The organism is Streptomyces populi (assembly GCF_002911015.1).
GTDB classification, from domain to species: Bacteria; Actinomycetota; Actinomycetes; order Streptomycetales; family Streptomycetaceae; genus Streptomyces; species Streptomyces populi.
In genome coordinates, this window is the sequence record NZ_KZ626841.1 from 1 (window position 1) to 57,671 (window position 57,671).

Consider the following 57,671-nt stretch of genomic DNA (forward strand, 5'->3'; position numbering starts at 1 on the left):
GGAGTCCCACGGCGGGGTGCCCTCGCGCATCGTGGACGTCAGGTCGACGACCCGGGGGCTGCGGGCGACGCTCGCCAGGTCCGAGCCGAAGATGTAGGCGATGTCGGGGTAGGAGCCGGCGGCGAGCGCGGCCGTCACCTTCTGGAGCATGGCGTCGGCCACCACCCCGCCGCCCGAACTGTCCACCCGTATGTGCGGGTGGGCGCGGTTGAACTCGGCGACCAGCGCCTCCACGGCCTTCCTGGCCGTGTCGTTCTGGCCGTGCCACAGCTCGACGGTCACCCGGCCGTCGGCGCCGACGCCGTCAGGGGAGGCGCCGCAGCCCGCCAGGGCCCCGGCCGCCGCCGCTCCGAGGAACAGCCGGCGCCGCGCGATCGCGCGTGTCATCCGGGCCTCCCTCAGCGGGTCCTGCGGACGTAGTCCGCGCTGCCGGGTGTCGAGACGTTCACGTCCCGGCGCACGATGCTCAGCCGGCCGCCGAAGGCCGAACGGGCCTTGCGCAGGCCGCTGTCGGTGTACTCGACGACCACCACCCGGTCGTGGAAGGCCTGCGCGTACGTGCCGCACTCGTCGTACTCGCCGCACTCCTCCGCGACCGCGAAGTCGAGCCCGGTCCGTTTCCTCAGTCCCGCGAGTTCGGCGGTGTTCTTCTGACCGATCGCCAGATGCCGTTCGTGCGCGTGCCGCGAGAGCAGGGTGATGAACGCGGTGGCGTCGTCCGCGGTCAGCAGCTTTTCGGAGCGGGTGTAGCTGTCGTAGTTGTCGGGCTCGACGGCGTCGAACCCCTTGTCGGCGCAGTCGTCGATCCACCGCTCGACCCGCTCGGCCACCCTCCGCCGCTTGTCCGGCGTCCGGATGTCCAGCAGCGCCTCGTTCCAGTCCTCGTCGACGACGACCTCGCCGTCCGCGTCCCGCAGCAGCAGGTCGGCGGGCCACTGCCCGCGCTCCTCGGGCTGGGCCTGGAAGGCGTTGACGTAGCAGATGTTGTACAGGCCCCGGACCGGGGAGGAGGAGCGGTCGCGGCTGACGATGCGGACGTCGGCGGCCGGCGGGTAGGCACCGCCGATCTGGTAGTCGAACCCCGCGTGGAGCGGGGGGAGTCCGACGGCGGTGGCGGTCCGGACGGAGCCTGTCGCCGGTCTCGGCGAGGCGCTCGTGTCCCGGTCCGCGCCGCAGCCCGCGAGGGTCAGGAGAGCGGCCAGGGACGTGGCCGTGCCCAGGACTCCGCGGCGGAGAACACGTTTGACGGGGGGCATGTCCGCTCCATCAAATCGCGAGTACGTCCCCGCCTCGGACGCTTCGAGCGATCCTGGCGACTTTGGCCGGACTTGAACGTGGTCCGTTACCGGCTGGGCGCACCTCTGCGTGCCGGGTCGCACCACGGCACGCAGAGGATCAAATCGTGCATGCCCGACTTCGTCAAGTGCCCGCCCCGGCGGAGGAAGCCGCCGGGGCGGGCGGACCCGCCCTCAGGGATGCGGGTGGTGCGGAGGATGCGGCGGCGGGGGCGGGAGCGTCGTGACGTCCGGTGCCGGTTCGGGCCACACGAGCAGCACCGGGCAGGGGGCGTGGTCGACGACGAAGCGTCCGGCCGGTCCCAGGCTGTGCGGACCGAGCCGGCTGCGGTCGCCGTCGCGGGCCAGCACGAGCAGACCGGCGCCCTCGGCCGCGGCGACCACCTCCCGCTCCACCCGGCCGGTGCGCTCCAGGGGGGTCGCCGGGCCGCCGAGCCGCTGGGCCGCCGCGTCGAGGAGCTCGGCCGCGGAGACCGTGCCGAGGCTCTCCAGGAGGTCACCGGGATCGGGCTCGGAGCGTCCGCGTCCGAGGAGCCCCGCGAAGGCGCCGTGCGCGAGACCGGGCACGGCGGGGTCCGTGACGTGCAGCAGCACCACGTCCGTCGCGCCGGGAGCGTGCGTCCGTACGGCGTCCACGCACGCGGGCCAGGTTCCCTCGACCAGCCAGACGACCACCCGCATGCCCATCAGCCTCCGATGACGTGGAGCGAGACCCACAGCGCCAGTACGGCGGGGACCAGTGCCGCGGGCACCGCGATCAGGCCCAGCCGGGTGAACTCCTTGAGGTCGACGCCGTGTTCGTGCTGATGCACGATACGCCGCCACAGCAGCGTCGCGAGGGAACCGGCGTACGTCAGATTGGGCCCGATGTTGACGCCGAGCAGGACGGCCAGCACCGCGCCCGCGCCCGAGTCGGCGGCCAGCGGCAGCAGGACGAGGACCGCGGGCAGGTTGTTGATCAGATTGGCCAGGACGGCGGCGAGCGCGGCGACGCCGAGCAGCGCCGGAAGCGAGCCGCCGTCCGGAAGGAGGTCGTCGAGGGCGCCGGCCAGACCGTTGTCGACCACCGCGCGGACGACGATGCCGAGCGCGAGGACGAAGGCGAGGAAGGACGGCGCGGCGGCGCGCACCACGGTGAGCGGGGTGGTGCGGCGGCGGACGAGGGCCCGGCCGGCCAGGACGAGCGCCCCCGCGGCGGCGGACCAGGCCGGGTCGATCCCGACGGCCGAGGCGAGGACGAACCCGGCCAGGGTGCAGCCCACGGTGATCAGGGCGAACAGCGGCACCTCCGGCGGTTCCTCCGCGCGCCGGGCGGACGCGCCGGCCGCGAGGTCCCGGGCGAAGAAGCGCCGGAAGACCAGGTACTCGGCGCCGATCGCGGCCAGCCAGGGCAGCACCATCAGCGCGGCGAACCGGGTGAAGCTCAGGCCGCTGGCGGTGAACGCGAGCAGGTTGGTGAGGTTGGAGACCGGCAGGAGCAGCGAGGCGGTGTTCGACAGGTGGGTGCACGCGTACACGTGCGGTTTCGGGCGGGCCCCCATGCGTGCGGCCGTCGCGAACACCACCGGGGTGAGCAGCACGATGGTGGCGTCCAGGCTGAGGACCGCCGTGATCGCCGAGGCGAGCACGAACACTGCCGTCAGCAGCCGGCCCGGCTGCCCCGCGGCCCAGCGGGCCATCCAGGCGCCGCACGCCTGGAAGAGCCCCTCGTCGTCGCAGAACTTGGCCAGGACGAGGACGGCCGCCAGGAAGCCGATCACCGGACCCAGATGGGCCGCCTCCGCCCGGGCGTGGTCCCAGGAGATCGCCCCGGTGGCGAGGACCAGCCCCGCGGCGGGCACGGCCACGACCGCCTCCGGCCAGCCGAACGGCCGTACCACCGCGCAGACGAGGACCGCCGCGAGCAGGACGACGGACAGCGTCTCGGCGAGCGGGCTGCCGAGGGCCGCGGCCAGCGTCCCGGCGAGAGCGGTGCCGGCACCGCCGGGGTGCGGCGCGGGGACGTGGGCACCGGGACCGGCGGAGAACGCCCCGGTGAGCTGAGCGCCCTGACCGGCGGAGAGCGATTCGGCGAGCCGGGTGCCGGCCACGCCGGGGAGGCCTTGGACGAGCGGGCTGTTCAGGATGGTGTCCTCCGGACGGTGATGGCGGCACCCTCCATCACATCAGACAAGGACCCGCCGACCTGCGAACACCCTCCCGTCACGCCACCGCGCCGACCCGGACCCGTCCCGCACGGCCCTGGCTCCGGACGGAGGAAGCACCCCCGCCCCCGGCACCCCCGGACGGCCCGGCCTCCCCGGGGCGGCCCGCCCCCGGGCGGCCCGCCCCCGGGCGGCCCGCCCCCGGGCGGCCCGGCGCCGGGTATTGTCCGGCCCTTCACGCCCCTGGCCCGCGAACGGTCCGCGCGCCGGACCGGTGGAGTGCCCGCCGCACGCCTCCGGACGGCCGACGCCGGGCGGGTGACCGGCCGCCACCCGTCCCGGACGGCCCCGGTGACCGCTGCCGCCCCGCCCCTGAGGGGCTGTCACTCCTCGTCGAGGAGGGTCAGCTCCGCCCAGATGGTCTTGCCCTCCGGGGTGTGCCGGCTGCCCCAGCGCTGGGTGAGCTGGGCGACGAGGAGCAGCCCGCGCCCGCCCTCGTCGAAGGTCTTCGCCCGGCGCAGGTGCGGCGCGGTGGGACTGCTGTCCGAGACCTCGCAGATCAGCGTCTCGGAGCCGTGGATGAGCCGCAGCCGGATGGGCGGTTCGCCGTAGCGGATGGCGTTGGTGACCAGTTCGCTCACCACCAGCTCGGCCGTGAACGTGGCCGCGGTCAGTCCCCAGACCTCCAGCTGACCCGAGACCTGCTTGCGGATCGGCGCGACGAGGGCGGGGTCGGCGGGGATGTCCCAGGTCGCCACGTCGGACGCGGCGAGGCCCTGGGTACGGGCGAGCAGCAGCGCCACGTCGTCCGGTGCGCCGCCCGCGGGAAGCAGGGCCCGCAGGATCGCGTGGGCCGCCTCCTCCAGGTGCCGTGACGACTCCTCCAGGGCCCGGCAGAACAGCCGCAGGCCGGTGTCGACGTCCCGTTCGCGGCTCTCGAGCAGGCCGTCGGTGTACAGGGCGAGCACCGTGCCCTCGGGCAGGTCGAGCTCGACCGACTCGAAGGGCAGTCCGCCCACGCCGAGCGCCGGACCGGGCGGCATGTCGACCTGCCGGGGCGGTCCGTCCGGTGGCAGGACGAGGGGCGGTGGATGACCGGCGCCGGCGAGCGTGCAGCGCCGCGAGACCGGGTCGTACACCGCGTAGACGCAGGTGGCGCCCACCTCCGCGGCGGTCCCCTCGGCCCCGGCCTCGGCGGAGAGCCGTACGACGAGGTCGTCGAGGTGGGTGAGCAGCTCGTCCGGCGCCAGGTCGATGTCGGCGAGCGTACGGACGGCGGTGCGCAGCCGGCCCATCGTGGCCGAGGCCTGGACGCCGCTGCCGATGACGTCGCCGACGACCATGGCGACCCGCATCCCGGACAGCGGGATCACGTCGAACCAGTCACCGCCGACCCCGGCACGCGCCGCGGGCAGATAACGCGACGCCGCCTCCAGGGCCGCCGTCCGGGGAAGGGTCTGGGGGAGCAGGCTGCGCTGCAGGGCCAGCGCGGTCTGCCGCTCGCGGGAGAAACGGCGGGCGTTGTCGATGCAGACGGCGGCCCTGGCCGTGACCTCCTCGGCCAGCAGCACGTCGTCGGCGGTGAAGGGGTCGGGCCGCCGGAACCGGCTGAGGACGACGACCCCGAGGGTCCGGCCGCGGGCCCGGACGGGCACCGACATGGTGGCGTGGACGCCGTACTCCCGGACGTGTCTGCCGCGCGGTCCGTCCCAGCTCAGCCATTCCTCCAGCGTGCCGGTCCCGTTCGGCGCGACGAGGGGCCGGTCGGCGATCAGCGAGTCGGCCTGCGGCGAGGACGCGGGATAGACGGCGGCGTCGCCGGGCCGTACGACCGCTTCCGGGTCGCCCGCGTTCACCGACCGGTGGGCGGCGCGGCGCAGCGTGACCGGGGCGGTCGGCGGCCCGACGCGGTACTCGCCCCCGTTCTCCGGGGGGTCCAGCAGATCGACGCTGACGAAGTCGGCGAGAGCGGGGACGCAGACGTCGGCCAGCTCCTGGGCCGTCAGGGTGACGTCGAGGGTGGTGCCGATGCGCACGCTCGCCTCGTTGACCAGCTGGAGCCGCTCACGCGCCCGGTACTGCTCGGTGAAGTCGTGCGCGGCCACGCACACGCCGATCACCCGTCCGTGGGTGTCGGTGAGCGGGGCGATCCGCGCGAGCCAGTGGTGCGCCCGGTTCTCGCCGCCGGCGCGCGCGTACGTCTCCACGTCACGCCCCCGGCCGGAGGCGAGGACCTCGGCCATCTCGCGTTCCAGCCGCTCGCCGGTCTGCCGGGCACCGATCTCGGAGACCCTGAGGCCCCGGATGCGGTCCTCCGGGAGGCCGATCACCTCGGACATCGCGTCGTTGAGGCCGTACAGTCGCAGCCGCTCGTCGTAGACGGCCATGGCGCAGGGCGCCTGGGCGAGGAGCGCGCGCACCAGTGGGTCCTCCGGGGTGCGGGGCTCCCGGCCCTCCAGCGGGGTGAGCACGAGCCAGTCGCCGCCCTTCTCCAGACGGTGGGCGAGCAGCCACACGGACAGCACCCGGCCGTCGCGGTGGCGCAGGCCTAGCACTCCGCTGCGGCGGTCGTCGCCGGCCCCGGGGAGCGGGACGGTGTCCGAGGAGGCCAGGAGATCCGCCGCCGGGCGGCCCTCGACCTCCTCGGACGGGTAGCCGAGGAGTCGGCGAGCGCCCTCGCTCCAGTGGATCAGGGTGCCGTTCCCGTCGATGACCGCCCGTGCGGTGGCGGCCTCGTCGAGAGGGTGGACCGGGCTCATCGTCGCCACTTTCCCTCGTGCGCACACTCACAGTGAACAAGCGCGTCGTCCGGGCTCCAGCCTAGTGGCTGGGCGTCTCGCGCACCCCCGAACCCGAAGGGCCCGGACAGCCGTTCGCGGGTGCGTTCCCGGCCGGTGCGGCTCGCGGGACCAGGGCGAGCGCCGGAGGCGACGGCCGGACCCGGCACGGCCGGACCCGCGAACTCCGTGCGTCCCGCGTCAGGATCCGCGCGAGCACGGGCAGTTGCCGGGCGACGGCCCCAGGGGGCGAGAGCCCGCCGCTCGTGGCGGGTGGGCGGGGGCGGCTCGATCGGCGGACGGCGGCGCCGGGCGTCGGAGCCTTCCCGGGGCCGCCGACCGAGGGCGGGAGGAACGGGGTCGGCGGCCGGGTTCGCGCGGGAGGGCCCGCCGTCTCGCGCGAGGCCGTTCGAGAAGGGCCGGTCCCAGTGGACTACGGAGGCCGGTGCGCGGGGAGCGTGCGCGAGAACCCGGTGTGCGTGCGCGATTCACACGGGGCGCACGGAATATCGAAAGCCGGTACGGTCCCGCGGGACCGCCGATCGCTTTTGACATTCTTTCAATAAGGCTGATCTCGCCCATGCGCCTTGTTGGTCACGAGTGTGTTGTGCGAGGGTGAGCCTCCCGCGCTTGGTCAAGGGCCGGGTCTGAATCGCTGTTCGCCATTCCCGGCTGTCGACGAGCTCAAGAGGCTCCCTGAGCGACGGTCGCCGCACGGCCTTCGTCCCCGGCCGTTCTCCCGGCGCTCCGTCAAAAGGTCCACACCAATCGGGACTCCTTTTCGACGGGCAAGCACGTCCTGTGTGCCACCTTGCACCTCGGAAGGAACCCGCTCCCGTGCGCACCCCCCACCCGCCGCTGCCCGACCGTCCGCCCGGCGGATATTTCGGCGAGCCCGACGACGGCCTCGCCGCTCTGCTGAGAGACGGGGCGGACGCCGACACCACCCGTCCCGTCGCCCTGCTGACGGCCCGGCACTGGCGCCCGGCGTACGACTACGCGGTGATCTGCCTCGCCACCTCGTCGCAGGTCGCCTCCATGGTCACCGAGGCCTCCTTCCACCACGTCCTCGACGGCCTCGGCGCGGGCGAGCCCGCCCTCGCGCTGCGGCCCCTGCTCCTCGTGACCGTCCGGGACACGGTCCGGAGCTGGGCGGCGGACGACCGGATATGCGAAGCCCTGCCTGCCCTGCGGAAACCCGCGGGGGGCCGCGGCATGCGCGCGGCGCAGTCGATGACGGCCGAAAACCGCAAGCTCGCCGAGCACGCTTTCCTCGCTCTTCCGGGCGCGGCCCGGTGCCTGTTGTGGCACACCGAGGTGGAGGCCGAGTCGCTGTCCGTGCCGGCCGGTCTTCTGGGCATGGAGGCCGACGTCGCGGCGGCCGCCTGGGAACAGGCCCGTGAGCAATTCCGCCAGGGCTGCCTGCGCGCCCATCTGGAATTCGCCCCGACCAGGGAATGCCGTTTCCACAACCGGCTCCTCGACGTGCCGATCCGGCGCGGCGGACCTTTGCTGCCGGATGTCCAGCAGCACCTGTCGGAGTGCTCCTACTGCCGTCACGCGGCGGCGCAACTCGGCCATTTCGAGGGCGGGCTGGGGATCCTGATCGCGGAGTCCGTGCTCGGCTGGGGCGCCCGCCGCTACTTCGACTCCCGCCGGGCGCGCGGACGGCAGCTGCTGCGGTCCCGCGGCGGCTCGCCGTTCGGCGGCAAGCGGCAGCGGGGCGGTGAGCGAACCGGGAAGAGCGGGCGTCTTCTCGGTGAGGGACGCCCGGCGGGCCGTGAGCGCCCCGGAAAGGGCGGACGCTCCGGGGACGACGTGCGTCCGGAGAACGGCGAGGGCCCGGCGGTCCGCGGGGGATCCGGCACGGACGGACGCCCCGGCGGCGAGGGGCGCTCCGGGAGCGGCGCGGCGGCCGACGGGCGGCCCGGCGCGGGCGGACGCCGTCGTCCGCAGCCCTTGTTCTCCTCGACCGGACGCCGGGCCATCAGGCCGACGGAGGGGTCCCGACAGGCGCTGGTCACCGGGGCCGGTCTGTCGGCCGCCCTGCTGGCGGCCGTCCTCGCGGTCAGCCTGTGGCCGAACGAGGAGGGCGGCACCGACACCGCCGCCTCCATCGGCGCGAGCAGCAGCCGGTCCCTGCCACCCGGCCAGGGCTCTCAGGTCCCGCCCGTGACGTCCACGCCGTCCGCCGCGGCCGGGACCTCCGTCAAGGGCGAACACACCCGGCTGCGCAACATGGACTCCGGCCTGTGCCTCGACGTCCGGGACGCCAGGGCCGTGGAAGGCGCCGAGGCCACGCAGGAGGCGTGCTCGTCCGCCCCGACCCAGCAATGGGTCCACGAGCGGGACGGGCTGCTGCGCAGCGCCGCCGACGGGCGGCTGTGCCTCGACGCGCGGTCGGACGACGGGGTCCTGCTCCTCGGTCCCTGCGCCGGCAAGGGCGACGAGCGGCGCGAGGACCAGCGCTACACCCTCACGGCGGAGGGCGAGATCCTGTCCCGCGGCCGCGGTGGACTGGCCGTCGCGCCCGCGTCCACGCACCCGGCCGCCGACATCGTGGTCAAGGTCCGCGACTACTCCGGCATACAGCGCTGGCGGACCGGGAGCTAGGGAGGCCCCCGGTCCGCCGGTACGCGGTCACGGCTACGAGACGACGTCCCGGGGCGGCTCGCCCGCGACGAAGTCCGCCGCGTTCCGCACGGCCGCGAGCGCGATCCGTACGAGCGTCTCGCGGGTGACGCCGGCGACGTGCGGGGAGAGCACGACGTTCGGCGCCTTGAGCAACCGCAGCGCCGGAGTGGGCGGTTCGGGGTCGAAGACGTCGAGCCCGGCTCCGGCGAGGGCGCCCGCGTGCAGCGCGTCCGCGAGGGCGTCCTGGTCGATCAGGGCGCCCCGCGAGGTGTTGACGACGAACGCGGTCGGCTTGAGCAGCGCGAGCCGCTCGGCGTCCAGCAGATGGCGGGTCGCCTCGGTGAGCGGCGCGTGCAGGGTGATGTAGTCCGACACGCGCAGCAGCTCCTCCAGTTCGACATGGCGGGCGCCGAGCCGGGCCTCCGTCTCGGCGGAGGCGCGCGTGGGCCCGGCGTACACGACGCTCATGTCGAAGGCGACCGCGCGCCGGGCGACCTCCTCGCCGATGTGGCCGAGTCCCACGATGCCGAGCGTCTTGCCGGACAGTTCGGTGATCGACTGCTGGAGCCGGGGCAGCGCCCAGTCCGCCTCGGTCAACGCGGTGTGGGCGGGAACCAGTTGCTTGGCCAGGGCGAGCATGAGGGCGAAGGTCTGCTCGGCCACGTTCTGCTTCTCGGCGCCGCTGGAGCCGATGTTGCACACGGGTACGCCCCGCTCGCGCGCCGCGTCCAGGTCGACGTAGTCGAAGCCGTGGCTGGCGCACTGGATGAGTTCCAACTCGGGTGCGGCCGCGATGTGTTCGGCGGTGACCGGGCCGAGGCCGGTCACCACGACATGGGCCTCGCGCAGCGCGGCGGGGTCCTCGTCCGTGGCCTCCACGACGGTGACGCGGGCCTGTCCGGGGAAGAGCGTGGCGAGCGCGGCTCCCGCCGTACGGCCGCCCACGTGAGGGGAGACGACGGCGAGCACGTTCTTGGTGACGGTCATGCGTTGTCCTCGATCAGGTCGTCGGGGCCGAGGGAGGCCGGGCGGGAGTGCCCGGACAGGGCCAGGGTGAGGTCGAACTCGGCGAGCAGACAGCGGACGACGTGCTCGACGCCCGCCTGCCCGTCGAGGGCGAGACCGTAGGCGTAGGGGCGTCCGACGAGCACCGCCCGCGCGCCGAGGGCGAGCGCCTTGAAGACGTCGTCGCCGGTGCGGACACCGCTGTCGAAGAGCACGGTGAGCCGCTCGCCCACCGCCGCCGCCACCCGGGGCAGCGCGTCGGCGGCCGCGACGGACCCCGCCACCTGCCGGCCGCCGTGGTTGGAGACCACCACGCCGTCCATCCCGGCGTCGGCGGCGTGCCGGGCGTCGTCCGGGTGCAGGATGCCCTTGAGGACGATGGGCCCGTCCCAGTTCTCCCGCAGGAAGGCCAGGTCCGGCCAGGTCTTGCCGGGGTCCGCGAACATGCTCACGAAGTGCATCACGGCCGCGTTCGGGTCCTCGTGCACCGGCTTGGCGAGCCCCGCCCGGAACGCCGGGTCGGAGAAGTAGTTGGCGGTGCCCACGCCGTGCAGGAACGGCAGGTACGCCTGGTCCAGGTCGCGCGGGCGCCAGGCCAGCAGCGGGGTGTCCAGGGTGACGAACAGCGCGGTGAACCCGGCCGCCTTCGCCCGGTCCAGGAAGCTGCGGGTGACCTCGCGGTCCTTCGCCCAGTACAGCTGGAACCAGCGCTCGCCGTCCCCCATGGCCTCGGCGACCTGCTCCATGGGGGTGCTGGAGGCCGAGGACAGGACGTACGGGACGCCCTGCGCGGCGGCGGCGCGCGCCGCGGCGCACTCCGCGTCCGGGTGCATGATCGACAGCACGCCGATCGGCGCGAGCGCGAGCGGCGCGGGCAGCGGGCGCCCCAGCACCTCCACGGACAGGTCGCGGTCGTGGACGTCCCGCAGCATGCGCGGCACGATCCGGCGCCGGGCGAGGGCCTCCCGGTTGGCGCGCGCCGTGCTGCCGTCGCCCGCGCTCCCCGCCACGTAGCCGACCGGGCCGGGGCCGAGCCGCCGCTCGGTCAGCTCCTCCAGCCGCGTCAGATCGGTGGGCAGCCGCGGCACGGCGCCCGTCATCCCGTTCAGATAGATCTCGTACTGGAAGTCGGCCCAGTGCTTCGCCATCCGTACGTCCCGCCTCTCGTCCCCAAGACCGCGCTGTACGGGGTCGATCCTGGCGAGGGTGACAAGTCCCGTCCACCGTGGTGCGCACAACGTGCGGCTGGAATCATCACGGTGTGACAAACAAGCCGTCCGGGATCCGGGAACGCATCCGGCAGGAGATGGTCGCCGACCCGGGGGTCGTGGAGGCGATCGTCGCCGCGGTCCACGAACAGGTCCCGGTGTACGCGGCGCTCGACGACAGCCGGCTGCCCGAGGTACGGGCCATCGCGGCCTGGGGCCTGGAGAGGCTGCTCCACCTGTGGGCCACCGACGGCGCCCTGGGACCGGCCGACCTGAGGCGTTTCCGGGGCATCGCCTCGGCCCGGGCGGCGGACGGGCGCCCGGTGCGGGCGGTGCTGCGCGCCTACCGGGTCGCGGGCACCGTCCTCACGGACGAGGTCGCCGCCCGCGCGCCCCGCCTCGGCGCCGCCGACGCCTTCGCGCTGGCCCGCATGCTCCTCGTCAGCCTCGACACCCTCTCCGAGGAGATGGCCACCGCGTACGCCGCCACCAGCGAGGACCTGGCCGGCGACCGGAGCCGGGCGCTGCGGCTGCTGCTCGACGACCTGATCGCCGGGCGGCACGCCTCGGTGGGCGCGCTGACCGACCGCTCCGCCCTGCTGGGCGTCCGGCTCCCGGACCCCTGCGCCCTGCTGGTGGCGGAGCCGGCCGCCGCGGACCGGCCCGATCCGGCGCACGGGACGGCGACGGACCTGCTCGACGCGCTGGCCGTCCCCGGGGACGAGACGACGCCGCTGGCGACGGTGCGGGGTTCCCGGGCCGTCCTGCTGCTGCCGCTCGCGGCGGCGGTGCGCGTGGGAGCGGTCCTGGGCGAACGGTCCTGGCGCGGGTGCGTCGTCACCGGCGAGAGCCTGGAGCGGATCGCCCTCGCGCACCGGCTCGCCGCCGACGCGCTCGACACCGCACCGGCCCACGCCCACCGGTCCGGGCACGTGCTCACCGACGCCGACGCGCAGGTCCTCGCCCTGCTCGCCGGGCGTCCGGCCGCCGCGCCGGACCACATCGCGCGGCTGGTGCTCGGGCCGCTCACCGAAGCCGCGCAGGGGCACCTGCTGGAGGCCCTCACGACGTACATCGACTCGGGCTCGGCGAACGCCGCCGCGCGGGCCCTGCACCTCCATCCGCAGTCCCTGCGCTACCGCCTGCGCCGGGTCCGCGAACTGACCGGCCGCGATCCCCGCGACCCCTGGCACCGGCTCACCCTGGACATCGCCCGGACGATCCGCGACTGAGGACTCCGGGGACCCGGCACGGGAGACGCCCGGCCGGCCCGGCGGCCGCGTGGGGCGGGGCGGACGCCGGTGCCATGGCGCCCCGCACGGTGTGGCCGGAACGCGCCGGTCCGCTCACTCCTCGTCGCCGGGAGCGGCTCCCGGTCCCGCGTCCGGGCCCTGTGCGCGGACCCGCTGCACGTGCTCCAGCGATTCGCGCAGTTCGCCCAGCCAGTCGTCGGTGTGCCGCTGCACGAGACGGACGCACCAGGCCAGGGCGTCACTGCGGCTGCGGGCGACCCCGGCCGCGACGAGCGTGTCGAGCACCTCGCGTTCGGGTTGGCGCAGCCGTGTCATGACGGGCGCGGCGACATGGGTGAACAGGGCGCGCTCGGTGCCGCACTCCACGCCCCAGGAGACCTTCTTGCGGAAGCGGTGCTCCGCCTCGCGGGCCACCTCCACGCGGTCCTCGCGGGTGCGCTCGCGGAATTCCTGGACACGGGCCCGGAGCGCCGCCTCCTTCTCGGCGTCCGAGGCGCCTTCGGCGAACTTCGGCTCGGGGATGCGGCCGACGACGGTGATCTCCTCCCGGTCGGCCGTGACCTCGGTCAGGCTCTCGAAGAGGTCGTCGGGCAGGCGGCCGGCGAACCAGCCGCGCAGCTTCTCATGTTGCTCCGATGTAATCATGTAATCACGATTACTCTCTCGCGATCGAAGCGCAAGGGGTGCCGGGGGAGTCCGCCGACAGCGGAAGTCGAGGCGGCGTGCCGGTCCAAGCGGAATGTTTCAGGCCTATTGCTGAGCCGTGTCATTCCGGCCAGGCGGCCGTCGGCGATCGTCGGGGGCCGCTCAGTTACGGGCCTCAGGCGTTCGAATTCTGTGACTTCGAGCCACTGATTCAATACTCAAAGTTACCGAAAAATGTGGGGTCGATGTGTGTTTCCTGTGCGGACTCGGCAGACTCGCGCTCGCCGATCCGGCACCGACCGAGCCGGTATCGCATTTCGATCGAGCGGAAGGATGCACACAATGCCGAACACCGCGCGTTGGGCAGCGACTCTCACCCTGACGGCCACCGCCGTCTGCGGCCCCCTCGTCGGGTCCGCCCACGCAGCCCCGTCCGGGCTCTACGCCCCCTCCGCCCTGGTGCTCACCACGGGCCACGGCCAGACCGCCGCCGCCGCGACTCCGGAACGCGCGGTCACCCTCAACTGCGCCCCGACGGCTTCCGGGACCCATCCCGCCGCACCCGACGCCTGCGCCGAACTCCGCGCGGTCAAGGGTGACTTCGACGCGTTGACACCCAGGAACGATGTCTTCTGTACCAGGCAGTACGACCCCGTGGTCGTCACGGTGGAAGGCGTCTGGCAGGGCAAGCGCGTCTCGTACGAGCACACCTTCGCCAACGAGTGCGTGAAGAACTCCTACGGGATGACGGTCTTCGCGTTCTGAGAGACCGGGATCGCGTGGCCGTCGTGGACATGGACCGGGATCCGTAGCTGGGGAGTGCGGGCTCCGACACGAAGCGCCATGTGATTTCGCACCGAGGGCCGGTCAGACGGAGTGGGGCCGTCGACCGGCCCTCGGCATGTCCGCGTGCGGCCGCCCGCTCGGCGGCGGTACGGGCGTCACCCGCCGCGGGGTGCCGCCGCGGGCGCCCGGCCCGTCCCGTACCACGCCGGAGCGGGCCGTGCGTCTCGCGGACCTCCGGTGTCACCGTTCCGGGGCGCCCGGGATGCGGGGGCGGCCGGAGTGGGGTAGCGGTGGACCATGGGCGCACTCCTCGACTGGGACCAGCGGCTGTTCACGCGGGTGGCCACCGCGCGGGTGCCGGGAGCCGATCCGGCGCTGCGGCGGCTGAGCCACGCGGCCAACCACGGCCGCCTGTGGTTCGGCGCGGCCGCGGGGATCGGCCTCGTCGGCGGGCCGGCCGGACGCCGGGCGGCGCTGCGGGGCCTCGGCTCGCTGGCCCTGGCCTCGTTCACCGTCAACACGCTGGTGAAGTGGAGCGCCCGCCGCCCCCGCCCGCTGCTGGAAGGCGTTCCCGCGATCCGGCACCTGGCCCGCCAGCCGCACACCACGTCCTTCCCGTCGGGACACTCCGCCTCCGCCGCGGCCTTCGCCACCGCCGTCGCCCTGGAGTCCAAGCGGTACGGCGTCCTCGTCGCGCCCGTGGCCGCCGCCGTCGCCTTCTCGCGCGTCTACGTGGGGGTCCACTACCCGGGAGACGTCCTCGCCGGCGTGGCCATCGGCGCGGGCGCGGCCGCCCTCACCTGCCGCTGGTGGCCGCCGCGCCCCGTCGTGCCGGAGCGGGAGCGGCCCGCGGCGCGGGCGCCCGCACTGCCGCTCGGCAAGGGGCTGGTCGTCGTCGTCGACGACCCGGCCGGTGCCGGGGACCCCGAGGTGCAGCCGATGTACGTCCGGCGGCTGCGCGCCCTGCTGCCCGAGGCCGAGGTGGTCGAGCGGGGCCCCGACGACGACTTCACGGAGCTGCTCGCCGCGGCGGCCGACCGGGCCGTGGGGACCGGCGGCGCGCTCGGTGTCTGCGGGAGCGGCGCCGGGATCGCCGCCGCCGCCCACGAGGCGGCCGAACGGGGACTGGCGCTGGCCGTGTTCCCCGACGGCGCCGCCGACCGCTTCGCGCTGGACGTGGGCGTCCCGGACTTCGAGGCCGCCTCCGTCGCGGTCGCCCGCGGCGAGGCGGTGTCGGTGGACATCGGCGTCGCCCGTTCGGGCACGGGGGAGGACACCTGGTTCCTCAACGAGTTCAGCATCGGCCCGTACCCCGAACTCGTGCGGCTGCGGGCGCGGTTGGAGCGGCGCTGGGCCGACGTGCCGGCTGCGGCCGTCGCCCTGCTCCGGGTGCTGGGCGCCGCCCGCCCCGTCGAACTGAACGTCAACGGCCGGCCCCGCCGCCTGTGGCTGTTCCTCGCGGGCAACGGCCATTACGTGCCGGAAGGGATCGCTCCCGCCTTCCGGCCGAGGCTGGACGAGGATCTGCTCGACGTGCGCCTGGTCGACGCCGGCCGTCGCCTCGCCCGCACCCGGGCCGTCGCCGCCGCGGCCCTCGGGACCCTGGAGCACTCACGGGTCTACGAGGCGGAGCGGGTCCCCTGGGTGGAGCTGGAGGGGATCACCGGCGCGGACGCCCTCGCGTACGACGGCGAACCGCGCCTCGGCGCGGCCGGGCTGAGGCTGGAGAAGGAGTACCGGGCCCTGGTCGTGTACCGGCCCGTCCGGGAGCCGGGCGAAACGGTCCAGGAGGCGGGCCGGGCCTCCGCGCGGTCACGGGTGAGGGGCCGCCGTCTCCCTGCGGACGGCGGCCCCTCGGCCTGACGGGTGACCGGGCCGGAACCCGGTCAGGGACCGGTCACATGTGGACGACGGGTGCGGCGTCCGGGTCCTGGACCGGCCTGCCGCGGCGGTAGAGCACGAGCGCGATGAGGGCTCCCGCGGCGAAGAAGCCGGCCGACCACCAGAAGGCGGTGGTGTAGCTCTCGATCGTCGACTGGGCCTGGACCAGCTTGTCCGTCACGTCCTTGCCCGCGAGGTAGCTGGTCGCCGCGCTCGCGGCGAGCGTGTTCAGCAGCGCGGTGCCGATCGAACCGCCCACCTGCTGCATGGTGTTGACGGTCGCGGAGGCGACACCCGCGTCCTCGGGGGCGATGCCGTCGGTGGCCAGCGACATGGCGGGCGGCATCACCATGCCGAGGCCGGCGCCGATCAGCAGCAGCTGGGGCAGGACGTCGGTCGAGAAGGACGAGCCGACGCCGATGCCGGTCAGCCAGGCCATGCCGAGCGCGGCGACCGCGAAGCCCGCGGGGATGACCGCCTTCGGTCCGATGCGGGGCACCAGGACCGTGGTGGAGACCTGCGCCATGACCATCAGGGCCGCCATCATCGGCAGGAAGGCCACGCCGGTCCTCGTGGGGCTGAAACCGAGGTTCAGCTGGAGGTAGTAGGTGAGGAAGAGGAAGACGCCGAACATGCCCGCGCCGGTGATCAGGACCGTGAGGAACGAGGCGGCCCGGTTGCGGTCGAGCAGGACGCGCATCGGCAGCAGCGGGTGCGCCGCCCGGGTCTGCCACCACGCGAACGCGGCCAGCAGGACACCGCCCGCGACGAGGAAGCCCCAGGTGGCGGGCGAGCTCCAGTCGTGCGTCTCGGCGTTGGAGAAGCCGTAGACCAGGGAGAAGAGGCCGGTGGAGACCAGCACGGTGCCCGGCAGGTCCAGCTTGGAGCCCGCCGCGTCGCGGTGACCGCTCAGCAGGACCCAGCCGCCCGCGAAGGCGACGAGCGCGAAGACGAGGTTGACGAACAGCGTCCAGCGCCAGTCGAGGGCGTCGGTCAGCAGGCCGCCGAGCAGCAGGCCCACCGCGCCGCCGGCCCCGGCGATGGCGCCGTACACGCTGAACGCCTTGGCGCGCTCCTTGGCGTCGGTGAACGTCGTGTTCAGCAGGGAGAGGGCGGCCGGGGCGAGGAGGGCGCCGAACACGCCCTGCAGGGCGCGCGCGGTGACCAGCATCCCGAATCCGGTCGAGGCGCCGCCCAGGACCGAGGCGGCGGCGAACCCGGCGACGCCGACGAGGAACGCGGGCTTGCGGCCGAAGAGGTCCGCGATGCGCCCGCCGAGGAGGAGCAGGGAGGCGAAGGCGAGCGAGTACGCGGTGACGATCCACTGCCGACTGCCGTCGGAGAAGCCGAGGTCCGCCTGGGCGGAGGGCAGGGCGATGTTCACGATGGTCGCGTCGAGGACCACCATCAGCTGGGCGATGCCGATGATCGAGAGGATCCACCACCGGCGCTTCGACGCGGCGGCGGACGCGGTGCCCGCGGCACCCGCGCCGGTGCCTTTGGTCAGGGTCTGGGACATGGGAGAAGCACTCCAGGGAAGTCGCTCGGGGCGTGCACGTAAACGAAACGGTTTCGTACACATCGACGATCCGACCCTAGACCTCGTCGAGCGAAACGGCAACGTTTCGTTAGGTGGCCGGATGTGACGTGCGTCCCATGCATTCCTTGACAGCTATATAACCAACGAGAAATATTGGAGTCATGTCCGACGACACCGCGCTCTGGGCGGCCCTCGCCGACCACCGGCGGCGGGCCATCGTCGCGCTCCTGCTGGAGCGCCCCCGGACCGTCGGCGAACTCGTCGAGGCCTGCGGACTCAGCCAGCCCGGCACCTCGAAGCACCTGCGGGTACTGCGCGAGGCGGGGCTCGTGCGGGTACGGCAGGACGCCCAGCGCCGGGTCTACGCCCTCGATCCCGCCCCGATCGCCGCACTCGACGCCTGGCTCGCCCCGTACCGGGCGCTGTGGAACGAGAGCCTGGACGCCCTCGGCCGCCGTCTGGACGAGAGCCCGGCCGACGCGGCGGGCGGTCCGTCGGACCGTCCGGAAGAGCCGTTCCCGCCCGGCCGGAGACGGCCGGACGGCGAAGCGACCCGGACCGGGGCGCCCGTACCGGGGGCGCCGACGCCGAAGCCACCCTCGTCGAAGGAGTGAGTCACCATGTCCGCCGAAGCCACCGCACGCACCGGCACGTACCTCACCCTGGACGACGGCCGCCCCGCCGTCCGCTTCAGCCGCGTCTACGACCACCCCGTCGACCGCGTCTGGCGGTTCGTGACCGACCCCGGCGAACTGGCCGGGTGGTTCCCCTCCCGCGCCGAGATCGAGCTGCGCCCCGGCGGCGCGATCACGTTCAGCGGCGATCCGAACATGCCGGAGTCGACGGGGCGTGTCCTCGCCGTCGACCCGCCCCGCCACCTCTCCTTCGAGTGGGGCGGTGACGAACTGCGCTTCGACCTCGAGGCCCTCGACGCCGGCCGCACCCGCTTCACGCTCACCGACGTGCTCGCCGCCCCGGACGCCGCCGCCCGCAACGGCGCCGGCTGGGAGGTGTGCCTCGCCGCCCTCGACGCGGCGGCCCGCGGGGAACGCCCCGAGGGCCCGCACGCCGGGGGAGAGGCGGCCTGGAAGGGGATCTACGACGCCTACGTCGAAGCGGGCGTCCCCTCCGGCGCTCCCGTCCCGGGCGCGGGCTGACCGCTCAGGCCAGCTGCCGCCGCACCAGCTCGTGCAGCCGCCCGCCCGTGTCCGCCAGCAGCTCCGCGGGCGGGCCCTGCTGGGCGATCCGGCCGTTCTCCATCACGATGACGCGGTCCGCGTCCAGCACCGTCGACAGCCGGTGCGCGATCACCACCCGGGTGGCGTTCAGCGCCTTGGTGCTCTCGATCACCGTGCGCTGCGTCGCGTTGTCCAGGGCGCTGGTCGCCTCGTCGAGGAACAGGATGCGGGGCCGCCGTATCAACGCCTGCGCGATCATGAGGCGTTGACGCTGGCCGCCCGAGATCGCCCCGCTGCCCGCCACGAGCGTGTGCAGCCCCATCGGCATCCGCCTGATGTCCTCGGCCAGCCCCGCCATCTCGGCCGCCTCCATCGCCTCCTCCGGCGTGTACGGCTCGGTGCCGCAGATGCAGTCGAGGATCGACCCGGTGAAGGGCTGCGCGTGCTGGAGCACCACACCGCACTGCCGCCGTACCGCGGACCGGTCCAGGGCGCCGAGGTCCTGGCCGTCGTACAGCACGCTGCCCGAGACCGGCCTGTCGAAGCCGATCAGCAGCCGCAGCAGGGTGGACTTGCCGCAGCCGCTCGGGCCGACGACCGCGACGAACTCGCCCGGCCGGACGGCGAACGACACGTCGTCGAGGACGAGCGGACCGTCGTCGGCGTACCGGAACGACAGCCGCCGTGCCTCGATCGCCCCCGACAGGACACCGGGACGCGTACTCGCCCCGCGCACCTCGGGCGTCGCGTCGAGCACCGGCCTGATCTCCTCGAACATCGGCAGCGCGGCCGCCGCGGAGACGAGCGCCCCGGTGATCTGGGTGACCGACGTCAGCAGCATCGTCAGCGACGTGTTGAACGTGAGGAACTCCGCGGCCGACAGCGAACCGCGCGCCGGGCCCGCCAGGAGCATGAACATCAGCAGGGTGCACAGCGGCAGGTACACCGCGCCCATCACCGTGGTCAGGTTCTTGACGCGGCCCACCCGCCCCTGGAGTTCACGGCTGCGCGCGAACTCGCCCGCCCAGGCCGCGTACGCGTAGTTCTCGGCCGCCGCGACCCGCAGCTTGGGCAGTCCGCGCAGGGTCTGGAACGCCTGGTTGTTGAGCTTGTTGCCCAGCGCGACCAGGCGGCGCTGCCCGCGCACCTGCCACAGGCCCAGACCCAGGAACACCGCCGCGACGACCGCGAGCATGCCCGTCGCGGCCAGCGCCATGGGCACGCTGTACCAGAGCAGCAGGCCCAGGTTCATCGCGCCGACCGTGCCCGCCTGCGCCAGCGTGGGGCCGACTCCCGCGAGCAGGCGCCGGATCGCGCTCACGCCCATGGCGGCACTCGCGAGCTCACCGGTCGAACGAGTGGTGAAGAACGAGGTGGGAAGTCGCAACAGGCGGTCCCACACGGCGGGTTGGAGCGTCGCCTCGATCCGGCCCTCCATCCGCAGCAGGGTGAGGTTCTGCAACAGCATGAACGCCGCCGACACGACGCTGGTGACCATCAGCGCGAGACAGACCTGCGCGATGAGGCCGTGCTCCGCCCGCGGTACGTAACTGCCCAGCACCCGGCCGGTCGCGACGGGCACCAGGGCGCCGATCGCCACGGTCACCAGAGCGCTGACCGCGAGGTTGCGCAGATCCCCGCCCGTCCCGGCCAGGGCGAACCGCAGCAGGCGCAGCGGGCCGAGCCGCCGCTCGGGCAGCGGGCGGTAGAACATCACGGCCCGCGGCTCGAACTCCGGGGCGTTGGCCCTCTCGACCGGCGTCTCCCGCCCGGACGAGGGCGTCACGGCGACGTAGCCGCCGCGCCGCCACAGCAGGGCCACCGGAGCGCCGGACACCGCCCGGCTGCCGACCAGCGGGCCGATGTCGTCACGCCACCAGCGCCCGTCCAGCCGTACGGAACGGGTGCGCAGCCGTGAGGCGAGCGCGATCCGTTCGACGGGGTCGAGCCGTTCGCTCTCCGCGCCGCCGCCCGACCGTCCGGCCAGGGTGATCCCGGCCGCACGGGCGACCAGCTCGCAGGCCGCGTACGTGGCGTCGGCCTCGGCCGCCGTCGGCCGCTTGGAGGTCCGCCTGCCGATCGAGGCGAGCAGCGCCCGGTCCGCCTGGTCGCGGACGGCCTCGCCCGCCTTGATGCCCGCCGCCGCGCGGTCCTCGTGGCCGGCCTCCAGCTCCTCGATCCAGCGGTCCAGCGTGGACAGCAGCCGGTACTGCTGGTCGACCATCCCCTGCCAGAGGCCCGGGTCCATCAGCAGATCGGCCGCGGCCTCGGCCCCGTACAGCGAGCCGTACCGCACGCTCCCCGGCGGGACCCGCATCCAGAACACGTCGTCGTCGGTAGGCGCCGGTGCGTTCCCGGCGGCCGTCGGCGCCTGGAACAGGACGGTGAGACCACGCCCCACGCCGAGCGCGAGGGCGTGCTCCAGGGGGCTCGACACGGGCGGCACCAGCTGCGGATTGCCGTACGCGTCGTACGACCAGGTCGCGGTGCCGGCCGGTTCGTACAGCTCGCGCAGTCCGATCCGGCGCAGCTCACAGCCCCGCAACGGCCGCCCCACCAAGGTGTGCTGAGGACCCGTCACCGGACCGAGCAGCAGGGAGCCCGCTTCGAGCCGGCCGAGATGGTGCCAGTGCCCCTCCCCGGCCGCGTCGACCGCGAACAGGTCCATGGCCCCCGCGACCACGAGCCACAGGACCTGCGGACCCTCCAGATCGAGACGGCTCAGGCCCGCGTGGCCGACCGGGGACCCCATGCCGGCGAGCGCCCCGAGCACGAGGTCCTGCTCGTGGACGCCCTCGTGAACCGTGGTCATCTCAACGCTCCCTGACCAGGGCGGCGTAGGCGCCGCCGGCCGCCACCAGTGCCTCGTGCCGCCCGCGCTCCACGACCGAGCCGTGTTCGAGCACGACGATCTCGTCGCTGTCCCGGACCGTGCTCAGCCGGTGCGCGATCACCACGCAGGCGCAGCCGCGCCGGCGCAGGTTGTCCATGACGGTCTGCTCCGTCTCCGCGTCCAGGGCGCTGGTCACCTCGTCCAGCACCAGGATGCTGGGCCGGCGGACCAACGCCCGCGCGATCTCCAGGCGTTGCCGCTGACCGCCGGAGAAGTTCCGCCCGTCCTGCTCCACCCGGCTGTGGATCCCGCCGGGCCGGCGCGCGACGACGTCGTACAGCGCCGCGTCCTCGAGCGCGGCGGAAACCGCCTCGTCGGGGATCGAGGGGTCCCACAGCGCCACGTTGTCGCGGACGGTCCCCTCGAACAGGAACACGTCCTGGTCGACGAAGGACACCGACGACGCGAGCGCTCCGCGCGGTATGTCCTCCAGACGGCGGCCGTCGATACGGATCGTGCCCTCCCACGGCGTGTACAGGCCCGAGATCAGCCGGGACACCGTCGACTTGCCGCTGCCCGAACCGCCGACTAGCGCGACCTGCTGCCCGGGCCCCACGGTGAGGGAGAAACCGGTGAGCAGCGGCTCGTCGAGGGGGCTGTAGCCGAACGTGATGTTCTCCAGCTCCACGAGACCCCGCAGCCGCCGGGTGGATCCACCGGCGCCGGGGCGGTCGTAGAGCGGGTCGGTACGGAAGTTCTCCACGTCCTTGAGCCTCGCCACGTCGGCCGCGAAGTCCTGGATGCGGCCCGCGACGCCGTTGAGCCGGGTGATCGGCGCCGTGAACCGGGTGACCAGCGCCTGGAAGGCGACCAGCAGACCCACGGACACCTGGCCCTCGACCGCCCGCAGCCCGCCGATCCACAGGATCAGCGCGCTGTCGATCATCGCGAGCGTCGGCGCGACCACGCCCAGCCACGCGCTCGGCACGCCGAGGCGCTGCTGCTCCTCCAGCGTGGTGGCGTGCTGTCCGGCCCACTTGCGGAAGTAGCCGTCCTCACCGCCGGTGGCCTTCATCGTCTCGATCAACTGGAGCCCGGTGTAGGCGGTGTTGGTCAGCCGGGCGGTGTCGGCGCGCAGTTTCGCGGTGCGGGTGGCGCGCAGCCGGATCACCACGCGCATCGCCACCACGTTGAGCAGCGCGACACCGATGCCGACGGCCGTGAGCTCGGGGTCGTAGGTGTACAGCAGTACCGCGTACAGCACGACGACGACCGCGTCCACTCCCGCCGCGGCGAGATCGCGGGCCAGGGTCTCGGCCACCGCGTCGTTCGACTGGAGCCGCTGCACCAGGTCGGCGGGGCTGCGCTGGGAGAAGAAGGTGACCGGCAGCCGCAGGAGATGCCGCAGGAACCGGGCGCTGGAGAGCGTCGAGGAGATGATCCGGCCGCGCAGCAGGTTGGCCTGCTGGAGCCAGGTGAGCACCACCGTCAGCAGCACCGAGGCGCCCATCGACGCGAACAGCACGCCGAGCAGCGAGCTCTGGCCGCCGATCAGGTACTGGTCGATGAACGTCCGGCTGAGCGCCGGCACGGCCGCGCCGACCGCCACCAGCAGCAGACTCGCCAGCACCGCGACGGGCATCGTGCCCGAAGTGCCGCGCAGCCGGGCCGGCATGGCGCCCAGCACCCCCGGTCTGCGACCGCCCCTGCGGAAGCCGGGGCCGGGCTCCATGGTCAGGACGACCCCGGTGAAGCTGGTGTCGAAGTCCTCCATCGGCACGAAACGACGGCCCTTGCCGGGGTCGTTGACGAACACGCCCCGGCGTCCGAGGCGGCGGCCCATGCCGTCGTACACGACGTAGTGGTTGAACTCCCAGAAGAGGATCGCGGGTCCCCGCACCTCGGCGAGCGCGGCGGTGTCCATCTGCATGCCCTTGGCGGTCAGACCGTAACCGCGCGCCGCTTTCAGCAGGTTGCTCGCGCGTGAACCGTCCCGCGAGACACCGCACGCGATGCGCAGCTCCTCGAGCGGGACGTGCCGGCCGTGGTGGCCGAGCACCATGGCGAGGGACGCCGCACCACACTCGACCGCCTCCATCTGGAGCACGGTGGGGGTGCGGACACTCCTGACCCGGGTCTTCGGGACGCTGCGCCGGGGCGGGGCGGCGCGCCGTCTGCCGCGGGTCTCCGGTGCGGCGCTCACGGCAGGAGCCAGTCGAGGGGGCGCTGACCGGCCAGCCGGACGGACGCCGTGGCCAGGGTCATGGAGTCGAGCGCGTAGGGCGGCCCGTCCGCGGACGACCACTTCAGGCCGCTGCGGCCGGCGGACGAGCGGTCCAGCGCGACCAGTACGGCGACCGGCCTGCCCTTCCGGCTGAACTGCTCGCCCAGTTGGGCGTCACCGAGGTAGGCGGCGATCTGCTGCCGGGTCTGCGCGCCGCGCCCCACGGTCCTCACATGGCCGCGCAGCACTCCGTAGCGCTGGGCGGGCACCGACTGGACGGTGAGGTCGACGGCGGCTCCCGCGGGAATGGCGGCGGCACTCGCGGCGGAGACGTACACCGTCGCGTACAAGGGGTCGCCGGCGTGGGCGACCTTTTCGACGGCGGCGACGTTCGCGCCCGTCGAGATGATCGCGCCGATGGTGGCGGCCAGGGCGGTGACCCGGCCGGCGGCGACCGCGCGCACGACGGCCGTGTCGCCCTGTGCCGTACGCACCTTGAGGACGGGAGCGTTCTCGGGGAGCCGCGCGCCCTCCTTCACGAGGACCGCGGTGACCTGCCCGGCGACGGGGCTCTGGAGGATGTAACTGCCCTGCGCGTGGGTGAGGACGGCCGGCGCGCCGACGGTGGAGGCGACGGTGCCGGTCACGGCCCAGACGGAGGCGGCGGCCATGGCGAGCACCGTCACGGCCAGCGCGAGCCGGCCCTGCGGGCGGGCGAGGCGTACCGGAAGGTCGAGCTCTTCGGGCGACCGCAGTCTGGCGAGGGCCTGTTGGCGGAACTGCACGGGTCTCTTCTCACCTGTTCGAGAGGCTCACGGCACCCGGGAGTCCCGGAACCGGTGGGGCGGCTCCGGGACTCGGCGGCGTGAGACGCGATCAGAGACCGGCGACCAGACCGGTGACCGGGGCGGTGTTCAGGCCGGTCACACCCTCGACGGTGCCGATGGCCGTGCCCACGATGCCGGAGACCGGGGCGACGCCGTCCACCAGGCCGGTGACGGTGCCGACGGCGTTCAGCGAGAGGCCGCCGGAGACGTTGTCGAGGTCGGCGTCGGAGATCTCGGCGGTCTCGACACGGGGGGTGGAGTTCATGACGGAACTTCCCTTCATATGGGTCTTCACAAGGGGGGAGGGCGGCCCTGCTGGGGGACAGACGGCGGCCGCCACCGCGGGTCGCGTCCGGTTCCCGGGAGCCGGTCCGCGACCTCCGCGGTGCCACGGATCAAAGCACGGCCGCTCGTCGGGCTTCCACTCAACCAGGGCTCTCACCTGGGAATTTGTGCTCCATGAGCGAGGAAGCGTGCAGGGGCGCACACGCTGCCGCGGCCACTTCTTCACATGCTGCGCGGCATCGGTCCACCCGTTCCCTTGCCACTCCCGTGCCGAATCGGACAGTCCCGGCCCATCGGTGCACAGGGGGGCGCGCGCGTGTGCAGATCCCCGGGCCGCGGTGACCTCGCTGGGCACGGGCTGTGCAGATTCCCTGAATCCGGGATTCCGCCGCGGACCGTCGACGCAGCGTCGTCGGACGGTGGCGTTCCGTACCCGCCGGGGCGGTGCGGCGGGTACGGCGCCCGTCGTGGTCGGTCAGCCGAGGATCGCGTACACCGTGCTCGCCCGCGCGGCGGCCTCCGCCGAGCCCTCGGCGGTCATCGTGACGTCCGCGAAGGCCATGCGGCGGCCCAGTTTGGTGAGGACCGCCTCGATCAGCACGTCCGCGTCCGTCACCGCCCGCTGGAAACTCGTGGACTGCTGGACCGTCGTCATGGGGACGAAGGCGCCGCGGGCCGCGGAGACCGCGATCACCGTGGCCGTGTCCGCGGCCGCCATCAGGGCCTGGCCCGACAGGGAACCGCCCTCCCGGGCCAGCCGCGCGGACCACGGCAGCCGCAGGACCGCGCGGTGCTCGTCCAGCTCCGTGACGGACAGGCCGAGGTCGAGCACCCAGGGGGCGAAGTTGTCGGCGAGGATCTTGTCGGCTTCGACGAGGGTCAGTGTCATACGGCGCATTGTTCCCCTCCGGGCCGCCGACCCCGCCGCGCGGGACCGGCGGTCTCTCCCGGGTCCGGCGCTCCGTTCCGGTCCGAGGGGTCCCGCCCGCGCTCCGGTGATCTTCCGGCGGAGGAAATGGACTGATTGACTCCGCAATCGGCGTCTTTGGCGAAACCAACTTCCGCAATTTGCAATGGCAGTTGAACACCCCGGGCGGCATGCGCGTATCAACAGGCAACCAGGCGCCCCCCTAGTCAGCTGCCGGACGCGGCATCGACCCCGTCCCCAGGAGGTCAAGAGTTGAGTCACAAACGGATACCCAAGCGCAAGGCCGCCATCGCGGTGGGCGGCGTCGCGGCGCTCGGAGCGGCGGCTCTGCTGCTGCCCAACGCCAACGCGTCGCAGTCGAACGGGGACGCCGCCACTCCCAGAACCTTCAAGACGAACGACGTCTCGAACGTCGCCTCCATGCTGGCCACCCAACTGGGTGACGCGTACGCCGGCTCGTACTACGACGCTCAGCAGAAGCAGCTCGTCGTGAACGTCGTCGGTAACGACAGCAATGCCGTCGACCAGATCGAGAAGGCCGGAGCGGTCGCCCACCAGGTGCGGAACAGCACCGCCGCGTTGCAGACCGCCGCCAAGACGCTCAAGGCCGACGCGTCGGTCCCGGGCACGGCGTGGTCCGTCGACCCGAAGACCAACGAGATCCGCGTGACCGCGGACTCCACCGTCACCGGCGACAAGTGGGACACGGTCGAGTCGACCGTCAAGGGCCTCGGTTCCGGCGTCGCCACCCTGACGAAGTCCGCGGGAACCCTCAAGACCTTCGTCGACGGCGGTGACGCCATCTTCGGCGGCAACGCCCGCTGTTCGCTCGGCTTCAACGTCACCGCGGGCGACGGCACCCCCGCCTTCCTGACCGCGGGCCACTGCGGTGTCGCCGCCGCCAAGTGGTCGGACTCGCAGAACGGCGCGCCCATCGCCACCGTCGACCAGGCCACCTTCCCCGGTGCCGGCGACTTCTCCCTCGTCAAGTACGACGACCCGGCCACGCAGACCAACAGTGCCGTCAACGTCGGCAACGGGCAGAGCGTCCAGATCAACGCGGCCGTCGACGCGACCGTGGGCCAGCAGGTCTTCCGGATGGGCAGCACCACGGGTCTGCACGACGGCAACGTGACCGGTCTCAACGCCACCGTGAACTACCCGGAGGGCACCGTCACCGGCCTCATCCAGACCGATGTGTGCGCCGAGCCGGGCGACAGCGGCGGCTCCCTGTTCACCCAGGACGGCGGCGCGGTCGGCCTGACCTCCGGCGGCAGCGGTGACTGCACGGCCGGCGGCGAGACCTTCTTCCAGCCCGTCACCACCGCGCTGGCGGCGGTCGGCGCGACGCTGGGCGCCGGTGACGCGGGCGCGGGCGCAGGTGCGGGCGACGCGGGCGCGGGTGCCGGTGACGCCGGTGCGGGCGACGCGGGTGCCGGTGCTGGTGACGCGGGTGCGGGTGCCGGTGACGCCGGTGCCGGCGGCGCGGTGGACCCGAGCGCGAGCGCCGAGGCCCCGGGTGCCGGTGACGCCGTTGACCCGAGCGCGAGCGCCAGTGACGCGGCGGGTGCGGGCACCGGCCAGAACGGGACGCACCACAAGTCCCACAGGAAGCACCACTAGTCCGGTGCCGCGGCCTCGCAGCCGGCCGCGGCCACGGGTGACGGTCCGGACCTCGTGTCCGTCCCGTGGAGCCGGTGAATCCGGCGATCAAGAACCATCGGCCGACCAACGGAACAGGGAATTCCGGTCGGCGGTGGACAGGTCCGGCCCTCCGGCGGGAGGGCCGGACCGCCCCTCATGCGGCGCCGGTCCCACCGGGCGGCCGTACCCGCAGCAGAAGCAGCGCGACATCGTCGGGCCGCTCCCGCGCGACCCCGTCGCCCTGCTGGAGCAGGGTGTCGGCCAGCTCGTCCAGGGACCGGTGCCCGTTCGCGGCGAGCCGTCGCGCGAGACCGGCGAGGGCGTCCTCGATGTCGACGCCGGGGGATTCGATCAGGCCGTCGGTGTAGAGGGCGAGCACGGACCCGGGGACGAGCGGAACCTCGGTCGTCGGATAGACGGCGCGGTCGTCGACCCCCAGCAGCGGCCCCCCGGCCAGATCGAGGACCTTCACCTTGCCGTCCGGCCGCAGCAGCAGCGGCGGCGGATGCCCCGCCCGGGACATCACGGCGATCCCGCGCGCCGGGTCCAGACGCAGGTACAGACAACTGGCGAGCAGCTCGACGCCCAGGTCGATGAGCAGCCGGTTGGTGCTCCCCATCACCTCCTCCGGCGCCTGGCCGACCGCCGTGTACGCGCGGACGGCGGTGCGGATCTGTCCCATCAGCCCCGCGGCCGTCACGTTGTGCCCCTGCACGTCCCCGATCACCGCCGCCGCCCGGCCGTTCGAGGACACCAGGTCGTAGAAGTCCCCGCCGATGTCCATGCCCTGGGTCGCCGGCAGATAGCGCGCAGCCGCCTCGACCGAGGCCAGTGGCGGGAGCGAGGCCGGCAGCAGCGCGTCCTGCAGGCCCTGCGCCAGTTGGAGACTCGCGTCGTAGAGCAGGGCACGTTCCAGGGCCTGGGCGATCAGCCCGCTCAGACTGGTCAGCACCGCCCGCTCGTCGGCCGCGAAGTGGTGGGACTGCGCGTACCCGAGGACACAGGCGCCCACCGGCCGTCCGGAGGCGACCAGGGGCAGGTACGCCCACGCGCCCATGCCGTCGGGCGTGGCGTTCCGCGACGGGTACAGACGTTCCAGCTGCTCGCGCGAGTCGAAGAACGCGGGCACACCGGTGTTCAGCGCCTGGGTGCCCGGCGTCTGCTCGCTGAGCGGCATCCCGTTGAAGCGCTCCACGACGTGCGCGTCCGGATAGCCGCGGTGCCCCAGCACGTGCATGCGCCCGGCCCGGCCTTCGAGGACGACCAGGGACTGGCTGCCGACGGCGGGCGAGATCTCGTCCGCCACCAGCTGCACCACGTCCTGCACGCCCGCCGCCTCCGTCAGCGCGCTCGCCAGGCTCAGCACGTGGGAGATCGTCACCAGACGCGGGCTGCCGTCACGCCGCTGCGGCCCCGCCCGCGTCATCTCGGACACCGGCCGGGCCCGCGAGATCCGCACGCTCAGCCCGTTCGTACTCGGATACAGGCGGAAGGAGAGCCAGTCGCCCGGCGGGCGCAGCGCGACGAAGGAGGTCACGTGCTGGCTGATCAGCGCCGCCCGGTAACGGTCCTCGTAGACCGGGTCGTTCAGCCAGGGCACGGCCGCCCACAGCTGGGTGCCCAGAAGACCGCTGACGGGCACGCCGATCAGCTCGGCCGCCGCCGCGTTGGCGAAACCGACCCGTCCGTGCAGATCCAGCGAGCACAGCCCGTACGGCAGCCGCCCCACCATCCGCGCGGCCTCCACCGAGCCGAGCGTGCCGCCCGGCACCGCCGCGGACGCCGAGAGCAGGTCCGGTTCGGGGGGCAGCGGGCGGTTCTCCGCGACGGCCCGCTCCAGGCGCAGCGCGAGCCGGTCGCAGGCCGCGGTGAGACGTTCGCGTTCCCGGTCGGACAGGTCGGGCGGATGGGAGCCGGGCCAGGTCACGTAGACGGCGCCGTAGACGGTGGCCGCCGTCGCCACCGGAAGCGCGGCGAGCGCGAAGGGGTACGGGAGCACCACCGCGATCCGGGGAAACCTGCGGGCCATCTCGTGCTCGCCGCCCACCCAGACCAGCCGCCGCTCCCGTACCGCCTCGGCGACCGGGATCGGCGCGCTGAGCCCCACGCGTTCCCACGGCGCGGCGAAGGCCCGGGGCAGCCCGGCGGAGACCGTCATCTCCAGCACCGGTTCGTGGGAGGCCAGCAGATAGACGGCTCCCGAGTGCGCGTGCACGTCGTCCATCATCGCGGCCAGCGCCAGCGACAGCAGCGGACGTCCCACCGGGGCCGGCCGGGCGGCCGGTGCCTGTGCGGCCTCCTGTCCGTCGGACACGGCGACCACCTCCTCGCGGAGCCGTCCACGACCTCCGCACCTGTCAGGGATCAAGGCTCCTCCCCGGAAGCCCATCGCGCACGGCGAGCCGCCCCGGCCGCACGGCCCGGAGCCCCGCCCCCGGCCGGCCGGAACACGAACCGTCACCCCCGTCATGGGAGCACTGTGTGGAACACATGAGCCGCGATGGATTCGATTTCGTTCGATCGGCCGTCCCGTACGGGCTCCGCCGCAGGCCCGACGAGTCCGGAACGGTCACAGGGGCTGCGCCCGGGCCCGGGAAGCGCTGTAATGACGGCGTGGTCAGTGAGGGTGCTGCGGAACGCGGAACGAGAACGTCGCGTGCCGAACTTGCCCTGAAGACGCTCACCGCGGATCTCGACCCGCGCGAACGGCTGCACCGCCTGCTCGAACAGGCGCTCGTCTTCACCGGTGCGGCCGTGGCCGCCGTGTACTCACCGAGCGTGAGCGGCGGTGAACTGCATCTGGCCGAGTCCGCGGGGGTGCCCAGGACACTGTACGGGCTCCGCGACAGCTACCCCCTGTCCGGCGACTCCCCGGCCGCGGAGGCACTGCGCTCGGGACTGCCGTGCTGGCTCGGACCGGAGGAGCTCGCCCGCTGCGCCGACGCCCGGCGACTGGCCTCCCAGGACTTCTCACTGGCCGTGCTGCCCCTGCGGGACAACGGCTGCCTGGTCGCCGTCAGCGACGGCCCCGCCGGCTTCGGAGACGAGGACCGGGCCTGCCTCGGGCTGGTCGCCGACGCCGTCGTCGTCCCGCCCGCGCCGCCGCCGGACGCCACGGCGGACCTGCCCGCCAGCTCGTTCAGCCTCGCCATGGACACCGGGCACGTCGAGGTCGACCACGAGGTGCTCGACCTGTTCGGACTGTCCCCCACCGCCTTCGACGGCAAGGTCGAGACCCTGCTGGCGGTGGCCGTGCCCGAGGACCTCCCGGCACTGATGTCCGCGGTCGAACCGGACCACACGTCCGTCGGCGACCGCGAGCTGGAGTTCCGCATCCTCCAGCCGTCCGGCGGTCACAAGTGGCTCCGGCTGCGCGCCCGGCTGCTGCCCTCCGCCGAGGGCCGCCCCGCACGGCTCGTGGGCACCGTCTCCGACGCCTCCAAACTGCGCTCCGGCCTGAACGACGTGGGCCGCGTCCAGCGCCTCGCCGCCGCCCTCGCCACCGCCGGCACCGTCCGCGACGTCGGCCAGGCCGTCGTCGCCGCCCTGCGCAAACCCCTCCAGGCCGACCGGATCGCCGTCGCCGAGCTGGAGGGCGACCGCCTCGTCGTCACGCTCCTGGACCCGCCCCAGCCCGAGTTCTGGCCCGAGCTGTGGCGCAGTGAATGGCGCTCGGAGTGGCCCGACGCCCCCGTCCGGGCCATGCCCACGCTCGCGGCGGCCCTCAACGAGGGACGGCCCGCCATCTGGCCCGCCGGCGCGGACCTGGAACCCGCGCTCTCCGAGGTCGGCCCCGGCGGGCTCGCCGTCCTGCCGCTGCCCGCGGGCGGCCGCATGGCGGGCGCCTGCCTGATCGGCTGGGACACCCCGCACGAGTTCGGTCCCGAGGAGCGGGCCCTGCTCACCGCCTCCGCCGGCCTCGCCGGGCAGGCACTGGTGCGCGCCCACGCCTTCGACGCCGAGCACGAACTGATCGGCATGCTCCAGCGGACCCTGCTCCCGCGCCGGCTGCCCCGGCTGCCCGGCGCGGTCGCCGTCGCCCGTTACCTGCCCACCACGTCGGGCCTGGACGTCGGCGGCGACTGGTACGACGTCATCCCGCTGCCCGACAACCACGTCGCCCTCGTCATCGGTGACGTCCAGGGCCACAACGCCTCGGCCGCGACCGTCATGGGCCAGATGCGCACCGCCCTGCGCGCCTACGCCGTCGAGGGCCACCCGCCGGACGTGGTGGTCTCGCACGCCAACCGGCTCCTGCTCGATCTGGAGACCGATCTCTTCGCGACCTGCTGCTATGTCGACATCGACATGGAGGAAGGGTCCGCCTGGTACGTGCGCGCGGGACACATTCCGCCCGTACTGCGCCACCCGAACGGCCGTACCGAGGTCCCCGCGTCCGAGACCGGGCCGCCGCTCGGCGTCGTCCGGCAGGCCGACTTCCCCATGAGCCCGATGCGGCTCCAGCCCGGCACCATCGTCGCGCTGACCACCGACGGCCTGGTCGAGTCCGTCGAACTCGACATCGAGGACGGCCTGAAACGGCTCGCCGAGGGCCTGGCCGGCTCCGACCCCGCCCACCTCGGACTCGTCGCCGACGAACTGCTGACGAGCGCCAACCGCAGCGACGACGTGGCGCTCCTGCTGATGCGGTACGACGGCATGGAGATCCTGCCGCTCCGTGAGAGCTGGACCGTCTGGAGGGTCCCCGAGGCGGTCCGGCACGCCCGCCGGTACACCCGGCGCGCCCTGCGGAGCTGGGGCGTCGGCGAGTACACGGACGCCGCCCTGCTGATCGTCTCGGAGCTCGTCACCAACGCCCTGGTGCACACCGACGGCCAGGTCAGGCTCGACCTCACCCTCGTCAACCACCGCCTGCGCATCGCGGTCGCCGACAACTCGCCCCGCACACCGATCAAGCCCACCAGCATCGGCTGGGAGGCCACCGGAGGCCGCGGCATCCTCCTCGTCGAGGCGATGTCGGCGACCTGGGGCACGGTGCCGGTGAGCGGCGGGAAGCAGGTCTGGAGCGAGATCGCGCTCGACTGACGAGGGGAAGCCGTGCGACTGCTGCTCATGTCCGACACCCACCTGCCGAAGCGGGCCCGGGAACTCCCCGCCGCCCTGCTCGCCGAGCTCGCTCCGGCCGACGTCGTGATCCACGCCGGGGACTGGGTGGACACCGCCACCCTCGACCTGCTGGAGGCCAGGTCCCGGCGGGTCGTCGGGGTGTACGGCAACAACGACGGTCCCGCCCTGCGGGCCCGGCTCCCCGAGACCGCCCGTGCGGAGCTGGGCGGCCTGCGCCTCGGAGTCGTCCACGAGACCGGCTCCGCGCGGGGCCGAGAACAGCGCTGCGCGCGGCGCTTCCCCGACCTCGACGTCCTGGTCTTCGGCCACAGCCACATCCCCTGGGACAGCACCACGCCCTCCGGCCTGCGCCTGCTCAACCCCGGCTCCCCGACCGACCGCCGCCGCGAGCCGTACTGCACGTACATGACGGCGACGGCGGCGGACGGCCGGCTGACGGACGTGACCCTGCACCGCCTGCCGCCGCGCACCGCCTGATCCCGCGCCGGAGTCAGCGGGGATGGACCGCCCCGTCCCTCTCCGTCAGGGGCACCCCGCTGCCGCCCCGGCGCAGCGCGACGATCTCCGCCGCGACGGACACGGCCACCTCCTCCGGGGTACGGGCTCCGAGGTCGAGGCCGACGGGAGAACGCAGCCGGGACAGCGCACGCTCCGGCACGCCGGCCGCGCGCAGCCGTTCCAGCCGGTCGTCGTGGGTGCGGCGGCTGCCCATCGCCCCGATGTACGCGGCCGGACGGCACAGGGCCTCCTCCAGCAGGGGCACGTCGAACTTGGGGTCGTGGGTCAGGACACAGATCACCGTGCGCTCGTCGGTCGCCTGGCCGCCCAGATAGCGGTGCGGCCAGTCCACGACGACCTCCACACCGGCCGGGAACCGCCTCGGAGTGGCGAAGGCCGGGCGGGCGTCGCACACCGTGACCCGGTAGCCGAGGAAGCCGCCGACGCGGGCCACGGCGGCCGCGTGGTCGATCGCGCCGAAGACCAGCATGCGGGGCGGCGGGGCGAAGGAGTGCAGGAAGACGGTGACGTCGTCCCCGCACCGCTCGCCGTCCGGCCCGTAGTGCCGCAGCCCCGTGACACCCTGCGCCGACCCGCTCCGCACGTCCGCCGTGACGGCACCGTCCAGCCCGACGTCCCCGAGCGAACCGGACACCCCGCGATCCGGCCCCGCCGGGCCGGTCACCGCGCGGTGCGGGCCCGCGGGACCGGTCACCGCGCCGGGTGGGCCGGACACCACGTGGTCAGGGTCTGCCGCGCACGGCGGACCGGGCGTGACGCGGTCCGGGCCGACGGCCTCGGACGCGGCGCCGTCCGGTCCCGCCGGGCCGGGTGAGCCGGGCGTCGAGCCGGCCGGGCCGGGGGATCCGGACGGCGGACCGGGCACTTCGCGGTCCGGATCCGTGGATCCGGGTGGTGGACCGTCCTGGGCCGCTGACCCGGGTGATCCGGGCGGTGGGCGGTCCCGGGGTGCCGACCCGGGCGTGCCGGGTGGTGGGCCCTCCGCGGGCGGATCCGGGCGAGGCCGTACGGCCAGCGTCGCTCCGCGGGGCGCGGGGCCGTCGGTCACCGTCGCCAGCGTCACCGGGCGGCCCGCCGCCACCGCCTCGGCCACCACGGCGAAGGCCGGATCGTCGGCGGCCGACACCCGTCGGACCAGGAGGGTGATCTCACCGCCACAGGTGAGTCCCACGGCGAAGGCGTCCTCGTCGCCGTACCCGAACGTCTCCAGACGCGCCTCGCCCGAGGCGGTCACCTCCCGGGCCAGTTCGAAGACCGCGCCCTCCACGCAGCCGCCGGACACACTGCCCACGACCTCGCCGTCCGGGCCCACCGCCATGGCCGCGCCCGGCTCGCGGGGCGCGCTGTGGCCGACCGCTACCACTGTGGCCAGTCCGAAGGGCGATCCGGCCGCGTACCACTCGTACAGCGCGGGGAGGATGTCACGCACCGTCCGCTCCTCTCGCCGTGGGGCCGGGCCCGCCCGGGGACCGGCCGCCTTCGAGGCCAGGGGTTCCGCCACCTTCAAGGATCAGGAACCGGGCACCTTCAAGCATCCGCTTCGCGACGCGGTTTCGTTGAGCGTTAATACGTTGCCGTCCCGGGCGGCCGCCTGCTCCACTGGCGAGGACGCGTTCACCGGGACCGAGGAGCAGCACCATGCGCACACCGTTCATGTCCACCCAGGAAGGAATCACTCTCGTCTCGAAGGACATGACACCTGGTGCACATGCTCAATCTGGGAATCCTGGCGCACGTAGACGCCGGTAAGACAAGCCTGACCGAGCGGCTGCTGCACACGGTCGGGGTCATCGACGAGGTCGGCAGCGTCGACGACGGAAACACCCGGACCGACTTCCTCGCGCTGGAGCGGCAGCGCGGCATCACGATCAAATCCGCCGTCGTCTCCTTCGCGGTCGACGACCTCACCGTCAACCTGATCGACACCCCCGGTCACCCGGACTTCATCGCCGAGGTGGAACGGGTGCTCGGAGTGCTCGACGGCGTCGTCCTCGTCGTCTCGGCCGTGGAGGGCGTGCAGGCGCAGACCCGCGTGCTGATGCGGACCCTCCAGCGGCTGCGCATTCCCACGCTGATCTTCGTGAACAAGATCGACCGCCGTGGAGCCCGCCACGAGGAGATCCTGGAGAGGATCTCCGAGCGCCTCACCCCGGCGATCGTCCCGATGGGCGAGCCCGGCGAACTGGGCACGCGCGCCGCGTACTTCGCCCCCCATTCCGCCGACCGACTGCGGCCGCACCTCCTCGACCCGCTCGCCGGCCACGACGAGGAACTGCTGGCCGCGTACGTCGAGGACGGCGTGTCCTACGAGCGGCTGCGCGCCGCTCTCGTCGAGCAGACCGGGCGGGCCCTGGTGCACCCCGTGTTCTTCGGATCGGCCGCGACGGGCGCGGGTGTCACCGAACTGATCGCGGGGATCCGGGAGTTGCTGCCCGCGGCCGAGGCGGACACCGACGGGCCGCTGTCGGGCACCGTGTTCAAGGTCGAGCGGGGAGCGGCCGGGGAGAAGATCGCGTACGCGCGGATGTTCTCGGGGACCCTGCGGACCCGTGACCGGATCGCCCTGCGCGACGGAAAGGAGGGCAAGGTCACCGCGATCAGCGTCTTCGACCAGGGGGAGGCGGTCGGTGAGGCGTCCGTGACCGCGGGACGCATCGGCAAACTGTGGGGGCTCGGCGCGATCCGGATCGGCGACACCATCGGTGAACCGCGGCCCTCGCCGGCGGGTGGGCACCACTTCGCACCGCCGACCCTGGAGACCGTCGTCTCTCCGGGCCGCCCGGCCGACAGGGGCGCGCTGCACGCGGCGCTCACCCAGCTCGCCGAGCAGGACCCGCTGATCGGCCTCAGACGCGACGAACTGCGCGGGGAGATCTCCGTGTCGCTCTACGGCGAGGTGCAGAAGGAGGTCCTCCAGGCGACCCTGGCCGACGAGTACGGCGTCGACGTGCTGTTCCGCGGGACGACTCCGCTCTGCGTCGAACGGCCCCTGGGCACGGGCGCGTCGGTCGAGTTCAACAAGAAGGACCCGAACCCCTTCCTCGCGACCGTCGGACTGCGCGTCGACCCGGCGCCGATCGGCTCCGGCGTGGAGTTCCGGCTGGAGGTCGAGCTCGGATCGATGCCGTACGCCTTCTTCAAGGCGGTCGAGGACACCGTCAGGGAGACGCTGGGGCAGGGACTGCACGGCTGGCAGGTCACCGACTGCGTCGTCACGATGACGCACTCGGGCTACTCGCCGCGCCAGAGCCATGCCCACCAGGGGTTCGACAAGAGCATGTCCAGCACGGGCGCCGACTTCAGGGGCCTGACCCCGCTGGTGCTGACGGCGGCCCTGCGCGCGGCCGGCAGTCAGGTGTACGAGCCGATGCACCGCTTCCGCCTGGAGGCGCCCGCGGACACGCTCGGTGCCGTGCTCCCCCTGCTGGCCCGGCAGCGGGCCGTGCCGGGGACCACGCGGATCCAGGGCTCCTCGTGCGTGCTGGAGGGGGTCCTGCCGGTGGTGCGGGCCCACGACCTGGAGCAGCAGTTGCCGGGCCCGACACGAGGAGAGGGCGAGCTGGAGTGCGCCTTCGACCATTACGCGCCCGTGGCGCGGGGCGCGGTCCCGGACCGTCCCCGCACCGATCTGAACCCGCTGGACCGCAAGGAGTACCTGCTGAACCTGACCCGCAGGGTCGGCTGGTGAGCCGGCCGGGCACCGCCCCGGTCCCGTACGGGGGCGGTGAGACGCGAAACTTACTCATGAGTCAGAGGTGTTGACGCCTTCCGGCACCGGCAGGACTGTTGTGTACATGTCGAAGTTACGTGCGCGTCTGCTCGGCGTCCTCGTACTCCTCACCGGTCTCCTCACGGCGGCGGGCACCCGGCCCGCCGCCGCCGACGGACTCCCCGACTCCCTCTGGTTCGACCAGCCGGCCGCCGCCGCGCTCACCGTCGTGAACGGCCGCTTCACCGACGGCCTCGGCCGTGAGGTCGTCCTGCGCGGCTACAACGTCTCCGGCGAGACCAAGCTGGAGGAGAACGGCGGGCTGCCCTTCGCCTCGGTCGCCGACGCGGCGAAGTCCGCGACGGCGCTGCGTGCCCTGGGCGGCGGCAACTCCGTGCGCTTCCTGCTCTCCTGGGCGCACGCCGAACCGGTCCGCGGCCAGGTCGACAGCGCCTATCTCGCCGCGGCCACCGACCAGATGCGGGCCTTCCTCGACGCGGGCATCCGTGTCCTCCCCGACTTCCACCAGGACCTCCACTCCCGCTACTTGTTCAACACGGGCAGTTGGTACTCCGGCGACGGCGCCCCCAAGTGGGCCGTGGTCGCGGGAGGTTATCCTCAGGAGTCCTGCGGCATCTGCCTCTTCTGGGGCCAGAACATCACCCAGAACAACGCCGTCAAGGCCGCGCAGTACGACTTCTGGCACAACTCCTACGGGCTCCAGGACGCCTTCCTGGCCACGGCGCAGGCCGCCATGACGTACGTCCGGCAGCACCTGACCGCCGCCGAGTTCGCGGGCGTCACCGGCTTCGACCCGTACAACGAGCCCTACGCGGGCAGTTACGACCCGGGCCAGACCAGCCGGACCTGGGAACGGGACCTGCTGTGGCCGTTCTACGGGAAGTTCCGGGCCCGCATGGACGCGGCCGGATGGCAGGACAGGCCCGCCTTCGTGGAGCCGAACCTCTTCTGGAACGCCAACATCACCTCCCAGCGGCAGGAGGGCGGACTGCTCGACGCGGGCACCCTCGGCCCGCGCTACGTGCTCAACACCCATTTCTACGACCAGAAGGCCATCTCGGGCGTCCTCATGTGGGGCAAGGCGGGAGACGGCCAGTACACCGGCGACTTCGGCACGGTACGGGACCGGGCCGCGGCCGCCGGGACCGCGGCCGTCGTCTCCGAGTTCGGCCACCCGCTCTCCGGAACGGTCTCGGACAAGGCCCCGACCGTCGACAAGGCGATGTACCAGGCCCTCGACTCCCGTCTCTCCGGCGCCGGCTGGTGGTCGGGGGCGGCCTCCTCGGGACCGGTCCTGTCGGGGACCCAGTGGCAGTGGGACATCTACAGCGGACGTCACCACGAGCTGATGAACGACAACCCCGGCAAGGTCCTGACCTCCGGCGACGCCTGGAACGACGAGGACATGTCCGCCGTGCGCCTCGACGGCTCGGGCACGGCCGTGCTGCGCCAGGACGCGCGGCTCCTCGACCGTCTCTACCCCGCGGCCACCACGGGCTCCGCCCTCGCCTTCACCTACGAGGACCGTTCCCGCGACGGCTCCGCCACGCTGACCTGGAACCCGGTCCCCTCGACCCTGCCGCAGGTCTCCCGGCTCGTGGGAACGGGGCAGTACGGCCTGCTCGTCTGGCGCTCCGACGGCGGCACCGCCCCGACGGAACTCCATCTGCCGGCGTCCTTCACCGCCTCGGCGACGACGGTGGTGTCCGACCTCGGGGCGACGGTCTCCCCGCCCGCCTACACCCCGGACACGCCCGTCGCCGTGGCTCCCGAGCCGGGCGGCACCGGAAGCCGCCGCCTCCTGCTCACCGCGTCCGGCCCGGGAACCGTGCACTACGCGCTGGTCACGAACGGGGCGAGCGCCCCGTCCTCCGCGCAACTGGACGGGGCCCGGACCGAACTCGCCGCCTGGGCCGCCGCGCGCTTCGGCTGAGTGCCTCCTCAACCGCCCGTCGGACCGCTCCAGTTCGCTTCCACATGGCCGAGCCGGACCCGCTGGGGGTGGTCGCCGACCGGCACCGAAACCGTCTTCTGCCCCGTCGCGAAGTCGATGGCGGTGACCTGGTCGGCGCCGCTCTCGGAGACGACGCAGTCCTTGCCGTCACCGCTCACGGTGGCCCAGTACGGCTTGGAGGCGGGGACCAGCGGCCCTTTCTGGAGGGTCGCCCGGTCGACGACCGTCGCGTAGTCGTCCATCGTCCCCGCGACGCACAGCTTGGTGCCCGAGGGGTTCATCGAAATGCCGTGGTGGCGCGAGTCGTTGACCCACGTCGTGCGGTCGCTGCTCGTCGCCGGGTTCTTCGGGAGGGTCTTCACCCGGGTGATCCTGTCGGTGGCCACGTCGTACTCCAGGAAACCGTTGAAGAACGACACCTGGAAGTACAGCTTGGACTCGTCCGGCGAGAAGACGGCGGGGCGGACGGCGTCGGAGAAGTCCCTGAGGCCGATGGCGTCGAGGCGCTGGCGCATGTCGATCACCTTGACCTGCTTGAAGGTGGCCGCGTCGACGACGGTGATCTTCCGGTCGCCCTTCGTCCAGTCCAGCCAGGGATCGTCGAGCGCGGTGGTGACGTCGCCGATGGCCATGTTCCAGATGTACTTGCCGTCGTGGGTGAAGATGTTCTCGTGCGGTTTGTCGCCGGTGGTGAACGAACCGAGCTGGGCGCCGGTCGTGATGTCGAGCACGTGCACGGTGTTCGCGGTGGAGGCCGAGACGGCGACCCGGGTGCCGTCGGGGGACACGGCCATGTGGTCCGAACGGTAACCCGCCACGGGGAAGCGCCAGTTGATCCGTCCGGTGCCGAGGTCGATCGAGACCACGTCGGCGAAGCTCGGGCGCGAGACCACCACCGACCGGCCGTCCGGCGTGGAGTACATGTCGTCGACGAACTGGTCGTGCCCCTCGCCGACGCCGTTGCGGATGCCCATGAAGTAGGCCCACTTGATGGGATCGGCGTTGATCGCGGCCATCCGTGCGGCCTTGTCCGGGATGACATCGATCCGGCCGATCCGCGCGAAGTCCCCGGAGGACCTGATGACGTCCGAGGTGCCTTCCCAGTTGTTGCCGACGAACATCACCTCGCGCAGATCGGCGGCGGCGGAGGTCCGCGCCCCGACGGCGGAAGCGGCGGTCGCCGTACCGCCGAGGGTGAGCGTGAGGGCCGCGGCGAGCGTGCAGAGGCGTCTGGCTCTGAGGACGGACATGGGGAGTCCCTGTCGTAGTGGGGGAGTGCGGGTGACGGCACGGTGACCAGGGGCGTGCTGTGCGTGCGTCGCGCATACGAATGTCGTGATCATGACAAATGGAAATCTGAACACGCCCGCTTTCAAAGTGCACTTACTGGAAAGTAAGGACTGGGGGAGCCTCTTCACAAGGGGCGGTACGCGAGAAAATCGCCGAAGGGGCGAACGCCGGTTCGGAGCGGCCCCGGGGGAGGAACGCGTGGCGGGCAGGCTCAGACAGCCCACCGGCCGCTACGGCGGCAGGACGGCCGAGGAACGGCAGGAGGAACGCCGTCGGCGTTTCCTCGACGCCGGGCTCCAGCTGTTCGGCTCCGGACCCGGGTACCGGTCCACCACCGTGGCGGCCCTCAGCGAGGCGGCGGGACTGTCCACGCGCCAGTTCTACGAGGCGTTCCGCGGGCTCGAAGACGTACTGGCGGCCCTCCACCTCCAGGTCAACGACTGGGCCGAGCGGGCCGCCCTGGCCGCCCTCGCCGAGGCCCGTGACCTGCCGCTCGCCGAGCGTGCCGCCGCCCTCTTCCGCGCCTACGCGGCGAACGTGACGAGTGATCCGCGCCGCATCCGCATCACCTTCGTGGAGATCGTCGGGGTGAGCGCGCGGCTGGAGGAGCAGCGGCTCGCCCGCCGGGCCCGCTGGGTCGAGTTCATCTGCGGCGAGGCGGCGAGTGCCGTCGCCCGCGGGGAGGCGGCGCCGCGCGACTACCGGCTGGCCGCCACCGCCTTCATCGGCAGCGTGAACGGCCTGCTGCACGACTGGAACGCCGGATGGGTGGACGCGACCCTGGACGAGGTGGTGGAGGAACTGGTCCGCCAGCTGCTCGGGATCCTGCGCCCCGCCGACTGGAGCGCGGACGGGGCCGCCGGTCCGTAGGCGGCCGCGGTCACGGCCCGCGAGGGGCCCGCCCTCGCCGGAGCTGCGGACGTGGGTGGACGCGCGGGCCCGGACGGCCGGGCACGGGCGAGGCGCTGTTCGACGCGGCGGTCGGCCGGCTGCGCGAGCGGCGCGACCCCGGGGCGGGTCACGGCGTCCGGCGCACGTGTTCCGGGGCTTTCGGGCGGGCCGCGGCGGCGAGGGTGACGATGTCGCGGTTCTCCAGGACGTGGCGGGAGGAGCCGTGGCGGGCGAGGTGGAGTGCGACGTGGCCGAGCTGTGCGGTACTGGTCACCAGGAGGGGGGAGAGCCGGAGCAGGCGCAGCAGCGGGATGATCGGGGTGGCGATGACGCTGCCCCAGCGGTAGGCGGGTGTCTTGGAGCGCGCGCCGTAGGACGACCGGACGGCGCCGGGGCGCAGTGCGTATCCGTGGGGGAAAGCGGTGATGACGGCGTTCTCGGTGCGGCCCTTGACCCGGGCCCAGCGGCTGCGGCCTTGTTCGGTGCTGTCGGTGCCGCCGCCGGAGACGTAGACGAACGTCAGGTTCGGGTTGATGGCGGCGAGCGTGTGCACGGCGGCCGTCGTGTAGCCGTAGGTGATGCGCTCGTAGTCCTGTGGGTCCATGCCGACGGAGGAGACCCCGAGGCCCCAGAAGCAGGCGTCCGCTCCGGCGAGCCGGTCGGCGATCGGGGTGAGGTCGAGGAAGTCGTCGTGCTGGACCTGGCGCAGTTTCGGGTGGGTCAGGGTCAGCGGTGTCCGCACGACGGCGACGACCTCGGTGACGTCGGGGGCGCGCAGGCTCTCGCGCAGGAAGCCGTCGCCGATGAGGCCGCTGGCGCCGAAGATGACTGCTTTCACGGTCTGTCCCTCTGTTCCGGTGTGTCGAGCGGTTCGATGTGGTGTGGCGGAGCGGTCACCCGGGCGTGCCTCGCGGCGCGCCGGGGTGGATCCGCCCGTGTGCGGGCCCGGCCCGCAGGTCGTGATGGGTGACGGCGAGGACGATGAGCGGCATCGCCCCCCACGGGTGCGCCGGTGACGGTGTGGACGGCGTCCAGGATGCTGTCGGTGTCGGTGTCGGTGTCGGTGTCGGCGTGGCCGGGGTCCTCAGGGGCGTCCGAGGCGTTCGAGCCGGTCGAGTGCCTCCGCTACCGGCGCCACCCCGTCCTCCGCGCGAAGACGTTCCGCGAGGTTTCGCGCGCACCGCCGGTACGCGGGCTCCGTGGTCGCCCGGACCAGCGCCGGTGCCAGCCGTTCGGCGCGCAGCCCCCGTGGCGGCAGGGCGCCGGGCGCGACGCCGAGCGAGACGAGCCGGGCCGCCCAGAAACCCTCGTCGAACTGGACCGGCACGGGCACCGCCGGGACCCCGGCCCGCAGCCCCGCCGCCGTCGTACCGGCCCCGGCGTGGTGCACCACCGCGGCCATCCGGGGGAACAGGACGGAGTGCGGCACCTCGTCGACGGTGAACATGTCGTCGCCGTCGGCGCGCAGCCCGCCCCACCCCCGCTGGATCACCCCGCGCAGCCCGGCGGCCCGCAGGGCGCGCACCAACTCGGCGCTCAGCCGTCCGGGATCGGGGACGGTGGCGCTGCCCAGGCCCACGAAGACCGGGGCGGGACCCGCGTCCAGGAAGTCCTCCAGCGAGGCGGGGAGCCGGGGGTCCTCGCCGTCGTGGGGCCACCAGTACCCGGACACGTCGAGCCCGCGTCGCCAGTCCCGCGGCCGGGGCACCACCGAGGGGCTGAACCCGTGGTGCACCGGCCAGTCCCGCCGCTCGCGGTCGCGACGGGCCGCGAGGGGACCGGCGGCCGGCAGACCGAGCCGCTCGCGCAGGTTCCGCACCGTCTCGGCGAAGACCCGCTCGACGGCCAGGTTCACCGCGTACCCGGCCGCGCGGTTGGCGGCGGGCCCCCAGGAGCGGGCGGTGGCCACCGCGGGCGCGAACTCCCTCGTCGGTGCCAGGGGCTGGAGATTCACTCCCATGCTGGGCAGGCCCAGCCCTTCCGCGACACAGTGCCCGAGCGGTGCCAGCGAACCGGACAGCAGGAGGACGTCGCTGGAGCGGGCGGCCGCGACCATGCCGTCGGTCAGCCGCCCGGCGAGCGACCGGGCCATCTCGACGAGCCGGACGATCTTTCCGGCGCCCGTGACGCTCCGCCGGAGCCGCCGCCCCCGCTCGGACTCCAGCTCGGCCCGCGGATCGACGGGCAGCGCGTGGAACCCGACTCCCGAACCCGGCACCAGGTCCGCGAAGCATCCGTGCGTCACGAGGGTGACCTCGTGCCCGGCCCGTACCAGGCCGTGCCCGAGTCCGGTGAACGGCGCCACGTCACCTCGTGAACCCGCGGTCATGATCGCTACTCGCACGACGGTCAGTATGGCGGGGTTCGCGGCCTGTGGCCCCCGCTTCACCGGAGGGAAGGCGTCCCCAAGGAACGAGCCATGGCGCAAAGTTGCTCTGGTTCGTCATCATGGCCAATGATCGAATCGGTGCTCGAGACAATTCGGTGGTGGGGGTGGACTGGGTGCGAGTGAAGTCGTACGTGGATCTGCATCGGGAGATGGCCGCGGACATCGAGGCGGAGCGGAATTCCGCGCTCGACCTGCTGGGGCCGTCGGCGGCCTCCGTCCGGGCGTCGGTCGCCGCACTCCTGGAGCACAGGACGTTCGCCTACCCGCTGTCCGTGCTGCCGATGATCGTCCACGCCGTGGAGACGGGAGCGCCCGGACCGGCGGTTCCCCTGGCCGTCGTCCACGAACTGTGGTGGACCTCCGCGTGCCACCTGGACGACCTCGCCGACGGTCAGACCGCCCTCACCGCCGGGGGGCTCGGTGAGAGCGAGGCGCTGCTCGCCACGGTCATCAGCGGAATTCCGCTCCCCCTGCTCGTCGTCCAGTCGCCGCGGATACCCGAGAGGGCGCGCGGCGCGCTGTCGGCCGAGGTCGTGAGGTGCTGGATCACCGCGACCGAGGGGCAGTTGAGGGACCTTCGCGCGGACGTGGGCGCGGCCACGCGCGACGCCGTGGTCGCGGCGTACCTCGGGAAGTCCGGCGCGCCGTTCAGCATGGTCACCGCCATGGCCGCGCAACTGGCCGGCTGTCCGGACGAAAGGGTCGAGCTCTGGCGGGAGTTCGGCAACGGCTTCGGCGTCCTGTGGCAGCTGTTCAACGATCAGCAGGACATCCTGACCGGCCGCAACGAAGACCTCGCGAACGGTACGGTGACGTATCTGCTGGCGTGCGCGCTGGAGGGCGCCGGCCCGGATGTGGCGGGCCGTCTCCTGGAACTGCACACCGCCGCGCGCCGCTCGCCCGACGCCGGAGCGGCGCTCATCGACCTCCTGCTCGCACCGGAGGTGCTGCGCCGGTACGAGGAGGGCATCGGCGGCTTCCGGGACAGGGCCCACTTCCTCCTGTCCGGACTCGGGGGCGACGCGGCCCATGCGGCCGTCCTGCACGACCTGGTGGACCGGGCTTCCCCGATGCTCCTCCGGGCGGCGGAACCCGTCGCCCAGGCGGTTCCGGCCCGGCGCTGACGGCGGTCCCGCCGGCCCCGGAGCCGGGCCCCTGCCGCCGGGCCCGCGCCGGTGCGGCCACCGGCCGAGGACGCCGGGCACACCGAGAAGGTCCAGGTCGGACGAGACCTGACCTGGACCTTCGGTCAGTTCCTCCCTACTCGTCCCATGCCTGTACCAGTGTCTGCTCGACGATCTTGCCGTCGCGCAACGACATCATCGACGTGCTCAGCACCCGCACCCCGTCCGCGTACACGCAGCTTTCGGTGTAGGCGACGTGGTCGCCCTGGACGACGCACTGCTCCATCTTGTGTGTCATGTCCCGGCTGTAGACGTCGTCGAGCATCTCGGCGATCTCGGCGCGGCCGTGTTTGATCATCGGGTGACTGGGCTGGGTGTTGCGGTCCACGATGCGCAGTTCCGCGTCGTCCGCGTAGAGCGACAGCAGATCTGCCGCACTGTGTCCTTCAATGCCCCGGCGCAGCGCCTCGGTGTCGAAGGCGGGGGCTGCCGCTGTGCCCATGGGTGACCTCCTCGGGAAGGCGCGGGCCGGCCGCGAGCCGGCCGCGCGGCGCCTCAGTACCGAGCGTCCTCCGCCCCGGCGCCCACGGCAAACGCAAGAATCCGATGCGCCTCCCGGGTGAGCGGGGACCGGACCGTGTGCGGCCCGTTCACGGATCGGCGGGGTGCCCGTGCCGCGGGGTGGTGTCCCCTCCGCCCCGTGCCGAGGGGAGGTCCGCGCCCCGTTCGCGCACCGTGGTGCGGAACGCGATGGGAGCCTGGCCGGCCCGCTGGTGGAAGTACTTGGCGAAGTTCGTGGCGCTGGAGAAGCCCAGCCGGTCGGCGATGCGGGCGGCGGCCAGGTCGGTGTGGGCGAGCAGCCGCTTGGCCTCCAGGACGACCCGGCGGTCGATGAACTCCTTGGCGCCGACCCCCGCCGATTCGAGGGCGGCCCGGGACAGCGTGCGGGCCGAGTAGCCGAGGGCGAGGGCGTAGTCGTCCACCCGGCGGGTGCGCGCGAAGTCCCGCTCGACGCCGGCACGGAACCGGAGAAAGGTTTCGCTCGGCTCTGCGGCCGGGCCGCCGGACTCCTCCGGATGGGCCAGACGCAGGAGCAGCACGTCCAGCAGATGACGTAGTACGGCATCGCGCGCCTCCCGCGGCAGCCGTCCCGGTGTCCGGAACTCGTGCTCCAGGTGTGCCGTGGCCACCCGCAACGAGGTGGCGGCCTCGGCCCTCGGGACGCGCAGCACGCGGGCGTGCGGATCGTCGAGACGGGCCGCACGGACGGTGGCCTCGCCCGGGAAGTCCCGCTCGAAGGCGATCAGGGTGCCTTCGGCCCGTGTGAGCTCTCCCCACTGGAGGACCTGCCCGGGGCGCGTCCACAGCCAGGAGCCCCGCCCGACGTCATGGGCCGTGAAGTCCACGGTCGGGCGCAGCGTGCCGGAGGAGAGCGTGAGCACCTGGTGGAAGGCGGGGCGCTGCGGCGCGCCGAGGTCGGTGCCGTGGACGCGGGCCCGGGCGCGCAGCGCGGCCAGCGAGATCACTTCCAGGCCGGCGGGTGCGTCGGCGGGTACCGCGAAGATGATCCCGGGGACGGCCTGCCCGGCCGGGTGTCGGTTCTTGACCATGATCAGTCGCCTGGGTATCAGGGTGGGACGTGCCTCGCCGCCCGGTCGGGGCCGGCCGCGGGCGGCCGCCCCTCGTGGCGGAAAGAAGGCATCACCCTAGAGGAGAGCCGGGCCGTCGCCAAGGAATTGCCGCGGTCCTTTTCGCCGGGGCGCGGTACCGGACGCGGTCGCGGTACCGGGGCGCGGTCGTGGTGCCGGGGTCAGCCGGCGGTCGCGAGGAACTGGGTGGCGGCCAGTTCGGCGTAGAGCGGGTCCGCCTCGACGAGTTCGCGGTGGGTGCCCACGGCGCGGACGCGGCCCGCGTCCATCACGACGATCCGGTCGGCCGACGTGACGGTGGACAGCCGGTGCGCGACCACCAGCACCGTGGTCGTACGGGCCACGTCGGCGACCGTGTCACGCAGCGCGGCCTCGTTGACGGCGTCGAGCTGCGAGGTGGCCTCGTCGAGGAGCAGCAGCCGGGGGCGGCGCAGCAGGGCCCGTGCGATGGCGACGCGCTGGCGCTCACCACCGGACAGTTTGGTGCCGCGATGCCCGACGAGCGTGTCGAGACCGTTGGGCAGCCGGGCCACGAGGCCGTCGAGGCGGGTCGTCCCCAGCACCCGGGTCAGCTCGCCCTCGCCGGCCTCCGGATTGCCGAGCAGGAGGTTGTCGCGCAGGGAGCCCGACAGCACCGGCGCGTCCTGCTCCACGTAGCCGATGGCGGACCGGAGGCGGGGCAGCTCCCACGCGTCGAGCGGGAGGCCGTCCACGCTGATGACGCCCGCCTCGGGCTCGTAGAACCGCTCGATGAGCGAGAACACGGTGGTCTTGCCCGCGCCGGAGGGGCCGACGAACGCGGTCAGGCCCCGGGCCGGGACGGCGAACGTCATGCCGTGGTGGACGTACGGCAGGTCGTCGGCGTACCGGAAGCGGACGTCCTCGAAGGCGAGCGACGCCGGCTCCGCGTCCGGCGCGGGCAGTGGCGCGGGCGGGGCGGCGGGTTCGGCGGGCAGCCGCAGGGCCTCCTGGATACGGGCGAGCGCGGCGGCACCGCTCTGGTACTGCGTGACCGCGCCGACCACCTGCTGGATCGGGGACATCAGGTAGAAGACGTACAGCAGGAAGGCGACCAGGGTGCCGACGTGGACGGCGCCGGTCGCGACCCGGGCGCCGCCCACCGCCAGGACCGTGATGAAGGCGACCTGCATCGCCAGGCCGGCCGTGTTGCCGGCGGCCGCCGACCACCTGGCCGCCCGCACGCTCTGCCGCCAGGACTCCTCGGCGGCCGCGTGGACGTTCCGCTCCTCACGGTGCTCGGCGCCCGAGGCCTTGACCGTGCGCAGCGCGCCGAGCGTCCGTTCCAGCGAGGCCCCCATCGCCCCGACGGCGTCCTGGGCCCGCCGGCTCGCCCGGTTGATGCGCGGCACGATCAGTCCGAGCACCGTGCCCGCGCACAGCACGACGCCCAGTGTGACGCCGAGCAGCACCATGTCGACCAGGCCCATCATCACCACCGTCGCGACGAGGGTGAGGCCGCCGGTGCCGAGGCCGACCAGGGAATCGGTCGTGACCTCGCGCAGCAGGGTCGTGTCGGAGGTGATGCGCGCCATCAGGTCGCCGGGCTCGCTGCGGTCCACGGCGGGTATGCGCAGCCGCAGCAGATACGACGACAGGGTGCGCCGCGCGCCCAGCACCACCGACTCCGCGGTGCGCCGCAGCACGTACGAACCCAGCGCTCCCACGGCCGCGTTGGTCACCACCAGGGCCGCCATGCCGAGCAGGGCCCGTCCGATCGGCCGGTCGTGCGACAGGTCGTCGATGAGCCCGCGCGCCACCAGCGGCAGCAGCAGACCGGTGGCCCCGGTCGCCAGCGCCAGCAGCGCACCCCCGAACAGCGCCCGGCGGTGCGGTCGTACGTACCCGAGCAGCAGGCGCCACGCGGGCACCTCGGGCGCGGTCTCGGTCAGGCTCACGGCGCTCCTCGCGGGAGTTGGGACGGGCGTTCAGGCTACGTCGGCGACGCGCCCGCACCGGCCCCGGCCGCGGTGACGGCGCGCGGACTCAGGACACGCGCTCCTCGAGTGCCGCGAGGGTGGCGTCGAGGTCCGCCGCGCGGGGCCGGTTGTGCGGGAGCTTCGAGAGCAGCGCGGCCATGCCGCAGGTGTCGGTGAGGGCGGAGAAGACCAGACCGCCCGCGATCCCGGCGGAGAGCAACTGCCAGGCGGGGTGCAGGAGTCCGAGGCCGAGGCCGGCGAGGACGACGGTGCCGGCGGTGAGGCGGACCTGGCGTTCCATGGCCCAGCCGGCCCGGGTGGTGCCGGACGGGCGGTGCAGTTCGTGCCCGCGCTCCGCCCAGGCGCCGGTGCCGCCGGTGAGCGTGGCCGCCGGCACCCCGTGCCCGGCCAGCAGGGCGCAGCCGTTCGCGGAGCGGGCGCCGGAGCGGCAGACGAGGAGCAGTTCGGCGCGGGCGCCGGCGAGCACGGGCAGCGCGCGGTCGAGCCGGTCCAGCGGAATGTTCAGGGCGCCCGGCAGGTGGCCGGAGGCGTATTCGCCGGGGGTGCGGACGTCGATGACGGTCAGCTCGCCGAGGCGGCCGTGGGCCTGGTCGACGTCGAGGGAGACGGAGGTGTTCATGCGGAGTGACATCCTTGCTCTTCGGGGGGTGCCCCGCAGGGCGGAGTAAGATACCCCTAGGGGTATGGATCGAGGAGTGTTCGTGGAACTGGAACTCGCGGGTGACGAGCTGAAGTCGGTGCTGAACCGGCTGCGCCGGGCGCAGGGACAGATCTCCGGAGTGATCCGGATGATCGAGGAGGGGCGCGACTGCGAGGAGGTGGTCACCCAGCTCGCCGCCGCCTCCCGGGCCCTGGACCGGGCCGGTTTCGCGATCATCGCCACGGGGCTCCAGCAGTGTCTGACCGACGTCGAGAACGGCGCGAAGAACGGTGAGACCAGTGAGCAGATGCGGGCCCGGCTGGAGAAGCTCTTCCTGTCGCTGGCCTGAGCCTCACAGGACGACGTCCAGGAGCATCAGTCCCGCCACGGCCAGCAGCGCCCAGGCGAAGATCCGCTGGAGCGTGCCGCCCGAGACCCGGGCGGCCAGTCGCTTCCCGTCCCAGGCGCCGAGGACGGCCGCCCCGGCGAACGGCGCCACCACCGCCCAGTCCAGGCTCTGCGCCGTTCCCGCGCGGGCGAGCAGCGCGGCGAGCGAGTTCGCCGTGATCACCAGCAGGCTGGTGCCGACGGCGGCCCGCATCCGCAGCCCCACGACGTTCACCAGGGCCGGTACGGCGAGAAAGCCGCCGCCCACGCCCAGTACCCCGGTCACCGCGCCGAGACCGGCGCCCGTTCCGGTGATCCGGCCGGTCCCCGCGGGCGCCGCCCCGGGCCCGTCGGCCGCCGGCCGGAGCATCCGGAACGCCGCGAGGCCCGCGATCAGTGAGAACGCGCCGGTCAGCAGGGCGGGAGGCAGCCGTCCGGAGACCGCCCCGCCCAGCGCCGCCGGGATCAGCCCGGCCGCCGCGAACAGCGCTCCGGCACGCCAGCGGACGGTGCCCTGCCGGGCGTGTGCCGACAGCGCGGTCGCCGAGGTGACGGTGACGATGACCAGGCTCGCGGTGGTGGCCGCCGAGGGAGTGAATCCGAGCAGGTAGATCAGGGCGGGTACGGTCAGCACGCTGCCGCCGCCGCCCAGCGCCCCGAGCGCGAGCCCGGTCACGGCCCCGGCGGCGAGGGCGAGGATCAGGACACTCACGCGGCGGGGTCCTCGGCCTCGGCACGGTCCGCGGCGGGAGCGGTCCGTGCCATCGGGAGACCGGAGGCGGCCGCGGCGGCGAAGGAGTCGTCGACGGCCACGACGTCCCGGCCCGCCGCGTCGAGCAGCGAGGCGGCGATCGCGGCCCGCGCGCCGCCGGCGCAGTGCACCCAGACGGTCCCGGCGGGTATCTCCCCGAGCCGGTCGCGGACCTGGTGCACGGGGATGTGCGCCGACCCCGCCACATGGCCCCCGGCGCGCTCCGAGTCGCGCCGGACGTCCAGGACCACGGTCCGGCCGGAGGGGTCGTACACCTCGGCCAGTTCGGCGAAGGAGGCGCGGCGGAAGGCGCGCGGCCGTTCCCCCTCGCGCACCCAGTCGGCCGGCGAGCCGATCGCGGCGGCGGCGGGACGGTCCACCCCGACCTGCGCCAGCTCCCGCTGGGCGCGGGCGAGTTGTTCCGGTGACTCGGCGAGCAGTGTGACCGGCTTGCCCCAGGGCAGCAGCCAGGCCAGATGGACGGCGAACTGTCCGTCCGCCTCGAAGTTGACCGCTCCGGCGACATGTCCCGCGGCGAACGCGAGCCGGCTTCGCAGGTCCACGACCCATTCGCCGGCCGCGAGCCGCGCGGCGATCTCCGTGGCGTCCGCGAGCGCGGGCGGGGTCAGATCGAGGGAGGCCGGGCCCCGGGCGTTGGCGGGCCCCATGTGGGCGTAGTACGCGGGCACGTCGTCGAGTCCGGCGAGCAGGTCCGCGACGAACGCGTCGACGTCCTTGATCAGGGCCTCGTTGCCGGCCCGCTCGCGCCCGATCGTGGTCGCGTCGCCCCCGCCGCCTCCCGCGGAGCAGAAGCTGCCGAAGCCGTGGGTGGGCAGGACGGCGGTGTCGTCGGGCAGCTCGGCGGCGAGCCGGTGCGCCGACGCGTGCTGGGCGCGGGCCAGCTCGTCGGTCAGTCGCGGCTCGACGAGATCGGGCCGGCCGACCGTGCCGATGAGCAGGGAGCCGCCGGTGAAGGCCGCGACGGCCCGTCCGTCCTCCTGGAGGACGTACGAGGTGTGGTGCGGGGTGTGGCCGGGCGTGGCCAGCGCCCGCAGCGTCAGCCCGGCGTCCACCTCCGTCGTGTCCCCGTCGGCCACGGGCACCCGCTCGAACGCGACCCGGGCGCCGGCCGGGACGAGGTAGGCGGCCCCGGTGAGCCGGGCCAGCTCCAGGCCGCCGCTCACGTAGTCGTTGTGCAGGTGCGTCTCGACGACGTACGCGATCCGCACGCCCCGCCGGGCCGCGGCCGTGATCACCCGCTCGGCGTCCCTGGGCGGATCGACGGCGACGGCGGTGCGCGGGCCTCCGGCCAGATAGCTCCGGTTGCCCAGGCCCGCCACCTCGATGGTGTCGACGAAGAACACGGCTGCACTCCTCTCCTGCGGGAAGCCCGATGGCTTCGCGGCTCGGTGAAAATTACCCCCGGGGGTATATCCACCGTAGCAGAGGTACCCCCGGGGGTATCTGGGAGGCGTTGCCGATGCGGCGGCGGGTGTCCGGGAGCGCTGTCCGTGCCGGGGCGGTGAACGGGTGAGGGGCGTCGGCCGTGCGGGGCGGCGGGCGCCCGGGGGTGCCGCCGACGGGCCGGTGGAGCGGATCACGGGGCGCCGGTCCCGGGCGGGGGCGGCGTCGTCCGCCGTACCGCGTCCGGAGCCGCCGCGGCCCACCTGGCCTTCTACCGGCGGGTCACCCCGTAGGGTCGGTCGGTGGAAGGTCCATCTAGGGAAGGGCTCATTCACATGGCGCAGGAAGTACGGGGCGTGATCGCACCGGGCAAGAACGAGCCGGTGCGCGTCGAGACCATCGTCGTGCCCGATCCGGGGCCCGGCGAGGCCGTGGTGAAGATCCAGGCCTGCGGGGTCTGCCACACGGACCTGCACTACAAGCAGGGCGGCATCAACGACGACTTCCCGTTCCTGCTCGGCCACGAGGCGGCCGGAGTCGTGGAGTCGGTCGGCGCCGGAGTCACGGACGTGGCCCCGGGCGACTTCGTGATCCTCAACTGGCGTGCGGTGTGCGGGCAGTGCCGCGCCTGTCTGCGCGGGCGCCCCTGGTACTGCTTCGACACCCACAACGCGAAGCAGAAGATGACGCTGAAGGACGGCACCGAACTGTCCCCGGCCCTCGGGATCGGCGCCTTCGCCGAGAAGACGCTGGTCGCGGCCGGACAGTGCACCAAGGTCGATCCGTCGGTCTCCCCGGCCGTCGCCGGACTGCTCGGCTGCGGAGTGATGGCCGGCATCGGGGCCGCCATCAACACGGGCAACGTCGGACGGGGCGACACCGTCGCCGTGATCGGCTGCGGCGGCGTCGGCGACGCGGCCATCGCGGGCTCCCGGCTCGCGGGCGCGGCGAAGATCATCGCCGTGGACATCGACGACCGCAAGCTCACGACCGCCGAGAAGCTCGGCGCCACGCACACGGTCAACTCCCGGACCACGGACCCCGTCGAGGCGATCCGCGACCTCACCGGCGGCTTCGGCGCCGACGTCGTCATCGAGGCCGTCGGCCGCCCCGAGACCTATCAGCAGGCCTTCTACGCCCGCGACCTCGCCGGCACCGTCGTCCTGGTCGGGGTGCCCACCCCCGACATGAAGCTCGAACTCCCGCTGATCGACGTCTTCGGCCGCGGCGGCGCCCTCAAGTCGTCCTGGTACGGCGACTGTCTGCCCTCCCGCGACTTCCCGATGCTGATCGACCTGCACCTCCAAGGACGCCTGGACCTGGGCGCGTTCGTGAGCGAGACGATCACCCTGGACGACATCGAGGCGGCCTTCGAGCGGATGCACCACGGCGACGTGCTGCGGTCGGTGGTGGAGTTCTGATGGCCGCGCGCATCGAACACCTCGTCACCTCGGGCACGTTCGAGCTCGACGGCGGCACCTGGGAGGTCGACAACAACGTGTGGATCGTGGGCGACGACCACGAGGCCGTCGTGATCGACGCCGCGCACGACGCCGACGCCATCGCGAAGGCGGTCGGCGACCGCCGCCTGCGCGGCATCGTGTGCACCCACGCCCACAACGACCACATCGACGCCGCTCCCGCCCTGGCGGAGCGCACCGGAGCCACCATCTGGCTCCACCCCGACGACCTGCCGCTGTGGAAGCTCACCCACCCGGACCGCATGCCCGACGCCTGGCTCCAGGACGGCCAGGTGATCGAGGCCGCGGGCACCGATCTGACCGTGCTGCACACCCCGGGCCACGCCCCCGGCGCGGTCTGCCTCTACGACCCGGGCCTGCGCACCCTCTTCTCCGGCGACACCCTTTTCCAGGGCGGCCCGGGGGCGACCGGCCGGTCCTACTCCCACTTCCCGACGATCATCGAGTCCATCCGCGAGCGGCTGCTCACCCTGCCCGCCGACACGGTCGTCCGTACCGGACACGGCGAGACGACCACGATCGGAGCGGAGGCGCCGCACCTGGAGGCGTGGATCGCGCGCGGCCACTGACGCTCCGCCGCCCTCGCGGCGGCGCGGATCCGGCGCCCCGCCCGGCGGTCGTCCGCCGGGCGGCGACACGGAGGGGACGCCACACGGATACCTGACAGAAGATGTCCGGCTTCCAGGAGACGCTCGTAGGAGAACACGGGGGAGCGCCCGTGGACGCCACGCGCACGGAGGTCGGACATGTCGGGACCGTCGGAAGGCACGCTGCGGGACAGGGTCGCGCTGGTGGCGGGCGCGACCCGCGGCGCGGGCCGCGGGATCGCCGTGGAACTCGGCGCGGCCGGCGCCACCGTCTACGTGACCGGCCGCAGCACCCGGGAACGGCGCTCGGAGTACGACCGCCCGGAGACCATCGAGGACACCGCCGATCTGGTCACCGCGGCGGGCGGACGGGGCATCGCGGTCCCCACCGACCACCTCGTCCCGGCCGAGGTGGAGTCGCTCGTCGCCCGGATCGCGGACGAACAGGGCCGTCTCGACATCCTGGTCAACGACATCTGGGGCGCCGAGAAGCTCTTCGAATGGGACACCCCCCTGTGGGAGCACGACCTCGACAACGGACGCAGGATGCTCCGGCTCGCCGTCGAGACCCACGCGATCACCAGCCACCACGCGCTGCCCCTGCTGCTGCGCCGGCCCGGCGGTCTGGTCGTCGAGATGACCGACGGCACCGCGGAGTACAACCGCGCCACCTACCGGGTCTCCTTCTTCTACGACATCGCCAAGTCGTCCGTGCTGCGCATGGCGTTCGCCCTCGGCCACGAACTGGGCCCGCGCGGCGCCACCGCCGTGGCGCTCACCCCCGGATGGATGCGCTCGGAGATCATGCTCGAAGCCTTCGGCGTGACCGAGGAGAACTGGCACGACGCCGAGGAGGGCGAGCCGCACTTCGCCATCTCCGAGACGCCGTACTACGTGGGACGCGCGGTCGCCGCGCTGGCCGCCGATCCCGAACGCGCCCGCTGGAACGGGCAGTCCCTCTCCAGCGGGCAGCTCGCCCAGGTGTACGGCTTCACGGACCGCGACGGCAGCCGCCCGGACGCCTGGCGCTACATGGTCGAGGTGCAGGACAAGGGGAGACCGGCGGACGTGACGGGGTACCGCTGACCGGGGCGCGTCCGGGGCGCGTCCGGGGCGGCGGAGACGGGCGCGGGCGTCTGTCGCCGCGGCGATCATGGAGGTAACTTCCCTGCCATGACTGCGATGAGGCGCTTCGAGGGACACGGGGTTCTGATCACGGGCGCGGCCCGCGGCATCGGGGCGGCGACCGCCCGCCGCCTGGCCGCGGAAGGCGCCCGGGTCCTCGTCACGGACGTGGACCTGGCCGAGGCCGAGAAGACCGCCGCCGCACTGCGCGAACTCGGCTCGCGGGCCGAGGCGTTCGGCTGCGACGTGGGGCAACGGGCCCAGGTCGAGGCCGCCGTGGCGTACGCCGTGGACGCCTTCGGCTCGCTCGACGTCCTGGTCAACAACGCCTACCGGTGCACCCCCGACGCACCGCTCTTCGAGGACGGGAGCGACGAGGACTGGGCCGCCGACCTGGACGTCACCCTGACCGGCGCCTACCGCTGCGCCCGCGCCGCGCTCCCGCACCTGGTCGCCTCCGGCCGCGGGGCCATCGTCACCATCGGCTCCGTCAACGGCATCCAGGACTTCGGCAACCACGCCTACAGCGCGGCCAAGGCGGGGCTGATGTCGCTCACCCGCACCCTCGCCGGCCACGCCGCCGCCCGGGGTGTGCGGGTCAACCTGGTGGCTCCGGGCACGATCCGCACCACGGCCTGGGAGGGCCGCGAGGACGACCTCGCCTCCGCGGCCCGGCTGCTGTATCCGCTCGGCCGGGTCGGCGAGCCGGAGGACATCGCGGCCGCCGTCGCCTTCCTCGCCTCCGGCGACGCCGCCTGGATCACCGGCACGACCCTGTGCGTCGACGGTGGCCTGCTGGGCGTCAACAAGCGGTTCCGCGAGGCCGTCGGGGGAGAGGGCGGGGACGCGGACGGGAGCTGAGGCGGGCGACAGGTGTGGTGCCGGCCGGTCCGGAGCCCTTCCTGACAGGATGGCCGCATGGAACGTGTGCTTGGAATCGGCGGATACTTCCTGCGCGCCGAAGACCCGGCGGCCCTGAGCGCCTGGTACCGCGACTGCCTGGGCCTGGACACCGACGAGAACGGCCTGTGGCGCCCGGAGGCCGGGCCGACGGTGTTCGCGGCCTTCGAGTCCGGGACCGGCTACTTCGGGTCTCCCGCCCAGCAGACCATGCTCGACTTCCGGGTCCGCGACCTGGACGCCATGCTCGCGCAACTGCGCGCCCGGGGAGCGGACGTGGCGGAGGAGACCCAGGACATGGACGGGGTCGGCCGGTTCGGCTGGGTCACCGACCCGGAGGGCAACCGGATCGAGCTCTGGCAGCCCGCCTGACACGAGGACGGGCCGGGGCCGGCCGCGCGGGTCCGTCCCGTCCTCCGGCGCGGACCGTCACAGGCGCGGCTCCGCGCAGTGCCGCTCGACGGCCGCGAACACCCGGTCCGTGTCCGCCTCGGACGTACGCCAGTTGCTGAACGCGGCGCGCAGCCCGTGCGTGCCGTCGTAGCACGTCGGGGTCACGAAGGCCTCGCCCGAGGCGGCGACGGCGTCGGCCAGCGCCTGGACCCGCCGCTCCGTGGGGTCGTCGGCGAGGGTGAAGCACACGACGTTCAGCCGCACCGGCGCGAGCAGCCGCAGCCCGGGAGCGCGGGCGATCCGCTCGCCCAGCCGCCGGGCGAGCGCGACGTTCCGCTCGACGATCTCGCGGTGCCCCTCGCGCCCGTAGGCCGCCAGCGAGAACCAGGCCGGGAGCGCGCGCAGCCGACGCGAGTTCTCCGGCGTCAGGTGCAGGAAGTCGGGGTCGCCGCCGGGAAGTCCGAGATAGGGCGAGGCGTTGTGGAAGACGCGGACCTGGAGGTCCTGGCGGCGGGTGAACTGGACGGCCGCGTCGTAGGGGACGTTGAGCCACTTGTGCAGGTCGACACAGACGGAGTCGGCCTCGTCCAGACCGGCCACCAGCGAGGAGTACTCGGGTGACAGCGCGGCGAACCCGCCGAAGGCCGCGTCGACGTGCAGCCAGAAGTCATGGCGCTCCCTGAGCGCGGCGACGGCCCGCAGATCGTCGAAGTCGACGGTGTTCACGGTCCCGGCGTTCGCCACGACGACGGCCGGACGCCCGTCCAGCGCCCCGAGCGCGGCGTCGAGGCGCTCGACGTCCACGGCCTCGCGATTGCCGGGCAGCACCGGCACCCTGCGCAGACTGCCGCGCCCGAGACCGAGCACGGACAGAGCCTTGGTCACGCTGGAGTGGGGGCTGCCCGACAGCACGTCCACCGGGCCCAGCGCGCCCACGCCGTCGTCCGTCACCGACACGCCCCGGCGCTCGCCGAGCCACTCCCGCGCGACGGCGAGCCCGACCGTGTTCGAGACCGTCGCGCCGCTCACGAACGCCCCGTGGTGCTCCTCGCCCAGCCCGAACAGCTCACGCAGCCAGCCCAGCGTCTCGTGCTCCAGCGCGCTCGCGAAGGAACCGGCGGCGCCCGAGACGTTCTGGTCGTAGGCGCTGGTCAGCCAGTCCCCGGTGAGTGAAGCGGGTGTCGCGCCCCCGGTGACGAATCCGAGGTAGCGCGGGCCCGCGGAGCCGGAGAACCCGGGGGCCCAGCGGTCGGCGAACCGGGCCAGGGCGCCCTCGGCGCCGGCACCCCCGTCCGGAAGCGGATCGGGGGCGGGTGTCTTGCCGAGCCGGGCCACGGGACGGCTGTCGAGGCCGCTCACCTCCTGGACGGCGAAGTCCCGGGCGGCCTGGAGGAGTTCGGGAAGACGGTCGAGGTCGGCGGAGAGAACGGGGTCCATGACGGCAGCCTAGAAGGAACGCCCGTCGGACGAGCGGTCCACTTCGGGGAAACCGGACTGGTACGGAGCCGCCCCCACCGAGCCCACCGCGCCCGGCGGGTGCGAGGCGATGGCGTGCCTGCGGGCACCGGACCCGTCGCGGCGAGGAATGTCACTGTTTCGTCCCTGTCTGCCCGGGCGTACAACGCAATACCCTCAAGGGCTGTCTACGCAGGCAGAGGAAACGATGGACACGACAGGAAGGCCCGTCATGGGGGACATTCGAAGGCGAGGAGCTGTAGCGCTCGGACTCACCGGCCTGGTGGCACCGCTCACCCTCGCACTGGGCTCGACGCCCGCGCAGGCCGCGAGCTGCACGACGGCCACCGGCCCGAACCAGAAGCAGGTGGAGAAGTTCCTCGGGCGGCCCGTCGACGGCCGGCAGTCCGCCGCCGACTGCAAGGCGATCCAGGCCTTCCAGACCAAGCACGGCATCACCCCGAACATCGGGTACGCGGGGCCCGTCACCTGGGGCGTGATGGACCTCATGAACAAGCAGAAGGCGGTGGGGAGCAACCCCAACCGGGACGGCAAGTGCCCGGTGAACAAGGGCCGCATCGCCTGCGTCAACCTCACGCTCCAGCTCAGCTGGATCCAGGACGGCAGCCGGCTGGTCTACGGGCCCGTCCCGGTCCGCACGGGCAGGAACGGCTACGAGACCCGTACCGGCCTGAAGAAGATCTACTGGCGTGACATCGACCACGTCTCGACGATCTACAACGTCGCCATGCCGTACAGCCAGTTCTTCGACGGTGGTCAGGCCTTCCACTCGGTGGGCCTCAGCATGTGGAACCCGCCCGGCTCGCACGGCTGCGTCAACATGACCCCGGCCACGGCCAAGAAGTACT

Annotated in this window: 45 protein-coding genes and 2 pseudogenes (1 of these 47 running past the window's edge); 20 read left to right on the forward strand and 27 right to left on the reverse strand. The window is 73.4% G+C overall.

The window, feature by feature from the left end:
* The 5 genes from CW362_RS01225 to CW362_RS01245 all read right to left on the reverse strand — a co-directional run.
* A partial coding sequence (locus tag CW362_RS01225; protein WP_162683932.1) for an extracellular solute-binding protein occupies nucleotides 1-387 on the reverse strand: 387 nt, incomplete at its 3' end.
* Between the two features lie 11 nt (nucleotides 388-398).
* Complete coding sequence (locus tag CW362_RS01230) at nucleotides 399-1,256, reverse strand: endo alpha-1,4 polygalactosaminidase (RefSeq protein WP_103547379.1); 858 nt, start codon at nucleotides 1,254-1,256, stop codon at nucleotides 399-401.
* 213 nt (nucleotides 1,257-1,469) lie between these two features.
* On the reverse strand, nucleotides 1,470-1,976 hold the full coding sequence (locus CW362_RS01235; protein ID WP_103547566.1) for a universal stress protein: 507 nt from the start codon (nucleotides 1,974-1,976) through the stop codon (nucleotides 1,470-1,472).
* A gap of 5 nt (nucleotides 1,977-1,981) precedes the next feature.
* Nucleotides 1,982-3,250, reverse strand: a complete 1,269-nt coding sequence (locus CW362_RS01240) for an arsenic transporter (protein WP_103547567.1) — start codon at nucleotides 3,248-3,250, stop codon at nucleotides 1,982-1,984.
* 572 nt (nucleotides 3,251-3,822) lie between these two features.
* A complete protein-coding gene (locus tag CW362_RS01245; protein WP_103547380.1) occupies nucleotides 3,823-6,198 on the reverse strand; it encodes a SpoIIE family protein phosphatase in 2,376 nt (791 codons plus the stop codon).
* 855 nt (nucleotides 6,199-7,053) lie between these two features.
* Here CW362_RS01245 and CW362_RS01250 point away from each other — a divergent pair.
* On the forward strand, nucleotides 7,054-8,829 hold the full coding sequence (locus tag CW362_RS01250) for an RICIN domain-containing protein (protein ID WP_103547381.1): 1,776 nt from the start codon (nucleotides 7,054-7,056) through the stop codon (nucleotides 8,827-8,829).
* 33 nt (nucleotides 8,830-8,862) lie between these two features.
* On the opposite strand, the gene CW362_RS01255 is transcribed toward CW362_RS01250, so the two are convergent.
* A complete protein-coding gene (locus CW362_RS01255) occupies nucleotides 8,863-9,837 on the reverse strand; it encodes a 2-hydroxyacid dehydrogenase (protein WP_103547382.1) in 975 nt (324 codons plus the stop codon).
* Nucleotides 9,834-11,003 (reverse strand): lactate 2-monooxygenase, encoded by a 1,170-nt coding sequence (locus tag CW362_RS01260; protein WP_103547383.1) that lies wholly within the window; start codon nucleotides 11,001-11,003, stop codon nucleotides 9,834-9,836. Before CW362_RS01260 ends, CW362_RS01255 begins: the two co-directional genes overlap by 4 nt.
* Before the next feature lie 113 nt (nucleotides 11,004-11,116).
* Here CW362_RS01260 and CW362_RS01265 point away from each other — a divergent pair, with 113 nt between their 5' ends.
* Nucleotides 11,117-12,295 (forward strand): PucR family transcriptional regulator, encoded by a 1,179-nt coding sequence (locus CW362_RS01265; RefSeq protein WP_103547384.1) that lies wholly within the window; start codon nucleotides 11,117-11,119, stop codon nucleotides 12,293-12,295.
* 114 nt (nucleotides 12,296-12,409) lie between these two features.
* Here the strand turns inward: CW362_RS01265 and CW362_RS01270 are convergent, their stop codons facing one another.
* Nucleotides 12,410-12,961, reverse strand: coding sequence for a hypothetical protein (locus tag CW362_RS01270; protein WP_103547385.1), 552 nt, complete (start codon nucleotides 12,959-12,961; stop codon nucleotides 12,410-12,412).
* A gap of 342 nt (nucleotides 12,962-13,303) precedes the next feature.
* Between CW362_RS01270 and CW362_RS01275 the strand changes: the two genes are divergently transcribed.
* Together CW362_RS01275 and CW362_RS01280 are read left to right on the forward strand one after the other, a co-directional pair.
* Nucleotides 13,304-13,726, forward strand: coding sequence for a protease inhibitor (locus CW362_RS01275; RefSeq protein ID WP_103547386.1), 423 nt, complete (start codon nucleotides 13,304-13,306; stop codon nucleotides 13,724-13,726).
* 318 nt (nucleotides 13,727-14,044) lie between these two features.
* On the forward strand, nucleotides 14,045-15,610 hold the full coding sequence (locus CW362_RS01280; RefSeq protein ID WP_103547387.1) for a bifunctional phosphatase PAP2/diacylglycerol kinase family protein: 1,566 nt from the start codon (nucleotides 14,045-14,047) through the stop codon (nucleotides 15,608-15,610).
* Nucleotides 15,611-15,644: 34 nt separating this feature from the next.
* On the opposite strand, the gene CW362_RS01285 is transcribed toward CW362_RS01280, so the two are convergent.
* A complete protein-coding gene (locus CW362_RS01285; protein WP_103547388.1) occupies nucleotides 15,645-17,147 on the reverse strand; it encodes an MFS transporter in 1,503 nt (500 codons plus the stop codon).
* A 182-nt stretch (nucleotides 17,148-17,329) separates the two neighbouring features.
* Between CW362_RS01285 and CW362_RS01290 the strand changes: the two are divergent.
* Together CW362_RS01290 and CW362_RS01295 are read left to right on the forward strand one after the other, a co-directional pair.
* Nucleotides 17,330-17,647, forward strand: a pseudogene (locus tag CW362_RS01290) (ArsR/SmtB family transcription factor); the annotation flags it as partial.
* Nucleotides 17,648-17,788: 141 nt separating this feature from the next.
* Nucleotides 17,789-18,325 (forward strand): SRPBCC family protein, encoded by a 537-nt coding sequence (locus CW362_RS01295; protein WP_103547390.1) that lies wholly within the window; start codon nucleotides 17,789-17,791, stop codon nucleotides 18,323-18,325.
* A gap of 4 nt (nucleotides 18,326-18,329) precedes the next feature.
* Here CW362_RS01295 and CW362_RS01300 read toward each other — a convergent pair whose 3' ends face one another.
* From CW362_RS01300 to CW362_RS01320, 5 genes are all read right to left on the reverse strand, one after another.
* Entirely contained in the window at nucleotides 18,330-21,158 is a 2,829-nt protein-coding gene (locus CW362_RS01300; RefSeq protein ID WP_103547391.1) for an NHLP bacteriocin export ABC transporter permease/ATPase subunit, read from the reverse strand.
* Nucleotide 21,159: 1 nt separating this feature from the next.
* Nucleotides 21,160-23,382, reverse strand: coding sequence for an NHLP family bacteriocin export ABC transporter peptidase/permease/ATPase subunit (locus tag CW362_RS01305; RefSeq protein WP_103547392.1), 2,223 nt, complete (start codon nucleotides 23,380-23,382; stop codon nucleotides 21,160-21,162).
* On the reverse strand, nucleotides 23,379-24,188 hold the full coding sequence (locus CW362_RS01310; protein ID WP_103547393.1) for an HlyD family efflux transporter periplasmic adaptor subunit: 810 nt from the start codon (nucleotides 24,186-24,188) through the stop codon (nucleotides 23,379-23,381). The genes CW362_RS01305 and CW362_RS01310 overlap by 4 nt, the downstream gene beginning before the upstream one ends.
* Nucleotides 24,189-24,279: 91 nt before the next feature.
* Nucleotides 24,280-24,495 (reverse strand): type A2 lantipeptide, encoded by a 216-nt coding sequence (locus CW362_RS01315; RefSeq protein WP_103547394.1) that lies wholly within the window; start codon nucleotides 24,493-24,495, stop codon nucleotides 24,280-24,282.
* A 495-nt stretch (nucleotides 24,496-24,990) separates the two neighbouring features.
* Nucleotides 24,991-25,404, reverse strand: coding sequence for a PaaI family thioesterase (locus CW362_RS01320; RefSeq protein WP_103547395.1), 414 nt, complete (start codon nucleotides 25,402-25,404; stop codon nucleotides 24,991-24,993).
* Between the two features lie 291 nt (nucleotides 25,405-25,695).
* Here CW362_RS01320 and CW362_RS01325 point away from each other — a divergent pair, with 291 nt between their 5' ends.
* Nucleotides 25,696-27,066, forward strand: coding sequence for a S1 family peptidase (locus tag CW362_RS01325; RefSeq protein ID WP_206300824.1), 1,371 nt, complete (start codon nucleotides 25,696-25,698; stop codon nucleotides 27,064-27,066).
* Nucleotides 27,067-27,241: 175 nt separating this feature from the next.
* On the opposite strand, the gene CW362_RS01330 is transcribed toward CW362_RS01325, so the two are convergent.
* Nucleotides 27,242-29,410 carry a SpoIIE family protein phosphatase gene (locus CW362_RS01330; protein ID WP_376450827.1) on the reverse strand — a complete coding sequence of 723 codons (2,169 nt, stop codon included), beginning with the start codon at nucleotides 29,408-29,410 and terminating at the stop codon, nucleotides 27,242-27,244.
* Nucleotides 29,411-29,700: 290 nt separating this feature from the next.
* Between CW362_RS01330 and CW362_RS01335 the strand changes: the two genes are divergently transcribed.
* Together CW362_RS01335 and CW362_RS01340 are read left to right on the forward strand one after the other, a co-directional pair.
* Nucleotides 29,701-32,133, forward strand: coding sequence for a SpoIIE family protein phosphatase (locus CW362_RS01335; RefSeq protein ID WP_103547397.1), 2,433 nt, complete (start codon nucleotides 29,701-29,703; stop codon nucleotides 32,131-32,133).
* 12 nt (nucleotides 32,134-32,145) lie between these two features.
* The gene (locus CW362_RS01340; protein WP_103547398.1) at nucleotides 32,146-32,652 is read left to right on the forward strand and encodes a metallophosphoesterase family protein; all 507 of its coding nucleotides are present in this window, start codon (nucleotides 32,146-32,148) and stop codon (nucleotides 32,650-32,652) included.
* 13 nt (nucleotides 32,653-32,665) lie between these two features.
* On the opposite strand, the gene CW362_RS45560 is transcribed toward CW362_RS01340, so the two are convergent.
* Together CW362_RS45560 and CW362_RS45565 are read right to left on the reverse strand one after the other, a co-directional pair.
* Nucleotides 32,666-33,709, reverse strand: coding sequence for an XdhC family protein (locus CW362_RS45560; RefSeq protein WP_476756082.1), 1,044 nt, complete (start codon nucleotides 33,707-33,709; stop codon nucleotides 32,666-32,668).
* A pseudogene (locus CW362_RS45565) lies at nucleotides 33,695-34,123 on the reverse strand (XdhC family protein); the annotation flags it as partial. The gene CW362_RS45560 and the pseudogene CW362_RS45565, both read right to left, overlap by 15 nt.
* A 279-nt stretch (nucleotides 34,124-34,402) precedes the next feature.
* Here CW362_RS45565 and CW362_RS01350 point away from each other — a divergent pair.
* Nucleotides 34,403-36,382, forward strand: coding sequence for a GTP-binding protein (locus CW362_RS01350; protein ID WP_376450627.1), 1,980 nt, complete (start codon nucleotides 34,403-34,405; stop codon nucleotides 36,380-36,382).
* A gap of 106 nt (nucleotides 36,383-36,488) precedes the next feature.
* Nucleotides 36,489-38,357 (forward strand): glycoside hydrolase family 5 protein, encoded by a 1,869-nt coding sequence (locus CW362_RS01355; RefSeq protein WP_103547571.1) that lies wholly within the window; start codon nucleotides 36,489-36,491, stop codon nucleotides 38,355-38,357.
* Between the two features lie 8 nt (nucleotides 38,358-38,365).
* Here CW362_RS01355 and CW362_RS01360 read toward each other — a convergent pair whose 3' ends face one another.
* Nucleotides 38,366-39,628, reverse strand: a complete 1,263-nt coding sequence (locus CW362_RS01360; RefSeq protein WP_103547401.1) for a YncE family protein — start codon at nucleotides 39,626-39,628, stop codon at nucleotides 38,366-38,368.
* 238 nt (nucleotides 39,629-39,866) lie between these two features.
* Between CW362_RS01360 and CW362_RS01365 the strand changes: the two genes are divergently transcribed.
* Nucleotides 39,867-40,538 carry a TetR/AcrR family transcriptional regulator gene (locus CW362_RS01365; RefSeq protein WP_103547402.1) on the forward strand — a complete coding sequence of 224 codons (672 nt, stop codon included), beginning with the start codon at nucleotides 39,867-39,869 and terminating at the stop codon, nucleotides 40,536-40,538.
* 148 nt (nucleotides 40,539-40,686) lie between these two features.
* Here CW362_RS01365 and CW362_RS01370 read toward each other — a convergent pair whose 3' ends face one another.
* Both CW362_RS01370 and CW362_RS01375 read right to left on the reverse strand, forming a co-directional pair.
* Entirely contained in the window at nucleotides 40,687-41,397 is a 711-nt protein-coding gene (locus tag CW362_RS01370; protein ID WP_103547403.1) for a Rossmann-fold NAD(P)-binding domain-containing protein, read from the reverse strand.
* 246 nt (nucleotides 41,398-41,643) lie between these two features.
* Nucleotides 41,644-42,888, reverse strand: a complete 1,245-nt coding sequence (locus CW362_RS01375; RefSeq protein WP_103547404.1) for a glycosyltransferase — start codon at nucleotides 42,886-42,888, stop codon at nucleotides 41,644-41,646.
* Nucleotides 42,889-43,052: 164 nt separating this feature from the next.
* On the opposite strand from CW362_RS01375, the gene CW362_RS45225 reads away from it, so the two are divergent.
* Entirely contained in the window at nucleotides 43,053-44,072 is a 1,020-nt protein-coding gene (locus CW362_RS45225) for a polyprenyl synthetase family protein (RefSeq protein WP_276313630.1), read from the forward strand.
* A gap of 136 nt (nucleotides 44,073-44,208) precedes the next feature.
* On the opposite strand, the gene CW362_RS01385 is transcribed toward CW362_RS45225, so the two are convergent.
* The 4 genes from CW362_RS01385 to CW362_RS01400 form a co-directional block, all read right to left on the reverse strand.
* Nucleotides 44,209-44,574, reverse strand: coding sequence for a nuclear transport factor 2 family protein (locus CW362_RS01385; RefSeq protein ID WP_103547405.1), 366 nt, complete (start codon nucleotides 44,572-44,574; stop codon nucleotides 44,209-44,211).
* A gap of 148 nt (nucleotides 44,575-44,722) precedes the next feature.
* The gene (locus CW362_RS01390; protein ID WP_103547406.1) at nucleotides 44,723-45,682 is read right to left on the reverse strand and encodes a helix-turn-helix transcriptional regulator; all 960 of its coding nucleotides are present in this window, start codon (nucleotides 45,680-45,682) and stop codon (nucleotides 44,723-44,725) included.
* A gap of 200 nt (nucleotides 45,683-45,882) precedes the next feature.
* Complete coding sequence (locus tag CW362_RS01395; protein WP_103547407.1) at nucleotides 45,883-47,637, reverse strand: ABC transporter ATP-binding protein; 1,755 nt, start codon at nucleotides 47,635-47,637, stop codon at nucleotides 45,883-45,885.
* 88 nt (nucleotides 47,638-47,725) lie between these two features.
* Nucleotides 47,726-48,298: a rhodanese-like domain-containing protein gene (locus CW362_RS01400; protein ID WP_103547408.1), complete on the reverse strand. Its 573-nt coding sequence runs from the start codon at nucleotides 48,296-48,298 to the stop codon at nucleotides 47,726-47,728.
* 82 nt (nucleotides 48,299-48,380) lie between these two features.
* Here CW362_RS01400 and CW362_RS01405 point away from each other — a divergent pair, with 82 nt between their 5' ends.
* The gene (locus tag CW362_RS01405; protein WP_103547574.1) at nucleotides 48,381-48,668 is read left to right on the forward strand and encodes a metal-sensitive transcriptional regulator; all 288 of its coding nucleotides are present in this window, start codon (nucleotides 48,381-48,383) and stop codon (nucleotides 48,666-48,668) included.
* 3 nt (nucleotides 48,669-48,671) lie between these two features.
* On the opposite strand, the gene CW362_RS01410 is transcribed toward CW362_RS01405, so the two are convergent.
* A complete protein-coding gene (locus CW362_RS01410) occupies nucleotides 48,672-49,418 on the reverse strand; it encodes a sulfite exporter TauE/SafE family protein (protein ID WP_103547409.1) in 747 nt (248 codons plus the stop codon).
* Nucleotides 49,415-50,821 carry an MBL fold metallo-hydrolase gene (locus CW362_RS01415; protein ID WP_103547410.1) on the reverse strand — a complete coding sequence of 469 codons (1,407 nt, stop codon included), beginning with the start codon at nucleotides 50,819-50,821 and terminating at the stop codon, nucleotides 49,415-49,417. The genes CW362_RS01410 and CW362_RS01415 overlap by 4 nt, the downstream gene beginning before the upstream one ends.
* A 375-nt stretch (nucleotides 50,822-51,196) precedes the next feature.
* On the opposite strand from CW362_RS01415, the gene CW362_RS01420 reads away from it, so the two are divergent.
* The 5 genes from CW362_RS01420 (at nucleotide 51,197) to CW362_RS01440 (ending at nucleotide 55,326) form a co-directional block, all read left to right on the forward strand.
* Nucleotides 51,197-52,282 carry an S-(hydroxymethyl)mycothiol dehydrogenase gene (locus CW362_RS01420; protein WP_103547411.1) on the forward strand — a complete coding sequence of 362 codons (1,086 nt, stop codon included), beginning with the start codon at nucleotides 51,197-51,199 and terminating at the stop codon, nucleotides 52,280-52,282.
* Entirely contained in the window at nucleotides 52,282-52,911 is a 630-nt protein-coding gene (locus CW362_RS01425; protein ID WP_103547412.1) for an MBL fold metallo-hydrolase, read from the forward strand. The genes CW362_RS01420 and CW362_RS01425 overlap by 1 nt, the downstream gene beginning before the upstream one ends.
* 177 nt (nucleotides 52,912-53,088) lie before the next feature.
* Nucleotides 53,089-54,015: an SDR family oxidoreductase gene (locus CW362_RS01430; RefSeq protein ID WP_103547413.1), complete on the forward strand. Its 927-nt coding sequence runs from the start codon at nucleotides 53,089-53,091 to the stop codon at nucleotides 54,013-54,015.
* An 87-nt stretch (nucleotides 54,016-54,102) separates the two neighbouring features.
* Nucleotides 54,103-54,915, forward strand: a complete 813-nt coding sequence (locus tag CW362_RS01435) for an SDR family NAD(P)-dependent oxidoreductase (RefSeq protein WP_103547414.1) — start codon at nucleotides 54,103-54,105, stop codon at nucleotides 54,913-54,915.
* A gap of 57 nt (nucleotides 54,916-54,972) precedes the next feature.
* Nucleotides 54,973-55,326, forward strand: a complete 354-nt coding sequence (locus tag CW362_RS01440; protein WP_103547415.1) for a VOC family protein — start codon at nucleotides 54,973-54,975, stop codon at nucleotides 55,324-55,326.
* Between the two features lie 57 nt (nucleotides 55,327-55,383).
* Here the strand turns inward: CW362_RS01440 and CW362_RS01445 are convergent, their stop codons facing one another.
* Nucleotides 55,384-56,784, reverse strand: coding sequence for a pyridoxal phosphate-dependent decarboxylase family protein (locus CW362_RS01445; protein ID WP_103547416.1), 1,401 nt, complete (start codon nucleotides 56,782-56,784; stop codon nucleotides 55,384-55,386).
* A 250-nt stretch (nucleotides 56,785-57,034) separates the two neighbouring features.
* Here CW362_RS01445 and CW362_RS01450 point away from each other — a divergent pair, with 250 nt between their 5' ends.
* On the forward strand, nucleotides 57,035-57,671 hold the 5' portion of the coding sequence (locus tag CW362_RS01450; RefSeq protein WP_103547417.1) for a L,D-transpeptidase family protein. The gene runs 59 nt beyond the window's last position; only the first 637 of its 696 coding nucleotides appear in the window; it begins with the start codon at nucleotides 57,035-57,037; its stop codon lies off the right edge, out of view.

Coding starts and splice junctions, on each gene's coding strand:
- CW362_RS01280 (WP_103547387.1), top strand. CDS start 14,045: ATGGGCGCACTCCTCGACTGGGACCAGCGGCTGTTCACGCGGGTGGCC.
- CW362_RS01255 (WP_103547382.1), bottom strand. CDS start 9,837: ATGACCGTCACCAAGAACGTGCTCGCCGTCGTCTCCCCTCACGTGGGC.
- CW362_RS01285 (WP_103547388.1), bottom strand. CDS start 17,147: ATGTCCCAGACCCTGACCAAAGGCACCGGCGCGGGTGCCGCGGGCACC.
- CW362_RS01420 (WP_103547411.1), top strand. CDS start 51,197: ATGGCGCAGGAAGTACGGGGCGTGATCGCACCGGGCAAGAACGAGCCG.
- CW362_RS01275 (WP_103547386.1), top strand. CDS start 13,304: ATGCCGAACACCGCGCGTTGGGCAGCGACTCTCACCCTGACGGCCACC.
- CW362_RS01375 (WP_103547404.1), bottom strand. CDS start 42,888: ATGACCGCGGGTTCACGAGGTGACGTGGCGCCGTTCACCGGACTCGGG.
- CW362_RS01350 (WP_376450627.1), top strand. CDS start 34,403: ATGCTCAATCTGGGAATCCTGGCGCACGTAGACGCCGGTAAGACAAGC.
- CW362_RS01295 (WP_103547390.1), top strand. CDS start 17,789: ATGTCCGCCGAAGCCACCGCACGCACCGGCACGTACCTCACCCTGGAC.
- CW362_RS01320 (WP_103547395.1), bottom strand. CDS start 25,404: ATGACACTGACCCTCGTCGAAGCCGACAAGATCCTCGCCGACAACTTC.
- CW362_RS01390 (WP_103547406.1), bottom strand. CDS start 45,682: ATGGTCAAGAACCGACACCCGGCCGGGCAGGCCGTCCCCGGGATCATC.
- CW362_RS01400 (WP_103547408.1), bottom strand. CDS start 48,298: ATGAACACCTCCGTCTCCCTCGACGTCGACCAGGCCCACGGCCGCCTC.
- CW362_RS01425 (WP_103547412.1), top strand. CDS start 52,282: ATGGCCGCGCGCATCGAACACCTCGTCACCTCGGGCACGTTCGAGCTC.
- CW362_RS01245 (WP_103547380.1), bottom strand. CDS start 6,198: ATGAGCCCGGTCCACCCTCTCGACGAGGCCGCCACCGCACGGGCGGTC.
- CW362_RS01385 (WP_103547405.1), bottom strand. CDS start 44,574: ATGGGCACAGCGGCAGCCCCCGCCTTCGACACCGAGGCGCTGCGCCGG.
- CW362_RS01260 (WP_103547383.1), bottom strand. CDS start 11,003: ATGGCGAAGCACTGGGCCGACTTCCAGTACGAGATCTATCTGAACGGG.
- CW362_RS01270 (WP_103547385.1), bottom strand. CDS start 12,961: ATGATTACATCGGAGCAACATGAGAAGCTGCGCGGCTGGTTCGCCGGC.
- CW362_RS01355 (WP_103547571.1), top strand. CDS start 36,489: ATGTCGAAGTTACGTGCGCGTCTGCTCGGCGTCCTCGTACTCCTCACC.
- CW362_RS01230 (WP_103547379.1), bottom strand. CDS start 1,256: ATGCCCCCCGTCAAACGTGTTCTCCGCCGCGGAGTCCTGGGCACGGCC.
- CW362_RS01300 (WP_103547391.1), bottom strand. CDS start 21,158: ATGACCACGGTTCACGAGGGCGTCCACGAGCAGGACCTCGTGCTCGGG.
- CW362_RS01430 (WP_103547413.1), top strand. CDS start 53,089: ATGTCGGGACCGTCGGAAGGCACGCTGCGGGACAGGGTCGCGCTGGTG.
- CW362_RS01315 (WP_103547394.1), bottom strand. CDS start 24,495: ATGAACTCCACCCCCCGTGTCGAGACCGCCGAGATCTCCGACGCCGAC.
- CW362_RS01445 (WP_103547416.1), bottom strand. CDS start 56,784: ATGGACCCCGTTCTCTCCGCCGACCTCGACCGTCTTCCCGAACTCCTC.
- CW362_RS01440 (WP_103547415.1), top strand. CDS start 54,973: ATGGAACGTGTGCTTGGAATCGGCGGATACTTCCTGCGCGCCGAAGAC.
- CW362_RS01360 (WP_103547401.1), bottom strand. CDS start 39,628: ATGTCCGTCCTCAGAGCCAGACGCCTCTGCACGCTCGCCGCGGCCCTC.
- CW362_RS01235 (WP_103547566.1), bottom strand. CDS start 1,976: ATGCGGGTGGTCGTCTGGCTGGTCGAGGGAACCTGGCCCGCGTGCGTG.
- CW362_RS01435 (WP_103547414.1), top strand. CDS start 54,103: ATGACTGCGATGAGGCGCTTCGAGGGACACGGGGTTCTGATCACGGGC.